Here is a 57,671-nt window from a genome sequence, read left to right on the forward strand (position 1 = left end):
TGTCTACCAGTTTCAACCAGGTTGGTGTAATTTCTTCCGCATCAATGTGTTTAATGGCATGGCTAAAAGGCGTAAACACGATCTCTCTGTTCACTTGTCCTGCCATTACCCGCGTACGACCGCCTATTAGACCTTCTACTGCGGCAACGCCAAGACGGCTGGCCAGTACACGATCCATACAGCTCGGCTTGCCACCACGCTGAATATGGCCCAGCACAGAAACCCGGATGTCGTAAGTCGGAAACTTTTCTTTTAGCTCCTCACCTACGTTAAAAGCACCACCTATCTCGTCGCCTTCGGCAACGATAATGATCTTGGAAGCTTTGTCTTTACGTCCGTTTTCAAGTCTGGAAACCAATCCTGCAACCCCTACCTTGGCTTCCGGAATCAGGATAGACTCTGCACCTACCCCAATACCGCTACGCAAAGCGATCAGTCCGGAGTCGCGGCCCATAACTTCAACAATAAAAAGGCGGTCGTGAGATTCTGCAGTATCTCTGATTTTATCTACTGCATCCACAACGGTATTAATAGCGGAATCATATCCGATGGTAAAGTCGGTACCGGCAAGGTCATTGTCGATGGTACCCGGTAAACCGATCACCGGAAAATCGAACTCCGAGGAGAACAAGTTTGCACCAGTAAAGGTACCGTCGCCACCAATTACCACTAAAGCATCAATACCATTCTTAATCAGGTTTTCATGTGCTTTCTTACGACCTTCAACGGTCCGGAATTCCTTGCTTCTTGCGGTTTTCAGAATTGTTCCACCGCGTTGAATGATGTTGCCGACCGATTTATAATTCATTGGAACAAAATCCCCATGAATTAAGCCTTCGTAACCTCTTAGAATACCCGTAACCTCTAAATCATAGTAGCTCCCGGCTCTAACAACCGCCCGGATGGCAGCGTTCATGCCCGGGGCATCGCCACCTGATGTTAATACACCTATTTTTTTAATCTTACTCATTTGTCTTTTTGCGTGCTTTATAGATATCAACCCCTTCTTGCAGGAATGCGGCGTACGCTTTTGCGTCATCAATAGCACCCTGAGGGGTTACCATTGGCTCCAGATCTTGTCCTGCAAGGACGTAGAATGGTTGTGAATTCGACCCGTATCTAGTGGCCTGGAAATCACCATTCCAGCTGCCGAGGTCTTTTGTATTTTTTCTCAATAACTTCGAATAATGTACTTTTTCCGGGGCCATTTTTACTGAGCGCTCATCTACATATAATTGTATGAGAACATATTCCTCCCGAATGATGCGACCCACTTCCGGATCTACCCATACCTTATCTTCCATCTTGCGGCAGTTTACGCAGGCATGGCCGGTAAAGTCGATCAGCACAGGCTTGTCTACGGATTTCGCGTAGGCCATACCTTCATCCAGATCGAAAAAGGCGTTAAATCCACGTGGCGGATGTAGTACGTCATCGTATTTTACAGTTGCGGGAAAACCATTATCTCCGGCCGGTGCCGAAGATGTTGTGCCACCCAGAATAAAGTCCTGCGTGTTCATTGGCGGTGCAATTCCGCTTAAGATATTGACTGGTGCACCCCATAAGCCAGGTACCAGGTACATGGCGAAGGATAGTGAGCCTATGGCAAAAAACAACCTCGGTACACTTACATAAGGAAGATCACTGTCGTGCGAGAACTTCAGCTTACCCAAAAGGTATATACCCATCAGCACGAAGATGACGATCCAGAGCGATAAGAAGATCTCTCTGTCGAACCATTCCCAGTGCCATACCAGATCGGCTGCAGATAAGAACTTTAAAGCAAGTGCCAGCTCCAGGAAGCCCAAACATACTTTTACCGAGTTTAACCAGCCACCGGATTTGGGCATGCTGTTTAAGAAGCCCGGGAATACTGCAGATAAGGTGAATGGTAAGGCCAGCGCAAGTGCAAAGCCGGACATGCCTACAGCAGGCGCCAGGATTTCGCCTTTGGCGCTTGCCTGAACGAGCAGTGTTCCAATGATTGGACCTGTACAGGAGAAGGAAACCAGCGCTAAAGAAGCCGCCATGAAGAAAATGCCGCCTAAACCTTTGCCAGAATCCGCTTTCGCGTCGATCTTATTGACAAAGGAACTTGGAAGGGTTATTTCGAAAGTACCAAAGAAGGAGATCGCGAAGACCACCAGCAAGGTGAAGAATGCAATATTGAACCAGCCGCTGCTGCTGAGCTCATTCAGTTTGGCAGAACCAAACAACAGGGTGATGAGCAGGCCGAAGGCGACGTAAATGACGATGATGGAGGCACCATAAATGAGGGCCTGGAAGATACCACGCTGGCGACTGCCTGCGCGTTTGGTGAAATAACTTACCGTTAGTGGCACCATAGGGAAGATACAAGGCATTAAGAATGCAATGAATCCACCAACAAGACCTTCGATGAAGGTTTGCCAAAGCGTTTTGCTGGAATCGCTGGTCGGCAGCTGATCAGCAGCATTACCTGTACCTGCCACTGCAGGTGCGGGTGTTTTAGAGCTAGAGTCTTTCAGGCTCGAGTCCTGAATGGCAGCATTTGCGATGCTGTCTTCGGCGGAGCCGATTTCCGTAAACTGAAGATCATCAATTAATTCCGTGGAATCTTGCAGCATGCTGCTTGCAAAGCTAGGTTGACCATGCAAGGCAAAAAAGGAGAGCATGATTCCAAGAATTATTACAAATTTTCTCATTTGCGCTGTTTAAGGGCGTGAAATTACTGATTATTTTTTATTCCGGCCCCGGCGCGAGCACCATGTAAGCGCTATGTCGGGGAACTTGTGACCTCATTGGCTATAAAAAAAGAGCGCTTCGAATCTCGTGCGCTCTTTTTTTATCTGTAAAGGCTTTTATTTTACCTGAACGCTAAAGCTGACTTCATTTGGCGGAAGACATTTCCGATCGTTACATACCATGAACTCCACGGTACCTTTCACAACTGCTGATCCTTTTGCAAGTTTCACGCGTTGCTGGAAGATGACATCGTTCTCAAAATAGCTTACATCCATGCCGAATACATCTTCGAATTTGGTGATTGGCTTTGGTTCGATGGTTTTGCCCACTTTGGTATAAGCGGCAGAAGGTTCAAATTTTACGCTGGTTTTAATTGGGCCACCAGGTTTAACATTCTGCGAATAGATGTGCCAGCCTTTTTCCATAGAGGCTTTAAGGTAAACAATTGCTTCTGTAGCGCTTACTTTTTTAGCGGCATAAGACCAGGTTACCGGATCTTCAATCTGAGCAAAGGCACCCATTGCGGTAAAGAACAACAGGCTTAGCATTAAGGTTAGTTTTTTCATTTTTCTTTAGTTAAAAATTCGATCTCTTTTAAGTTGAACTGTACGGTCTTACCAGCTTTCTCCATGACCAACAAGCCCTGGGCGGTAACCCCCGTTATGCGGGCTTCAAAAACGTCATCACCTTGTTTGTAAAAGGCAATTTCATCATAATTGTACAGCCCCTTCAAATACTGTTCCTCAAGATCAGTATAGGTGCCCGACTTCAGTCTGAGGTACCCACTTTCAATCTGACTGCAAATTTCGGCTAATAGCTGAATTAAATTAACATCTCGCTGTAAAATTTGGCCGAGTGAGGTTGCTTTGTGGGCTAACAGTCCGCTGAATTCCAGCTGGTTTACGTTAATACCAATGCCAATAATGGAAGCTTTGTAAGTATTTCCGGCGAGCATATTTTCAATGAGTATGCCACCAAGCTTTTTATGATCGTAGTAAAGGTCGTTGGGCCATTTGAAAGCAATATTTCGCTGGCTGAAGTTGGATATGGCATTGCGTAAGGCATTACAGACCACCATATTGAGTTTAAACTGCTGGGTGATCGGTAGGAAGCTTGGCTTAAGTAGGAGGCTAAAGGTTAAATTCTTGCCTGGCGCTGAAATCCAGGTGGATTCCTGTTGACCGCGACCGGCAAATTGGTCATCTGCCATAATTACAGTCCCTTCGGCTAATGGCTCGGATTTTGACATTAGAGACTTAAAGTAATTATTGGTCGAGTCGACCGTTGTTAATTTGATAAGATTTTGACCAACAAATAATGTCGAAAAAGTGTTATTTTGCAATGGTTGATTCTATATTGTTGTTTATCAAACATAAAACATTTAATGATTAAAAAGAAAATCGTAAATCTCTCTACATATCTCTCTGAAATCGCCGTGCATGGCATCCAGGAAAAAAAAGGAAATGATATTGTTCGTTTAGACTTAAGAAACTTAAACAGCTCTGTTTCAGACTATTTTGTTGTGTGTAATGCAGATTCTGCAACGCAGGTTAAAGCCATTGCAGATAGCGTAGAGGAAGAAATCTATAAAAGTACCCAAACTCATCCCTGGCGTAAAGAAGGTCTGGAATCCGCAGAATGGATCATTCTGGACTACTTCGATATCGTGGTGCACATTTTTAAAACCGAAAAACGCAACTTCTACGGAATAGAGGACCTATGGGGTGATGCGCAGACCACATCGTATCAGAGCGCCTAATTTGTTAAAGCCAAAAGATTAAAATGAAAGAAAAAGATAGTAATAATAGCAAACCTAAGTTGATCAAGCGGATCCCGAATATACCCAAGAAGCCACAAAAGGGATCTAAATTTAATATCTTCTGGGTTTACGCGGCAATCATCATCGGACTGATCCTGGTTCAATTCCTGATCAGCACCGATTCCAGCAAACCCATAGCTTACCGTACTTTTGAGACCGAAATGCTACTTCCAGGCGACGTTGAAAAAATCGTTGCTTACAAGTATGAGGATCTCGTGCGTGCAGATGTATTTATTAAAAAAGACAGGCTAAAAGACCCAAAATACGCTCCATATAAGAATAAGAGCAACTTTGGTGCTGCTGACGGCCCAACGGTTTACTTCAATTCAGGCTCCATGGATGCCCTGGATACGCAGCTTAAAGAGTCGCAAAAAGACCTTCCTGAAGAGCAACGCGTAGCTGCAGTTAAAGAAACCAGACAAAGCACCTTGAACTCGTGGTTCTTTACCATCATCGTTCCGGTATTGCTTTTCATAGGCTTCTGGATCTTCATCATGCGTCGTATGGGCGGTGGTGCAGGCGGTGGCGGCGGTCAGATTTTCAATATCGGAAAGTCTAAAGCAACGCTGTTTGACAAAGAAAGCCAGGTTAACGTAACCTTTAATGATGTTGCCGGCCTTGAAGAGGCGAAGCAAGAGGTTATGGAGATTGTTGACTTCCTGAAAAACCCTAAGAAATACACCAATTTAGGTGGTAAAATCCCTAAAGGAGCACTTTTAGTAGGTTCTCCAGGTACTGGTAAAACCTTATTGGCCAAGGCTGTAGCTGGTGAAGCACAAGTACCTTTCTTCTCCTTATCAGGTTCTGATTTCGTGGAGATGTTTGTGGGTGTAGGTGCATCAAGGGTGCGTGATTTGTTTAAACAAGCGAAAGATAAAGCGCCATGTATCATCTTTATTGATGAGGTGGATGCGATTGGTCGTGCACGTGGTAAAAACAGCATGATGGGTGGTAATGACGAACGTGAAAACACCCTGAACCAACTACTGGTAGAGATGGATGGTTTCGGTACCGACAGCGGTATTATCATTCTTGCTGCAACGAACAGACCAGACGTTTTGGACTCTGCGCTATTGCGTCCCGGACGTTTTGACAGGCAGATCTCTATCGACAAGCCAGATTTGGTTGGCCGTGAACAAATCTTTAAAGTGCACTTGAAGCCAATTAAAACGGCTGAAGTGGTAGATGCTAAAAAGCTATCTGCACAAACGCCAGGTTTTGCTGGTGCTGAAATCGCGAACGTATGTAACGAGGCTGCACTTATCGCAGCAAGACGCAATAAAGAAAATGTTGACATGCAAGACTTCCAGGATGCGATTGACCGTGTGATTGGAGGTTTAGAAAAGAAAAATAAGATCATCTCTCCGGAAGAGAAGAGAATAGTTGCTTACCATGAGGCGGGGCACGCAATTGCGGGCTGGTTCCTGGAACATGCTGATCCATTGGTTAAGGTATCTATTGTACCGCGTGGTGTTGCTGCGCTTGGTTACGCACAGTACTTGCCTAAAGAGCAGTTCCTGTACACTACTGAGCAGCTTCTGGATGGTATGTGTATGACCCTAGGTGGTCGTGTTGCAGAGGATATCGTTTTCGGTAAGATCTCTACAGGTGCACAGAACGACTTAGAGCGTATCACAAAGTTGTCTTACGCAATGGTTACGATCTATGGTATGAACACCAATATTGGTAACGTTTCCTTCCATGATCCGCAGAATGAATATAACTTCAGTAAGCCATATTCGGATAAAACTGCCGAAATGATCGACAATGAAGTGCGTTCAATCATCGCTAATGCTTACGAAACAACAAAGAAACTGTTGACCGACAAGCGTGAAGGTTTAGAGAAACTGGCGCAGAAGCTACTTGAAAAGGAGATTTTGTTCCAGACTGACCTTGAAGAAATCCTGGGTAAACGTCCTTTCGAGAACCGTACGACTTACGATGAGTTCGTAAACGGTACAGGCGATCAGACACCGGCTGCTGAAGGCTTGATCCACGAAGGTGTTGGTGAAACAACTGACCCTACAGCTATTATTAACCCTGCAAAATCAGAGTCCTAAGGGTACGCTGATCGAATAACTATTCTGATATGCAGGAAAGCATCTCTTCAAAAGAGTTAATGTTAAAGAAGATAAGGAAAGCCCTCTTGGAAAAGAGGGACAATCCTTATCTTAATCTTGAGGATACCCCGCTTTACAAAAAAGCAGCGGAGATCCCCGAAATCTTATTTGCAGAAGAACTTACCGCTGTTGGCGGTAATTTCATTTTCTGCGAAAATGGAATCGATTTTATCGAGAACATGCTTGACCTTGCCGCCAGATTCAAATGGCGTAAGATTTACTGCTGGGAGCCTGAACTCCAGGAACTCCTTAAGCACTACGAATTTCCTTTCTACGAGACCGACAAAGACTTCGAAATGGCTGAGGTAGGCATCACGCTTTGTGAAGCCTTAATTGCCCGTAACGGTTCTGTATTGGTCTCCAATAAAGGTGCTGCCGGGCGCCGGTTGAGCATCTATCCAAATCATCACATTGTGATCGCCAGAACAGGCCAGCTGGTTATGGATCTGAAAGACGGTTTCCAGTTGCTGAAGTCCAAATATGGCCAGCAGATCCCGTCGCTGATCAGTACCATTACAGGTCCCAGCCGTACGGCAGACATTGAAAAGACCTTAGTTCTTGGTGCCCACGGGCCTAAAGAGCTGTTCGTTTTTCTTGTGGACGATTTTTCCTAGTATTTGTAACTTTGTATTTTTAACCTTAGATTTATACTTTATACCAAAATAGTATACGGTTCAAAATGGACAAAATTAGCCCTTTGTATTCAACAATAACAGGTACTGGAAGTTATATTCCGAACAACATTGTGCATGGAAACTCTTTCCTGGAATCGGCATTCTATGAAAATGGTTTAAAGCTCGATAAAGACATCAACGAAATCATCAGCAAGTTTTCTGAAATCACGGAGATCACCGAGCGTCGCTATGCGGATGCAGATCAGGTGAGCAGTGATATCGCGACAGTTGCCGCACAGAACGCCATCGCAGATAGCGGCATTGATCAGGAAACACTGGATTGCATTATTTTCTGCCATAACTTCGGCGATGTAAAGCTGGGCTCCAACCGCATGGATATGATTCCATCGTTGGCGGCTAAAGTAAAGCAGCGCCTGGAGATTGCAAATCCGGATTGCGTAGCTTACGATGTTATTTTTGGTTGTCCGGGCTGGGTGCAGGGATGTATTCAGGCAGACTACATGATCAAAAGCGGCGATGCTAAAAAGGTGCTTGTGATTGGCTCTGAGACTTTGTCGAGGGTTATCGATCCGCACGATCGTGACAGCATGATCTTTTCTGACGGTGCAGGTGCGGTGGTTATGGAAGCCATTGCTTCTGAAACACCAACAGGCATCATTGCACATAAAACGCAGTCCTACACGCTCCAACATGCTTCTTTGCTAACGATGGGGAAGAGCAACAATCCGGAGCATAATGCAGAGAATACCTACCTGAAAATGAACGGTAGAAAGCTGTATGAGTTCGCAGTGATTAACGTGCCGCAGGTAGTTAAAAAAGCAATTGATAAAGCTGGCTTAGACATTACGGACATAAAGACCGTGTTTATTCATCAAGCGAACGGCAAGATGGATCACGCGATTATGAAGCGCTTGTTTAAGCTGTATGACGTGGATTGCATTCCGGAGAAGCTGGTGCCGATGACCATTTCCTGGTTGGGCAACAGTTCTGTAGCGACGATACCGACGTTACTGGATCTGGTTAAGAAAGGAAAAGTGGAAGGTTATGCCGTGAAGAAGGGTGAATATGCGGTGTTTGCATCCGTTGGTGCAGGCATGCACATCAATGCCTTTGTCTATCAATTTTAAGGCTTATAAAGCAACATCTTGGTTTGAGTAGTGTACTTATACCATTAGACATAAAAAAAGCGATTAGAAGGTTCTAATCGCTTTTTCTGTATACTGGGTTTCTGAATTAAGAAACTTCTTGTTCTAAGGTTAAAGCCTCATCTACCAGGATTCTTCCACAGTGCTCGCAAACGATGATCTTTTTGCGTTGACGGATATCCAGTTGTCTTTGAGGAGGGATCTGGTTAAAACAGCCTGAGCATGAATCACGGTCGATGGTTACGACTGCAAGGCCATTGTTGGCATTGTTTCTAAGACGGTTGTAAGCGGTAAGCAAACGATCTTCAATAGACGTTTCAGCGGATTGTGCTCTTACGTTTAAAGTCTGCTCGTCTTTTTCGGTTTCTGCAGTAATGGTTTCCAACTCACCCTTTTTAATGTCTAAATCTTTCTTTCTGGTTTCCAGATCAGCTAGTGCTTTCTCATAGATCTCCGTTTTAGAATTGATGTCAAAACCAAACTCTCTGATTTTCTTCTCACAAACCTGGATTTCAAGGTTTTGGATCTCAACTTCTTTGGTTAAAGCATCATATTCACGATTATTTTTAACTTCTTTAAGTTGGGTCTCGTATTTCTTGATCAGGTTCTGAGCGTCTTTGATCATATTTTTACGGCTTACGATGGAATCTTCAGTATCATCCAGTTCACCTTTTAATTTTTGAATACGGGTTTCAAGACCAGCAACTTCATCTTCTAAATCAGCAACTTCCATTGGTAACTCACCACGGATTTGACGGATTTTATCGATTTTTGTATGAAGGGTTTGTAATTCGTATAAAGCTTTTAGCTTTTGCTCTACAGTTTGTTCCATTAAAAGAAGTAATTTATGGGGTTTGTATTTTGCGCCGTTAAACGGATCGCAAAGTTAGGAAATTTTTCCCGAATAATTTTCAACAACAAATTTGACGTAAACTGTTCACTTTCAAAGTGTCCAATATCCGCAATCACCAGTTTTTGCTCTGCGTCAAAAAACTCATGATATTTAAAATCAGCGGTTACAAAGGCGTCAGCGCCAGCGGCTAAAGCATCCTTCAGCAGGAAACTTCCGGAGCCGCCGCATACGGCAACTTTACGAATTGGCTTTGCGAGCAGATCGGTATGGCGGATTACGCTGGCCTTCATCTGGGTTTTTACATGCTGCAGAAAGGCTTCGCCTTCGAGCGGTTCTGCTAAAAAGCCGACCATACCCGCACCAACTTCCTGGTTCTGGTTATCGAGCGTGTACACATCGTACGCAACCTCTTCGTAAGGATGGCTTTCGAGTAAGGCTAATAGCACTTTACGTTCATCCTGCGCCCGGAAGATGGTTTCGATGCGCATCTCCTGTTCCTGGTGCCTGATTCCGGGTGTACCCACATAAGGGTCGGTGTCTTCATTGCCTTTGAAAGTGCCTGTACCACGCGCATTGAAGCTGCATTCGCTGTAATTGCCGATGTTTCCCGCGCCTGCGGCGAATAAAGCATCACGAAGGTTATCAGCGGCGTCAATCGGGCAGTAGGTCACCAGCTTCTTCAGCTGTGCTTTTTTCGGACTGAGAATAACCGGATTCTGGATGCCCAGCTTATCGCAGATGACTTTATTCACGCCCTGCTGTACACTGTCCAGATTGGTATGGATGGCATACAGTGCGATATCATGCTTGATCGCTTTTAGAATTACCCTTTCGATGTAATTCTTGCCGTTAAGCTTCTTCAGTCCCTTGAAAATGATGGGGTGGTGGGTGATGATGAGGTCGCAGTTGTGCAGAATTGCCTCATCCACAATGGCTTCAGTACAATCCAAGGCTACTAGTGCAGACGTAACTTCCTTTGATGCTGCGCCGACAAGCAGTCCTGAATTGTCGTAATCTTCCTGGTAGGCCAGTGGTGCTATGCTTTCCAGGTGTTGTATAATCTCTTTTAACTTCATTCTTAAAATGGGTTGCCCATGCGGACCATCTGGAGGCTCTCAAAAACCATGCGCTGATTGTATTCAAAGGCAAGACTTTTGTAATTGATGGCATCTATGATGGTTCCGATGAAACACAAACCAAAAGTAAAGAAATATAGTATGCCCATGCCAATCTGATTGGTGAGGAACCTGGACAATCCCGGCACAAAGAACCCCAAGAAGCAATACAGCAGCATGTCGTCCGGGTTCCGTCGTTTGCCGCCATAGATCATCAGGAAGCCGCGCAACTGATTTTGATCAAAGCCTGTGGTTGCGGTTTGCAGGTATGAAAACTCCTGCGGGGTAATGCCCGGCAGGGACATGAAAATTGAATTAAACATAATATTTCTCCCTTCCTATTAAACTTCTTTTGATGAACAGCTGTTTGAACAATATGAAAATGCGGTAGAGCAAGATTAACAATGCTGGTATGCCAAACCAGTGCATTCTTAAACTTTCGCGAACGTGCCCATGCAGCAGGTGGCTTAAAGAACGGCCTATTCCGCAGCCCGGGCACCAGGTAATGCCCATGTTTGCCAGTGGGCAGAAGCTGAATTCCTGATGCCCTGCCTCTTGCGGCTGACTGATCGTTGCCAGCAGGAGCAGGGCAGTTAACCAGAAAAGCAGTTCGAAGGACAGGTATGCCGGCGCTTTCATTTTCGTTTTATTTTTAGAGCCAGAAATGCCTCTTATGTTACATTTTACTTCATCTTAAATCTTACATTTGTCTGTGAACATTCGCGAAATTATCAATCAATATAAATCAGATGAGCGCATTGTAGCATTGGCAAAAGCCCTGAATATGGGTAAAGGCAGCAAGATCCAGCTCAAAGGACTGGTCGGTTCTGCAGATGCTATGGTCGCCGTTGCCACTTACTTTCTACTCCACAAACCTCAGCTTTTTATTCTGCCAGACCGGGAAGAAGCCGCCTATTTCCTGGGCGACCTGGAGAGCATTCTCGATAAAGCCGTGCTGCTTTTTCCGTCTTCTTACCGCAAAGGTTTTGATTTCACGCAGATCGATACGGCCAATGTGCTGGGCAGGGCAGAGGTACTGAACGAGCTGAACCATGATTCTGAATTTGGAAAGATCGTGGTTACCTACCCGGAAGCGCTTTCCGAGAAGGTTATAGACCGTTCCGTACTGGAGAAAAACACACTTGAAATTACCGTAAATACGAAGCTCAGTCTCGATTTCATCAACGAGTTTCTGTTTGAATATGAATTCGACAGGACTGATTTCGTGTATGAACCCGGCCAGTTTTCCATCCGTGGGGGTATCGTAGATATCTTTTCTTTCTCCCATGACTTACCGTACCGCATTGAGTTTTTTGGTGATGTGGTGGAAAGCATAAGGACTTTTGAGATTGAAAGTCAGCTTTCCGTTGATTCGGTCAAAACACTGACCATCATCCCCAACGTACAGTCTAAATACCTCACGGAGAGCAACATCAACCTGCTGGATTATATTGATAAAGATACGCAGGTCTGGATTAAAGACGTTGAATTTACGCTGGACATCATCAAGGGCGGCCACAAAAAAGCGGTGGAGCTTTGGAAAGCCTTGCCGGCGCAAGAGAAACAGGAGAATCAGAACTGGATAGACCCTAAATACAGCTTCTCTGATGAGAAAATGATTGCAGATATCCTCCAGGAATTCCCTTTGGTGGAGTTCGGAAAGCAGTTCTTTTACAAGACGGAGCACGTGCTGCAGTTTGAAACCAAGCCGCAGCCTTCCTTCAATAAAGATTTCAACCTGCTGATCCATAACATCAAAGAGAACGAGAAAGCAGGCATCTTTAACTTCATATTTTCATCCTCCGCAAAACAAACAGAAAGGCTGTATGCCATTCTCGACGACATTGATAAGACCGCCAAGTTCACCCCGGTAAACATCTCCCTGCGGGAGGGTTTTATCGATCCGGCACGCAAATTCGCCTGTTACACCGATCATCAGATCTTCGACAGGTTCTACAAATACAAGCTTAAAAGAGGCTACCAGCGCAGTCAGGCCATTACGTTAAAGGAACTGCGCGACCTTAAACCAGGAGATTACGTGACGCATATTGACCATGGTATCGGCAAATACGCCGGACTGGAGAAAGTAGAAGTCAACGGGAAAACGCAGGAGATGATCCGGCTGGTTTATGCCGACAACGACCTGCTGTATGTAAACATCAACTCGCTGAACCGCATCGCGAAATACAGCGGCAAGGATGGTACGCCACCAAAAATGAATAAGCTGGGTACCGAGGCATGGGACAAGCTTAAGAAAACAACAAAAAAAAAAGTTAAAGACATTGCCCGCGACCTGATTAAACTTTACGCCATGCGGAAGTCGCAGGTGGGTACGGCAATGGCGCCTGATGGCTACATGGAGACCGAGTTGGAGGCTTCTTTCATCTACGAGGATACCCCGGATCAGGAGAAAGCGACCAACGACGTGAAAAAGGATATGGAGGCACCATACCCTATGGATCGTCTGGTTTGCGGCGATGTTGGCTTCGGAAAAACGGAGATTGCCGTACGTGCTGCATTTAAAGCAGTGGCCAATGGTAAACAGGCAGCGATACTCGTACCGACAACCATCCTCGCATTGCAGCATTTTAAGACATTTGCAGGCCGTTTAAAGGAGTTTCCCTGTACGATAGACTATATCAATCGTTTCAAGACAAATAAGCAAATTAAAGACACCCTGGCGCGTTTGGCCGATGGGAAAGTAGATATCGTGATCGGTACGCACCGCCTCTTGAGCAAGGATGTGAAGTTTAAAGATCTTGGCATCATGATCATTGATGAGGAGCAGAAATTCGGGGTAAGTTCAAAAGAAAAGCTGCGTGCACTGCGTGTAAACGTGGATACGCTGACTTTAACCGCGACACCAATCCCAAGAACGCTGCACTTCTCGCTGATGGGCGCGAGGGATTTGTCGATTATGAATACGCCACCGCCAAACCGGCAGGCGGTAAACACGGAGCTTCATGTTTTCAATGATAAACTGATCCAGGAAGCCGTGCAATTTGAGCTGGACCGTGGTGGACAGGTGTTTTTCATCCATAACCGCGTGAACGACCTGACCCAGCTGGGTGGATTGATCCAAACCCTGGTACCTAAAGCACGCATCGGCATTGCCCACGGACAGCTGGATGGTGACGCACTGGAGGACGTAATGCTCGATTTCATCAATGGTGAGAAGGACGTGCTCGTGGCCACGACCATCATTGAGGCCGGACTTGACATTCCAAATGCCAATACGATCATCATCAACCACGCCCACATGTTCGGGTTAAGCGATTTGCACCAGATGCGGGGCAGGGTAGGGCGCTCCAACAAAAAGGCCTTCTGCTACCTGCTGAGCCCGCCACTATCGACGCTGACGAATGAAGCCCGCAAGCGCCTCAGCGCAATTGAAGAGTTCTCGGACCTGGGCAGTGGTTTTAACATCGCCATGCGCGATTTAGATATCCGTGGCTCGGGTAACCTGCTCGGTGCAGAACAAAGTGGTTTCATCGCTGAAATCGGCTTTGATATGTACCATAAAATCTTGGATGAAGCGATTCAGGAGTTAAAAGGTGATGAGTTCAAGGAGCTGTTCAAGGACGAGCCGAGTCGCCCCTTTGTGACCTTTACACAGGTAGATACTGATGTGGAGCTGTACATCCCGGATGACTACGTGACCAACATTACCGAGCGCTACAACCTCTACACAGAGTTGTCCAAGATAGAGAATGAAGCACAGCTGAAAGCTTTTGAAACTTCCCTGCGTGACCGCTTTGGGCCTATTCCAAGGCCTGTAACCACCATGATGAAGGTGCTACGACTGCAATGGGTGGGTAAAAGGCTTGGTTTTGAGAAGTTGAGTTTCAAGAAGGGGATCCTGAGGGGTTATTTCATCGCGGATAAACAATCTGCTTACTTTGATTCCAGCGTATTTGAACGCATTATCGGCTTTGCACAGCAACATCCGCGGTTATGCAATCTTAAAGAGGTGAAAAACAGCTTGCGGATTGCCTTTGAGAACCTGAATACGATAGATGAAGCGGTAGAAATGCTGGAACTTGTGGCGCATTAATAAAGGGGTGATGAATCAAACAGTTATCAGTCTATAACTTATCAATCAAAGGATCATTGATCTTACGATTATAATCATCGGTATTGATCATGCCCAACCATAAACAACATACAGCATAGCTGCTGCGACAACATCACATAAACCTATGAACCCTGAATTATTAAAAGATCTGGTTACAATGAAAATGCCTTTCGGCAAGTATAAAGGTCGCGTCCTGTGCGATTTGCCAGAATCTTACCTGGTTTGGTTCCACAGCGAAGGTTTCCCGCCAGGAAAACTCGGTGAAATGATCGCAACCTTGTACGAAATCAAACTGAACGGCCTGGAATATCTGCTCCAGCCAATCAAAGCACAATATGGGAATCGCTCTTAATGAAAGATCAAATACAAGTACACGTAAACGATCGGCGCAGCAACCAAAAGCCCGTCAAAGCGGTCTAACAAGCCCCCATGACCAGGCAGTAAGTTACCAGAGTCCTTAACGTCCAGACTGCGTTTCAGCATGGATTCAACCAGATCACCCAGCGTTCCAAAGCTGACGATCAGCACAGCCATCCCTGCCCAGATTAGGATGGATATTTCCGTAAAGAACAGCGAGACAATCCCCGCAACCACTAAACTCATCAGAATACCCCCTGCAAAACCCTCCCAGGTCTTTTTAGGGGAATGGCGCTCAAATAACTTGGTCTTACCCAGCTTACGCCCAAAAAGATAAGCACCGGTATCACTGGCCCAAAGCATGAGCATAAAAGCCAGTGGCAGATGGAAGTTAAAGGCTTCATCCCGAACATAGCCAAGTGCGTAAAAGAAGCAGAATGGCGCCACAACGAAGAGTAATCCAAGGAAAGTATAGGCGATGTTGCTGAAAGGGTTCTTAGCGGTCCTGTAAAGCTCAAAAAGGAACACAGAGACAGCAATTGGAATACCCAGTAACAGGTATTTGGTGTCAAAAGGGAAAAATGGAAAGGCAGCAACGGCACCAAACATCAGAAATCCCGTTAAAATGCCCAGGATTTTATGCGGCAGTATGCCTGCGGTATTCACCAGCGTATAGAATTCATATAAGCCTGCAAGGCTCAGTGATAGGTAAAATATGGTAAACACTTCAGCACCCAGAAAGAAGGAGCCAAGCATTACAATAGCAAAGAAAAATGCGGTTATGGCTCTAGTCTTCATTCAAATTGTTCTCTATGATGTAAGCCAGTGCCTGATCGAAGTTTTCTGGCTGCACCAGGATATTGATGACCCCAAAAGCCTTGTATGATGAGTCCTGCTTGTTCATGACTACTGCAGGAATGTCGTTCTCAACGAGCGCCTGCTTAATGATTTCCGCTGTAATCGGATTGCTCGTGGTGTACACTTTGGTCCAGTTGTTTTCCATTTTCGGTGTATTGTTTTCTTAGGTAAAGGAGTAAAAACGCCGTCAAACCAAGGCCTAAAACATAGCCCATCCAGTTAAATGCTGGCGTTTCCTCAATTTTGTCCAAAGGTAGGTTATGCTTTTGATAGTACAAGGCCATACATACCGCATAACCGTTGTTTAGAAAATGCGCAAACATGGGGTACCACAAGCTTTTGGTCCACAGGTAAATGTAACCGAACAAAGCACCCAGAAAAAGTCGCGGTAAAAATCCGAAGAACTGCACGTGGATGGCACTGAAGATGATTGCAGTAATCCAGATGGCCACATGCGGATTGCCAAACATCTTCAAAAACGAGCGTTGTACCCCGCCTCGGAACATCAGTTCTTCCGCAATGCCGGGTAGTACGGCAATCATGAACAGGTTCACCAGTAAATCCGTGGTGGTGTTCATCGTCAAAAGCTTCAATGTCATCTGTTCAGCTTCCGTTTCTTTGGCGCGCATCCAAGCTTCCAGGGGCTTTAAAGCGTCCGGAAGTGTCATTTTCTGGTTAATAAATCCTGACAGTTCCGTAATAGGCAAAGAGACCAGCATGAGCAGGAATATGATACCAAGCATGGGCAGCACTGGCTTCTTCCAGTTGTAAAACTGGCTGATTTTCTGGCGCTCTGTAAGTGCAAGAAAGATCGGCGGCAGCATGAAAAGCCCAATAGAAGTAATAATCTGCAGGGTTTTAAGCGCATTCAGCGCATTTGGATCATCAAAGGAAAGATTCGTCAGGTCCATCATGCTTTGATGATCAGACGTTGCCAGAATAACAATCAGACTTAAAATGGAGCCTACAATGAGACCCGCCAAAGCATATCCCGTGAGGATAAGTAACTGAATATAAGCACTACTTTCTGATCTGTGTCTCTCCAGGAAATCCATTGTGTATATGATTTTGTACCTTTGTGCTTATAATTTGCGTTGAAGATAGAAAAATGTCCGTAAAAATAGGAAATATTGATCTGGGAGAATTCCCACTGTTACTTGCTCCAATGGAAGATGTGAGCGATCCACCATTCCGTTACGTGTGTAAACAAAGTGGGGTAGATATGATGTACACCGAGTTTATCTCTTCGGAAGGCCTGATCCGCGATGCGGCTAAGAGTCGCCAGAAGCTGGATATTTTCGAGTACGAACGGCCTATTGGCATCCAGATCTTCGGTAGTGAAATCGACCACATGCGTGAAGCAACGGAAATCGCCACCCTGGCCAACCCGGATTTGATGGACATCAACTATGGCTGCCCCGTGAAAAACGTGGCCTGCAGAGGTGCCGGTGCCAGCCTGCTACAGGACATCGACAAGATGGTGAAAATGACAGAGGCCGTGGTTAAAGCCACACACCTACCCGTAACCGTTAAAACCAGATTGGGCTGGGATGACAACACCAAAAACGTGGAAGAGGTGGCAGAACGGCTGCAGGATATCGGTATTCAGGCACTGACCATTCATGGCCGCACACGTGCACAGCTGTACAAAGGGCAGGCCGACTGGTCCCTGATCCGTGAAATCAAGCGCAATCCAAGAATTAAGATCCCTATTTTCGGCAACGGTGACGTGGATAGTCCGAGAAAAGCGGCAGACTGGCGTTTAGAATACGAAGTTGACGGCATCATGATTGGCCGTGCAGCAATCGGCTACCCATGGATCTTCCGTGAAATCAGGCACTTCTTCAATACCGGTGAATACCTTGCCGGTCCGACCGTAGAAGAGCGTGTAAACGTCTGCAGAACCCATTTTGAGAAATCTATCGAGTGGAAAGGCGACCGTGTTGGTATCTTTGAAATGCGCCGCCACTATGCAAACTATTTCAAAGGTTTACCAGACTTTAAACCTTACAGAATGCTACTGGTAAAAGAAGAAAACATCCAGACCATTCACGGCATTTTAGACGAAGTGGCAGACAAATTCAGGCACATTGAGCCAATTGTAGAAATGGCTTAATTTTTGAAAATAACACGGTTCACACACACAATATGGTAACAGCAATAACTCAGGGGATCAAAATTTCAGTTGAAACCATGTATCAGGACGAATACTCCAATCCTGCAAATGAACAATTCATGTTTGCTTACCGTATTGAGATCGAAAATCTTTCTGATTTTACCATCCAGCTGCTGCGCAGACAATGGTTCATCTTTGACTCTTGCGGTACCATCAAGGAAGTTGAAGGCGACGGCGTAGTGGGTGTGCAGCCAGTTCTGGAACCCGGCCAGGTACATGCTTACGTATCCGGATGCCAGATCACCACAGATGTAGGCAGCATGAAAGGTAATTACGCCATGATCCGAGTGGCTACAGGTAGCCCCTTCACTGTAGATATCCCAGAATTTGCGCTTATTGCACCTTTCCGTTTAAACTAAGCGATTACCTGCCACCTCTCCCGAAGAGCATGCCCAGGTAATAGAACAAGCTGCCCAATGCACCAATCGCGGCTATGATATAGGTCATTGCTGCCCACCATAGCGCATCCTTGGCCTGTTGACTCTCTGATGCAGAGAATTTCACCGAATGATTGTTGTTAATCCATAACAGGGCCCTTCTGCTCGCGTCAAACTCTACCGGTAAGGTAATTAAGCTGAACAACGTGACCACTGCCAATCCAAACACACCCAGGCTTAAAACAACCGGGTTGCCCGTAAAGCCAATCAGCATGATGCCGAGGATAAGTATCCATTGTAGAAGATTGCTGGTTAAAGATACCACAGGTACCATTTCAGACCGTAAATACAGCCATTTATAGCGTTTACTGTCCTGTATGGCGTGCCCGCACTCATGGGCGGCAACCGCTGCGGCTGCAACACTACGGCCGTGATACACGTCTGTGCTCAGGTTTACCGTGCGGTTCTGGGGATTGTAATAGTCTGATAACTGTCCGTCAGTACTCATCACCTGTACATCGAAGATCCCATTATCTAAAAGCATTTTCTGCGCAACTTCCTTCCCCGATAAACCGGAACTCAGCTGCATTTCCGAATACCTGGAGAATTTAGTTCTAAATCTCCATTGCACAATCATGCTTGTAATAAGTACAGGTATTATGAATATGATGTAGGTAATCATGCCTATTGTAATCAGTCATGGCCCGTAACTCAAAAAGCGTTCCTCAATTTATAATTATCAAAAAATAAGCACTTTATGAATTGAAGCTATAAGTTTTTGCGACAAAGCGCCCATCCTTTAACCCAGCTATAAGCACCTTGTAACAACATTATCTTAAATAAGCTGCAGAAGATCATACCCGCAACCTGCCTATAGGAATACTTAATTTTACTAATATCTTTGTTATTTAAAATGAAATATAGTAACAAATCATAAAAATATTAGCAATGGAATACCTGATTGTAGCACTGCTCCTCCTCCTCTGCGTGTTGATGTTCATCTTCTTCAAAAGACCGGCAACCGACCAACACAACGCACTCCTGGAAATTAAAGAACTTGAACATCAGAAAGCGCTGGAACGGCATAATGCCGATAAGCTGCGGATCGAAGATGAACTGCGCGATTTACGTGAAAGTTTCATGATGGAGCGTTCCCGAGCCATAAAGGCGGAAGAAGCGCTCAAATCACAGCTCAGCCGCCAACTGGAACAGGAGCAATACATCCAGAACCTCCAGCAGAAGTTTAAACTTGAGTTTGAAAACCTGGCAAACAAGATCCTCGAAGAGAAAACCACCAAATTCACGGAAAGCAACCGGATCAACCTGGATCTGATCCTGAACCCGTTAAAGGAGAACATCAAAGCCTTTGAACAGCAGGTGGAAAAGGTCTATAAAGACGAATCTGATGAGCGCAACATGCTCAAAGGGGTCATTTCCCAGCTGATGCTGCAAAGCAAGCAAATCCAGGAAGACGCAAACAACCTGACCAAAGCGCTGAAAGGTGATAACAAAAAGCAGGGCAACTGGGGAGAGATCATCCTGGAGAAAGTACTGGAACGCTCGGGATTGGTAAAAGACCGGGAGTACAGGGTACAGGCTTCATTAAACCACGCTGAAGGCAATAGACTGCAACCAGATGTCCTTATCGACCTCCCGGATGAAAAACACGTTGTAATCGACTCTAAAGTGTCTCTTATCGCTTATGAGCGCTTGCTCTCTGCCGAGACGGAAGAGGAAAGAGCAATGTTTGTCAAACAGCACGTCGCTTCCATCAAAGGGCATATACAGAATCTCTCCGGCAAGAACTACCAGAACTTGTACCAGATCAACTCGCCAGACTTCGTACTGCTGTTTATCCCCATAGAATCCTCTTTCGGCATTGCCGTGCAGGAAGACGCGGAATTATTCAACTTTGCCTGGGACCGGAAAGTGGTCATCGTAAGCCCATCTACGCTGCTGGCCACGCTGCGCACCATCGCCAGCATCTGGAAACAGGAACGGCAGAATCGCAACGTACTAGAGATTGCCAGACTCAGCGGCAGTATGTACGAGAAGTACATTGGATTTTTAAACGATATGGAAGGTTTAGGTAAAAATCTGAAGAACAGCCAGGACTGCTACGATAAAGCATTAAACAAACTCAGCCATGGCGCCGGAAACCTCACCACCACCGCAGAAAAGATCAAGCGTCTTGGTGCTAAAACCAATAAACAGATTGACGTTAAGTTCCTCGATCAGAGCCTGATCAACGAATAAAGCCGTGCTCCAATAAAGCAAACTATAATACACGAAAAAGCGCCTTGTTTAAAGCCCATAACGGCAGCAAACAAGGCGCTTTTTTTATGCAAATACCTGTAAATTACAGCTTGAAAGCGTTCCAGCCCTGGGCCTTCAGCTCATGTACATTATCAGATTTTGAAATCATCTTACAACCCGAGTTTTTGTCGGTAATGTGACCAATCACGCTGATGTCTACATCATGTTTTAGCTTTGCGTAATCCGACTGCTTAATCGTGAAAAGCAGTTCATAATCTTCCCCGCCGTTCAGCGCACACACCGTTGGATCGAGTCCAAGTTCACGCGCCGTTTCGTAGGTCAATGGGTCAATCGGGAACTTCTCTTCGTAAAGCGTCACACCTTTTTCCGATTGCTGACAGATGTGCAGGATCTCTGAAGCCAGACCATCAGAAACATCAATCATCGCCGTCGGAACAATCTCCATTTGCGCTAATAAATCGACGATATCTCTTCTGCCTTCCGGTTTAAGCTGACGCTCAATGATGTAATCTTTACCTTCCAGATCCGGCTGAATGTTCGGGTTCTCCAGGAAAATCAGTTTTTCTCTTTCCAGGATCTGCAGGCCCACATAAGCACCGCCTAAATCACCGGAAACACAAACTAAATCGCCTTCACCAGCACCATTACGGTAGCAAATGTCCTTTTTATCGGCATAGCCGATGCTCGTTACACTGATCACCAGCCCCTGTTTACTCGTCGATGTATCCCCACCAACCAGGTCAATATTGAATTTATTGCAGGCAAGTTCAATACCCTTGTAAATTTCTTCCACAGCTTCCAGCGGAAACTTGCTCGACAAGCCAATGGAAACCGTAATCTGCGTCGCAATACCATTCATGGCGTAAATGTCGCTCAGATTCACCTGAACAGCTTTATAGCCTAAATGCATCAGGGGTACATAAGCCAGATCAAAGTGTATGCCTTCCAGCAACAGATCTGTCGAAATTAAAACCTCTTTACCATCAAAATTCAGCACCGCTGCATCGTCACCAATCCCTTTCGTACTGCTTTCATGACGGATTTTAAAATTATCAGTCAGGTGTTTGATCAAGCCAAACTCTCCTAAAAGCGCAATATCTGTACGTTCCTTATTTTCAAACATAATTTTCTTCTTTTATCAGGCCAGCCTATTGCTGGCCACAAATGCGGGTACACCGCTTAAATCAATTTCTTCTGCCTACAAACCCAGGCTTGCAGAAATCTCCAGCATTCTTTCTATCGGTTTGCGGGCCTCCACAATTATTTCCATTGGTACGGTTACTTCCGGTGTTTCATTCTTCAAACACAGGTACAATTTCTCCAGGGTATTGCGCTTCATATACGGGCAATCATTGCACGCACAATTGTTATTCGGCGGCGCGGGAATAAACGTCTTATCCGGACAAGCTTTTTCCATCTGGTGGATGATTCCGCTTTCCGTTGCAACGATAAATTCTTTCGCATCACTGTTGATTGCGTACTTCAATAAACCGGTGGTCGATCCGATATAATCTGCCATCTGCAGCACCGCTTCTTCGCACTCCGGATGCGCAATAAATTTCGCTTCAGGATGACGTTCTTTAAGCTTGGTAATTTTCTCTCTCGAAAAAATTTCATGCACCATACAGGCACCATTCCAAAGCACCAGATCACGTCCGGTTTTCTTCGCCACCCAGGCACCAAGATTCTTATCCGGACCGAAGATAATCTTCGTATCTTTCGGTAAACTTTCTACAATCTGAACCGCGTTGGTAGAGGTGCAAACAATGTCGCTCAAAGCCTTCAATTCAGCCGTACAATTCACGTAGGTAATCACCACATGATCCGGATACTTTTCCTTGAACTTTTTAAACAAATGCGGGGGACAGCTGTCGGCCAGTGAACAGCCTGCTTTCACATCCGGCAACAAAACCTTCTTTCCTGGTGACAGGATTTTGGCAGTCTCTGCCATGAAATGTACCCCTGCAAAAACGATGATGTCAGCTTCTGTTTTGGCAGCCTCCTGAGACAAACCTAAACTGTCTCCAATGTAATCCGCGATGTCCTGGATATCCGGCTCCTGATAGTAGTGCGCCAGAATAATTGCATTCTTCGCCTTCTTCAGTTTTTCTATTTCATCAAACAAGTCAAGCGTCGGATCAATTTTTTCGTCGGCAAAACCTTTAATATTTATTTCCTCTAAGGTATCCATTTTCAACAGTTCAATAAATTATAATTATTTAATATAAATAGGTTTCTATTGTTTATTAGTGTGTTAGTAATGTTTATAAGCTTGGTAAAATTCTTTCGATTATTTGAGTTATTACAAAGTTATTAACAATTTAAACGTGTTTTTACTAAATCTTCCGGCTGATTCATAGTGTTATACAAAACACCTGCTAAACTTATCAATACTCGAATGTGTATTATTTCTACGTTAAAAAAACGTTAATAACCTTGGCAAAGTTGCGCATAAATACTTTATAAAATTGTGTCAAATTGCCATTTTACCTTAGCTTTAAACAATCAAGAATAGTTGTTCTTTTTATATATACAAATAACTAACAATGTTATCAACGTTGTTAACATATGCCCGAATTGCCATAAAGAATGAGAAAAGTAGATTTTTTAGTCATCGGATCAGGTATCGCGGGTTTAAGCTTCGCTTTGAAAGCTGCCCAACATGGAAAAGTGCTGATCATTACCAAATCAAATGAAGATGAATCCAACACCAAATACGCCCAGGGAGGCGTGGCAGTGGTTGTAAATGAGGACGATTCGTTTGAAAAACACATTACAGATACACTTTTAGCGGGCGATGGCCTGTGTGATCGGGAAATAGTGGAAATCGTTGTGTCTGAAGGCCCTCAGCGCATTCAGGAGATTATAGACTATGGCACCGAATTCGACCGTGATCATGATGGTTTATATGATTTAGCGAAGGAGGGCGGCCATTCCGAACACCGTGTACTACATTATAAGGATGTAACCGGCTACGAAATTGAACGTGTCCTCTTAAAACAAATTCATGAGAATAACAACATCGAAATATTAACACATTACTTCTGTTTAGAGTTAATAACCCAACATCACCTCGGTGAATTTGTGGACAAGAGCACAAAAGTTATTAACTGTTTTGGTGTATATGCCTTTAACACAGAGCGTAACGATGTGGAAAAGATCTTGGCAAGTGTTACGGTCATGGCGTCCGGTGGTGCCGGCCATATTTATTCAAGTACAACAAATCCGGTCATTGCCACAGGCGATGGCATGGCCATGGTGTACCGCGCAAAAGGGAAAATGCGCAATATGGAGTTCATCCAGTTCCATCCAACCGCCCTTTACCATCCCGGAGAGTACCCTTCTTTTTTGATTTCGGAAGCCGTTCGAGGCTTCGGTGGCGTGCTCCGCAGGAAGAATGGCGTCGCCTTTATGCACGAATATGACCCCCGTGGATCCCTCGCTTCCCGCGATATTGTGGCTCGTGCAATCGACGCAGAGATGAAAAAATCAGGTGAGGAGTTCGTCTACCTGGACATTACACACCGGAGCAAAGAAGACATTTTGGCACACTTCCCAAACATCTACGCGAAGTGTTTGTCGATCGGAATTGACATGACGCGCGACTATATCCCGGTTACACCGGCTGCACATTATATGTGTGGGGGCATCCAGGTTGATGCTTACGGACGCTCGTCGATCAATAATTTATACGCCTGCGGAGAGACCTCTTCAACGGGTCTGCACGGCGCAAATCGCCTTGCTTCAAACAGCCTTTTGGAGGCGCCGGTTTTTGCCCATCGCATCTATCTCGACGCCATTCAGAAGTTCCAGAATATCGTCATTCCGGACAATATTCCGGAGTGGAATGATGAAGGTGTTACGCAGTCAAACGAAGATATTCTGGTTACCCACAACCTCCGCGAAACGCAAAAACTGATGAGTGATTATGTCGGAATTGTACGTTCAGATTTCCGTTTAGACCGCGCCATGCGACGGCTGTTTTTGCTGTATGAAGAGACCGAAGAATTTTATAAAGCGAACAAAGTTTCCGTTAAACTTTGCGAATTACGCAACGTTATTCAGGTTGCATTCATGGTTATAAAATCCGCAAAAGCGAGAAAAGAAAGTCGCGGTTTACATTATACGACCGACTATCCCGAGCATGCAGATACCATTCAGGATACCATATTTTAGAAGAGATTTATGCCAGTAATATTAAGTGTAGAAGATAAAAATCCCCTGTGGGGAAGCAACTGTTTCATCGCCCAGAATGCCACCATTGTCGGTGATGTAACCATGGGTGATAACTGTTCCGTATGGTTCAACGCGGTGATCCGTGGAGATGTAAATACCATTACCATCGGCAGCGATACGAACATTCAGGATGGCGCCGTGATCCATGCCACCTATCAAAAGGCGGCAACCACCATCGGCAATCGCGTATCCATTGGGCACAATGCCATTGTACACGGCTGTATGCTCCAGGATCACATTCTGGTGGGTATGGGCGCAATTGTGATGGATAATGCCGTTGTAGAGCCTTATTGCATCATTGCTGCGGGTGCTGTTGTATTGGAGAATACCGTATGCGAAAGTGGCTTCCTGTATGCCGGAATGCCCGCTAAAAAGATAAAGCCCATTACAGAAATGCAACGGGCTTTATTGGATAAGTTACCTGATAACTATATTATGTACGCAGACTGGTTTAAATAGAAGGGGGTTTAGGGATCTGAATGGTTGCCTTTCTGTCCCATCCCGCGCGTATAGAAAGCTCCTGCGGCTCATTGTAAATCTGCTCTGGCAGCAGCTGCAGACTTACCCTTCCGGTATCCCAGAGGCCATTGTTATTCGTATCGTACACCACGCGAACAAAGTACTTACCCGCACGGTAATTATTGAAGTTTAGCGTGGTGTCCCTTTTTATAACGTGTTCTGAAATGGTCTCCTTCCGCTCGTTCGTCACCTGCAGAATATAGCTTTTTTGCTGTTCCGGTAACTTCACGGTAACGCTTAAACTACCATAATCATCTGCACTGGCCAATGTAAATACCTTCGTGAATTCCTTGTTTTTGGCGTTGAACATGCCCGTTACAGCACCTGGACTAAACTTCATCTGATAGTCTGTTCCACGGTCCCAATCGAAGTCCACAAAGTAACTCAGAAAGTCCGCCGAGTCCTTCTGCAGCTGAAATCCGCGCACTGCTACGGAATCTTCCAGCAGCTCTATTTTGCTCGGATCGATACCAGTCACCGGGCTGGGGAAGGTGAGGCGCATACGATTATTTGGATTCAACTGACCGCCTTCCAGGTTGTCCGCCGGCATCAGATTCCGGGTGTAGGTATCCTTTTTACCGCGTGTAAGTTTTACGGTTTGCAGTAATTTACCCGCTTCCATAATGGATACTTTGGTCGAGTCAAAGCTCAGATCATTTAACCAGACACGTACACTGTCGTTCGTTTTACTGAACTGAAATAACTTTGCAGCATCCAGATTGGAGGGTTCCGTAACGACCACACTTGGCTGTCGCAACTTCTGATTCCAGGTTAGCAGGATCGTTCCATCCGCCGCAATCCGCCGGTCATTCATCCGGAATTCCTGTGGCTCTTCCTTAAAAACTTTGATCTTAAGGTCCGATACATTCTCGGTTAAAACCACAGAATCTGGCAAGAAACCAATCTCATCAGAAACCTGCTGATAAACTTTATCGCTGGTTTTTTCCTTTAATGCATATACTTTATAAGTGTTCTCCCGAAGATTGTTCAACTGAAAACGGCCGGAACTATCCGTAGTGGTATAGATCGATGGCTTTGTTTTTCCAATGATCGTATCTCGATCTATCGGTACGATGAAAGCCAAAGCATCGAGTAGGGGCTCGCCGGTTAGTGCGTCGATCACCTGACCACTCATCGTTAAAGAATCCAGTTTTGGACCCGTCGCAAAGACGTAAGTGAAATTTTTCAGCACGTTGCTTTCGTTGATGTCTGCAATAGACTTCCCGAAGTTCAGCGTATAGGTGGTATTTTTTTCCAGAGTATCCTGGAAGCTGATCTCCAATGCACGCTTTTTAATTTTCAATTGCGGCAAGCGTTCCATATCGGGGGAGACGCTAAACTCCCGAAACTGGTCGTTCAGTTTGAAGTACTCGTCAAACTGAATCACGATCGTCTTCGCATTAAAGTTTGTCGTCAGATTCTCCGGCACCATTTTCAAAATCTTAGGTGCTATGCTGTCGCGAGGTCCGCCTTGTATGGTTTTCTGGCTCGCACAGCCGCCAACCAGGAAAATTTGGTAAAAACCATAGGTGAAAATCAAGAGGAACTGCCAGGTTTTAAATTTCATTGTTTTTAGCGTTTTTAAGACGTTATTACTTGCTGGAATGTAATCTGTTTAAAAATTTATAAAAATGCTTTAGATCGCATCTAAATAGGTTGATTTTTAAACACTATATTTTTAGATATAAGCCACTGAAAATCAACCTATTGTATTTTATCTGCTGATATGAACCATCAAAACAGAGATATCTGAAGGCGAAACGCCCGAAATTCTGGATGCCTGACCCAATGTTCTTGGTTTAATCTTCAATAATTTCTCTCTGGCCTCTTTAGATAAGGAATTCAGCTGCGCATAATCAAAGTCTGGATTGATGTCCTTGTCTTCCATCTTCTGCATTTTGGCTACAATCTCCTGTTCCTTTTCAAAGTAGCTGTCGTATTTAATCTTGATCTCCGCTTGCTCAACCGTCTCCTGATCGAACTTGCTCAACAGCTCGTTCAATGCCGGACTCACCTTACGTACGTCTTCAATCGATACTTGAGGACGGCTCAGCAAGCTGAACAATTTCACATTCTGACTGATCGGGCTGGTGCCTAATTCCTGCAACATATCATTGGCTTGCGACATCTCAATGCCTTGCTTGCGACTGAACGCCACAATCTCATCCGAGTTCGCAACTTTCTGCTTCACGATTTCCAGACGCTCATCACTGATCAATCCAAGTTCATGACCAATAGGGGAGAGACGGATGTCCGCATTATCTTGTCTTAATAACAATCGGTGTTCTGCTCTCGAGGTAAACATACGATACGGTTCTTCGGTACCTTTTGTTACCAGATCGTCGATCAATACCCCAATATAAGACTCAGATCGCTTCATAATCAACTCATGTTGATCATTTACCTTCTGATGCGCGTTGATTCCAGCGATAAAGCCTTGACTTGCAGCCTCTTCATAGCCTGTTGTTCCATTAATCTGTCCTGCAAAGAACAAATTCTTGATTTTCTTGGTCTCTAAGGTTAAATCCAGTTGGGTAGGTGGGAAATAATCGTACTCAATGGCGTAACCCGGACGGAACATTTTGGCATTCTCGAATCCTGGGATTTGCGTAAGCGCTCGGTATTGTACGTCTTCCGGTAAAGAAGTAGAGAATCCATTTACGTAGATCTCTACGGTATTCCAGCCTTCCGGTTCTACGAAAATCTGGTGACGGTCACGTTCTGCGAAGCGATTGATCTTATCTTCAATAGAAGGGCAGTAGCGTGGCCCAAGTCCTTTAATACGGCCGGTAAACATCGGCGATTTCTCAAAACCTTCCTTCAGGGTTTCGTGTACTTTCGAATTGGTGTAGGTGATCCAGCAGCAGCGTTGTTCTTTCGAACGCTCCACTTTTGTGTAAGAGAAACGGCCTGGATTTTCATCACCCCATTGCTCTTCCATTAAGGAATAATTCAATGACCGACCATCCACACGTGGCGGGGTACCGGTCTTCATACGGCCTGCTTCGAAACCGATTGAAGTAAGTTGTTCGGTTAAGCCTGTAGCAGATTTTTCCCCGGTACGGCCACCACCAAATTTCTTCTCGCCAATGTGGATCAATCCATTCAGGAAGGTACCATTTGTAAGTACGACAGACTTGCCATGTATCTCTACACCGATGGAAGTTTTAACACCACAAACAACATTGTCTTTGATGATTAAACTGCTCACCATATCCTGCCAGAAATCTACATTTGGGGTACGCTCCAGTGCTAGTCGCCATTCTTCTGCGAAACGCTTCCTGTCGTTCTGCGCACGTGGGCTCCACATGGCAGGACCTTTAGAAAGGTTCAGCATTCTGAATTGCAAAGTTGTTTTATCGGCAATGATTCCAGAGTATCCACCCATGGCATCAATCTCCCGCACAATCTGTCCTTTTGCTACGCCACCCATCGCCGGATTACAACTCATCTGGGCAATGGTCTCCATATTCATCGTTATTAAGAGCACTGAAGAACCTAAATTTGCTGCGGCGGCCGCGGCCTCACAGCCCGCGTGTCCAGCGCCTACAACGATGACATCATACGTTTTAAACATGGTTTTTTGGGTTATGTTTCACGTGGAACTTAGGTGAAAGTACATGCCTTTTCGACCCTTGTTCCACGTGGATTATTTTGATTTTATATTCTTTAAGAGGTTAAACAGGGACACCAGTACCCACACACTTTCCAGCACCACGAATGGCATAAAGTTGATCATCCAGGCAGAAACGCCGGCTAACGCGGCACCCACCAGATTCATCAAGCTATAGCTATTGCTCTCTACGCGGATCACTTTCAGGATCTGCAGCAGGAAGGCAATCAATAAGATTGATACACCTGCTGTGGCTAAAAAGTCTGAAGTACTCATGATTCCTTAGTTGTTTTTTTCTGATAGTTCTAACCAGCGTTCCATCACCTGATCCAGCTGTCTATTCAGCTTCTGGATTTCGCCGGAGACACGCTCGATTTCTTTATAGTCGCCACTATAGATGTTGGATAGGGAGCTTGTCAGACTTACAATTTTATCTTCCAGCGTTGCTATGTTCGCTTCAGATTCTTCAAGTTCTTTCTGCTCTTTATAGCTAAGCTTTTTCGTTGAATCTTTCGCTGTCGTTGTTTCCGTAGCAGCAGCAGCCGTTACCGCTTTCTTCTGTGCGTTTTCTTTCAGCTGCTCCAGGCTTAAACGATATTCTGAGTAGTTACCATTGTAAATATTCACCTCGCCATTGCCTTCCATGATGAACAATTGCTCACTCATTTTATCAAGCAAATACCTATCGTGGGATACCAGGATCAATACGCCGGGGAAGTTCTCCAGGAATTCCTCCAGTACGTTCAGCGTACCAATATCAAGATCGTTCGTAGGCTCATCCAGGATTAAGAAGTTCGGATTTTGCATCAATACTTTCATCAGGTGCAAACGCTTCTTCTCACCACCGCTAAGCTTCTCCACCATGCCGTGTTGCTTTTTAGGCGGGAATAAAAATAGGGTAAGCAGGGCAGAAGCAGAGATCGTCTGGCCGTCGGCCATCTTGATGTATTCTGCGTCAGATTTTACGATATCGATTACGCGTTCCTTTTCATTGAAAGCTAAACCACCTTGTTTGTAGTAGCCATATACCGTCGTTTCACCAACGCTCACATTACCTTTTTCTGGTTGCAGATATCCGGTGATGATGTTTAGCAAAGTGGATTTACCAGTTCCGTTTTTACCGGCCAGACCGATACGATCTGCACGCTTAAACGTATAAGAGAAATCATTGATGATTTTCTTCTCATCGAAACTCTGACCGATATGGTCCAGCTCCAGAATCTTATTACCCTGACGGGCCATTTTCACATTTAAGGTTATGCTGCCGTTTTCAGCGTTCTGTTTGGTTCTGCTATCTAAATCATAAAATGCATCAATACGGGCCTGCGATTTGGTACCACGTGCCTGCGGCATTCTACGCATCCATTCCAGCTCCTTTTTCAGTAGATTTTTGTTCTTTTGGAAGGTCGCCTCATCAGAAGCTTCACGTTCAGATTTCTTCTCTAAGAAATAAGCATAGTTCCCGTTATAGGTAAATGTTTTTCCTTTATCCAGCTCTACGATGGTATTACAAACGTTATCCAGGAAATACCTGTCATGTGTAACCAGCAGTAAAGTCTTATTGCCTGATGTCAGCAGTTTCTCCAGCCACTCAATGGTATCAATATCCAGGTGGTTGGTTGGCTCATCCAGGATATAGAAATCCGGATCTTCAATCAACAGCTTGGCTAGTGCCAAACGTTTTTTCTGACCACCAGATAGGGTAGAGATCTGTTGCTGTAAATGGGTGATGCCCATTCTGCTCAAAATCGTTTTAATCTCGTGCTCATATTCCCAGGCATTGTGTTCGCTCAGCTCACCATACAAACGGTTCAGGTGATCTTCATCTGGATTTTCCTGTTCGATGAGTTCTTCGTATTCTTTGATCAGCTGCTGCTGTTTGTTCTCCAGTGAAAAGATAAAATCACTGATCGAATAGCCGTCCGGGAAAGTAGGTTCCTGATCCAGAAATCCGATCCGGACAGATTTATTCTTGACGATCTTGCCTTCCAGAGGAAGGAAGCGTTCAGCAAGCAATTTAAGCAAAGTGCTTTTGCCTGCGCCGTTTATTCCAACCAGCGCAACACGTTGCCCGGTTTGAATTCCTAAAGTTAGTTTTTTAAATAGCCATTCATCATGGTAAGCATGACCAAGGCCTTCAGCTGCAATTAATGTACTCAATGTGTGTTCTTAACGAAGTTTATATGCGAAATTACTACAAAAGTACGCAATAAATTTTTGCATTCAGTTTCAGGCATTTAACCCTATTGTAATTTTATGAGCGGCCCTTTGACGGCATGTCTTACCAGGCTGCCGATGTGATCAGTTCTCGAGAAAGTCAAAACTCATAAATTTAATTGTAAGAGGTTGTTATACAATATATTACAAATAATAAATGATGATTTTTGATCCTATAACCGCTTAAATTAACCGTTGTTATTGGCCGATGATAAAGAGAAAAACAACCTTACAATGGCGCAGCAGTTAGGTACCAGCTTCGCCATCAACCCGGGGTCTATAGGGCCTATATACGGTGTCTATACGGGGTCCACCCGGCATATGGCCGCTTCAACCCCGGTTCAACCCTGTTTATACCCTGTTATAAGCACCAATCTTTCCCCTAAGTTTAAGGTGAATAGCGACCTGCAGGTGCTTACAAGCGCATAGAAGAATATTCCTATATTTACCTTTAACACGTTTAAATAAATCACCTTGAGAATTGACGCCCTCCACACCGAAAACATCCTTGTAAACAGAAAATCAGCAGCTGTAAAAAGCGAAATACCGGATGCCTTGCCGTTGTGTAAATCATTAAGCTTTGCTCAGGTTTTTAGTGTTCTGCTGTTCTTCCTGTTCTTACCGCTGTTGTCCGTTGCCCAAACCGATAGAACGCGGCAGACCGGGGGAAAAGCGGTAGGACTTAGCAATCCAATGCAGACGGAAAAGCAAAATAAAGGCAAAAAATCCGGCCGAAAGGAAGCACAAAGCAAGTTGTTTGTGCCTAGAAATTACTTTTATTTCTCTTTGAAATTGCCCGTTGAGGAACTTGCAACCTACCTGCTTACGGAAGAATCGGAGCTGCTGGATTATGAGAATCAGAATGGTTTAATGCTCGACTTCGGCTATGGCAAACAGGTCAATAAGTACTTTACCGTAGAAGGGGGACTGGAGGCCTACCTGGGCAATTCATTAAACCTGCTGTACGAGCATGAGCAGGATGAAGGCCTGGACGAACTGCGCATCACCAACAGCGCATATGCCTTCCAGCTGAAGCCGATTTTTACCGTGCCATTAGATGAAGAAGTTACTTTAAGAATTGGTGCAGCCCTGAATTATCAATTCTTGCGTAGTGCCGGCAAGTACTACAGCTACGCATACCGGGATGGGGAAGAAGTACTGGCCAGCGTTATTAAAAATACACACCGCTCCAGGTTTCTATTGAATGTTAATCCATTTGTAGGCGCTGATTTTAAGGTAAGCGAACGCTGGGGATTAGGGGTGGACCTGAGTTATGTCCGGTATAACTGGGATAAGTCCATCAGCGGCCTGCGTTTCAGCAACCAGACGGACCTGCAATTACCCCTGCACAAGACTTCTGATGTGTTCGTGGCCATTAAGGTCACTTTCCGCTAGTTTAAAGCTTTGCGGTCGCCGCAGTGCTGGACGTCGCGGGTTTGAGCACCCTTTTCGCCAGGTAAAAATCTTCCTTTTCAGTCATGATCTTTTTTGCAACCTTACCCTTATCCGGGTAGCCCAGCAAATGCAGCGTGCCGTGCACCATAACCCTGCACAGTTCATCCATAAAATCATGCTTGTATGCTGCCGCATTTTCCCGGATCCTGTCTATGCTGATAAAAATATCGCTCACAATCGTTTTCGGCACCTCTGCGTTATCGAAAGTGATCACGTCAGTATAAGTGTCATGATTCAGGTACTGTTGGTTTATACCGAGTAAATATTCGTCAGAACAAAAGATGAAGTTAAGTTCTTCCAGCTTGTAGCCTTCAGCCTCGATGGTATCCCGCAACCAGTTACGGATGATGGTCTTCTGTTTCAGTGTGAAGGAGATCTCCTCGGTAAAGAAGTGTATTGCAGCTTTGCTCATGTTGTATTGAAAATGCAAAGGTAAAAAAAAAGCTCCCCGGAAGTTCCGGGAAGCTCGTACGAATATGGTTAATGAAATCTAGATTACTTTAACATTGATCGCGTTCAAACCTTTTTTGCCGCTTTCTACATCGTATTCTACTTTGTCGTTTTCACGGATTTCATCGATAAGGCCTGTTGAGTGTACAAAGATTTCGCTATCGCCGTTTGTAGGAATGATAAATCCGAATCCTTTTGTAACATTAAAAAATTTTACTGTTCCTTCTTGCATTGTATTATGTATTAAAAAATTAAGTGTGCAATGTAGTCATTATTTATTATAAACAAGTAAATGCTTGTTTTTTTGGGGAATATAGAAATTACTTGACTTTGAAACTACTTTTTCCCACTCACATTCAGCGTGATTTCCGACGCATGCGGGATGCCTAGGGTTGTGCCTGGTTTTACGAGCAGCAGGTTCTGCAGGTAAACATCAATGATCCCTTCGAGCACCTTTTTCCGCTGTTCATAGTACTCCGGCATGTCGTTGCGGAACTTGTTCAGGTGGATTTTACCATGCTGGTCGACCACTGCAGAAAAGGAGTAGCCGAAATCCTGGTAAGCGTTCTGGATCTTGATGCGATATTCCGGGAAAAGGTAGTCGTAAGCCTCTGTTCTACCCAGCAAGCGGTCTACCGTACTCAGTTTTTCTACGCTGATGATCTTGCTTTTCGGCGTAAACTGTACCGGAATACGGCCTGCAAAAGCACTGTCGGCATTTGTAGGATTGCGGTCAGCACGGGCAACAAGCTTTTTGATAAACGCGGTATCTGCAGCGGTGGGCTTACGAAGCTCCTCGGGTTTTTTCTTGATCACGTTGTTCAGGTAATCTTCCGAATAGTAGGTCATGAACACATCCGACCGGATGTCTTTCGCGATCACCTGCTTGGTGAGGTGTAAGCGCTGCATGCGTATGCTGTCTTTGCTGAAACCCTTGATGCGGAACCATTCGCCGGCGAAGTTGTACACGTCGCCATGATCGTACATGAAGTAAAAGGATTGCATGATCTGCTTCTGCGGGCTCCAGGCTTTTACGGTATCATTGGAGGCGAACTGTATGATCCAGCTGGGTTCCTGCTGAAAGCCGATGTCGGAGAACGACAGTCCATTGCTGAAGCGGCGGGTGACTTCGTGGTACTTGATGCCGACAATTGGCGTAAAATCCAGTCTTTTCAGCTCTTCTTTTTTCTTCTTATTTTTCTTTGTGGTTTTTTCCGGTCCGGCATTACAGCCAGCCATTACCAGTGCAACAGCTAAAAAATAAATCAGCCTCTTAAAATTCAACATCCTCTATAAACGAATTACACGAACAATTAATGCCTGCCGGAAGCCAGACCTCAGATTCTTTTTTTTAAAGTTAGGACTTTATAGATTATTTCTTCCTCCTGTGCGATTTTAAGGAGGACATTTTTGCCGTTTCCGGCTTTCAGCAGCTGCACCATGCTTTGCAGATCCAGGCTGTGTGCAGCTTTGAAATTGAGCTCCAGCAGTTCGGCCCCGGGCAAGATGCCGATTTTCTCGGCAGGGGAGCCCGGTTCAATGCGCTCGATGAAAAAGCGGTTCGGTTGGCCTTCAATCATGTAGATTTCCATGCCCGACATGTCGTGGTCGAATGGCGCGCGTAATGAACCATTGGGTTTAAGGAAAACGACGCTGTTTCGATAGTCGAATGTCAGGTGAAAGCGGCGCATCAGCTCTGCGCCAATACTACCATTGCGACCTGTAATGGCCACCCGTGCTGCACCATGCGCATAGTCGGGAAAGTTGGTCAGCACGTCATTGAGTGTGATTTTACCAATGCTGAGGGAATGGATGCGCCCGATGTGGCCGCTGATTAAACCACTAATGCCCATACCTAAATTCGCCGTGATGTTGCTGTCGGGTAGGGGGAACTTCAATCGCTCAATAGCTTCCAGTGAAAGTGCAAAACTTGCCCCGCTGTCCATCAGGAGTCTGGCATTAAACAGCCCCAGGTTGGGCGACATGACCGGGAGCTGCAGGTAAGGTTTGTTCAGGATCAGTTCCATGGGTACAGGAAAGCCCTTGATCTTTTTCTTCACCTCATGCTGGTAGAACGTCATCTTGTGCGCTGGATAATTCAGGGAAACCTTGAAGCTATTTATAAAGTAATAGCCGATCAGGCCATGGACATGGATGCCCAGAAAATTGGATAGGTTGAAGATGTCTGATTTCAGGATGGCGGCCGGCACATTATCCATTCTGGAGGCGCCAACATCCACGTCTATGGTGTTGGAGGAGAAAGCTTCAATCTCTTCACCTTTACCCAGGCCAGAGATCTTTATCGGGCGCCAGAGACTTCTGTCCACCGTATCCAGAATGCTTGGATCCGTAATGAGTAGTGGCGATACCCCGGTATCCAGAATGAAGTTGTACGGGCCCTTGTCGTTGATGTAAACCGGGATTACAATCAGGTTTTTGATCAGCTGAAAGTTCATCGTTTGCTGCTTTCTCTTCCCTTTAAAGGCGAATTGCTGCGCTTGTGCAATCGCTGGCGGCAATATGAACAGCAGCCATATGACAAGTAGCCGATGGCTGGTTCGAATTATGGCAAACACCCCTAAGATCATTAAGTAATTTAACAAATTCAGTTGGTGTCCCTCGAATTCTTTTTCGATTTCTTATCTGCTGGACCTTCTGTGAAGCTGCCTTAACTGCCTGAAGGTATGGACAAAAACCTTTCTTAAAAGTTTTTTTGTTTCCGCTTGGAATTATTTATTGTTTCATTACATTTGTTTTAACACTAAAAACGAAAGTGAATGAAGCTTCGTTTAAAGCAATCGAAATGAAACTAGATCGGAATTCGGCAATAAACAAACTGGAAGAACAGCAGACTTGGGACATCATTATCATCGGTGGTGGTGCAACAGGGCTGGGCACGGCGGTAGATGCTGCCAGTCGTGGTTACAAGACCTTGCTGCTGGAGCAGGATGACTTTGCGAAAGGCACTTCCAGCCGCAGCACCAAGTTGGTTCATGGTGGGGTTCGGTACCTCGCACAGGGGGACATTGCCCTGGTGTATGAGGCGCTGCATGAGCGTAGTTTATTGTTGAAGAATGCGCCGCATCTGGTGCATGATCAGGAGTTCATCATTCCATGTTATGCATGGAATACCAAATACATGTATTTGCTTGGGCTGACGTTTTATGATCTGCTGGCCGGAAAGAATGATTTCAGAAAATCGACTTTCCTGAAAAAAGATGCTGTGATCAAAGCCATTCCTGGACTGAATCCGAAGGGCCTTATTGGCGGTGTAAGTTATAGTGACGGGCAGTTTGATGATGCCCGTCTGGCGATAAACCTGGCCCAGACCGCTGCCGAGCATGGTGGCGTCCTGCTGAACTATGCTCAGGTTACGGGTTTAACAAAGCAGGGTGATAAGATCAGTGGCTTGCGTTTCAAGGATCGCGAAAGCGGTAAAGTTTATGACTTGCAGGCATCCGTTGTGATCAATGCCACAGGTGTTTTTGTAGATGAGATCTTGAAGATGGATGTACCCAAAGGGGATCCGCTGGTAAGACCAAGCCAGGGTGCACACGTGGTCCTTGATCAGTCTTTCTTACAAGGAAATAGTGCCCTGATGATCCCTAAAACCTCTGACGGACGTGTCCTGTTCGCCGTGCCATGGCATGGGAAAGTACTTGTTGGTACCACAGACACACCATTGAATGAGCACAGTTCAGAACCCCGTCCTCTGGAAGAAGAAATAGAATTTATTCTAAGTACTGCCGGAAAGTATTTGTCGAAAGCGCCAACGCGGGCGGACGTGCTTTCTGCTTTTGCGGGCTTACGCCCATTGGCTGCGCCAGGTAAGGACACCAACAAAACGAAAGAAATTTCCAGAAGTCATAAACTAATTGTCAGCAAGTCGGAGTTGATCACCATCACGGGTGGTAAATGGACAACCTACCGCAAGATGGCGATGGATGTGGTTGACAAAGCGATTGCCATGGGTAAGCTGAAGCAAGCAGCATGTGTAACGCGGACCACCAAAATCCATGGTTATCATAACGGTCCGGTAGGTGCGCCACTAGCGGTTTATGGTTCTGATGCAGCAGGCATTGAAGCGCTGATTGCGCAAAATCCAGACCTGGGTAAAAGGATTCATCCGGCACACCCTTATACAAAAGCAGAAGTTTTATGGGTTATCCGCAATGAAATGGCCCGTACGGTAGAGGATGTGCTGGCGAGAAGAATACGCATTCTTTTTCTGGATGCAGCCGCTGCTGCTGCACTTGCGCCGATGGTTGCCGCAATCCTCGCCGAAGAATTGAATAAGGATGCCGCATGGATTAAACAGCAGACAGAAAGCTTCCTGGCCATGACCAGAGACTACCTGCTGCAGTCTTGGCCAGCAAAGGAAGCAGGTAAATCTTATGTTACGGAAGCTTAATTAATGATTCCTTAACATACGGCATTGCCGGAAACATGAACTTCGTGGCCTTAAAACGAAATGAGTTGAAATGGCACGACAAAAAACGAAACCAAGTATAATACCGATAGTATGAAGAAAAGATTTACGCAACGATACAACGCGGGGCGGTATATGGCAGGCATTGCTTTGTTTATGTATGCTGCGCATGTACCACAAGGGGCCTTTGCTGCCCCGCTTGCTGCAGTGGAATACCGTCAGCAAACCCAGGACATCATTACCCTGAGCGGTACCATAGTTGACGACGCAACTGGGCAGCCACTGCCCGGCGTGACCATCATGGACGCACAGCGCAAGGTTTATGGTACCAGCAATGGCGACGGTGCCTTTAACATTAAGGTGCCTAAAGGTGCTGTACTCAGCTTCAGCATGATCGGCTACACCGCATCGACATTAACGCTGAATGCCAGTCAGGCGAAATTAAGCGTAAGCCTAAAGGAATCGTCCAGCCAGCTGAACGAGGTGGTGGTAACCGCCTTAGGTATCAAACGCGAGGAAAAGGCTTTGGGTTATTCTGTATCCACCCTCGACAATAAGGATGTGACCAATGCCATATCAAACAACTGGACCAACGCCCTTTCGGGTAAAGTGGCTGGTTTGAATATGGTGAAATCAGGTGGCGGTCCGGCAGGATCCAACAAGATCATCCTGCGTGGTGAAAACTCCCTTTCCGGAGAAAGTGAAGCCCTGATCGTTATTGATGGGGTAATCACCAGCGGAAGTAGCGGAAGGTCTACCGGTACCGGTTCTGGCGCCTACTTATCTTCAGAATCGCCTGCAGATTTCGGTAACAGCCTTGCCGACATCAACCCGGATGACATCGAGAGTGTTTCCGTGTTAAAGGGCCCGGCTGCAACTGCGCTATATGGTTCACGTGGTGGAAATGGTGCGGTGATCATCACCACCAAATCCGGACGCCAGAATCAGAAAGGAATCGGCGTAAGCTTCAACTCCAATACTTCTATTGAAACGATTTCACGCTGGCCGGATTACCAGACCGAGTACGGTCAGGGTGACGTAGGTCAGGATCTATATTATTCTTACCTGGCAACAGCAGATGGTGCCAGTACAAGGAGCACCAGTTCTGCATGGGGACCGAAGTTCGACGGACAGAAGTTCTTCCAGTATGATCCGGTGACCAGAACCACCAGCGCCGAGCGTTTGCCTTGGGTAGGTTATGAGAACAACCACAAAGATTTCTTCCAGGTTGGAACTAACTTCATCAACAGTGTCGCTTTAGAAGGTGCAAATGAAAAATCCAGCGCGCGTTTGTCCATCACCAATCTTAAAAATAAGTGGATCATCCCGAATACAGGATATACAAGGAACACAGTCGCCTTGTCGATCAGTCACAAGATTACCGACAAGCTACAGATCACCAGTAAGGTGAATTATACCAACAAGTATTCCGATAACCTGCCATCTACAGGTTATAACAACCAGACCATCATGTATTTCATCCGCGGTTTAGCGCCGAACATGAATATGGACTGGTTCAAAGATTACTGGACGCCAGGACAGGAGGGCATCCTGCAAAACCGTCCGTTCAGTAGCTTGCTGGATAACCCATACCTGATTGCAAATGAAATGCTGAACAAGTCCAACCGCCACAACGTGGTAGGTAATGTTACGGCAACCTATAACTTCCTGCCGAACCTGAGTTTAATGGTTCGGACCTCTATGGATATGTCGTACGATGCGCGTTCGCAACAGCGTCCGTTCAGTACAAACAAGTATGCAACCGGTATGTACCGTACGCAGAACGTGTACAACCAGGAGGTGAACAGCGACTTCTTACTTCGTTACAACAGTAAGATCGGATCGAAGTTCGAGTACTCCCTTACCGCTGGAGGAAGCCAGATGAACAACAAGTATACGCTGGATGAGATCCGTGCAGAGCAGTTGTTGTATCCAGGTATCTACAACTTCTCCAACAGCAAAAACATGCTGGTTACCTTACCAAACAGAAGTCAGTATGCCGTAAACAGTTTCTATGCGCTGGGATCTTTCAGCTACGACAATTTCCTATTTATGGATTTAACTGCGCGTAATGACTGGGCCAGTACGCTTGCAACACCAACATCAACAGACAACGTTTCTTTCTTTTACCCTTCGGTAAGTTTAAGTGCGGTATTGTCTGAGAAGATCAAAATGCCGGAGGCGATTTCATTTATGAAGATCCGTGCTTCCCTGGCAGGTGCAGGTAGTGGTTCGACCAAAGCTTACCAGACCGCGTATGCATACGGTTCAACGCAGTTCCCTGGAAGTTTAGTGAATCCAACGGTGATTGCCAATCCTGAACTTCGCCCACTTGCAACAACGAGTTACGAACTTGGTTTGGATACCCGTTTCTTTAAAAACCGTTTGGAGATCGACTTTACCGCCTATAAAAACAACACCAGAGATCAGATCATCTCTTCTCCGATAGACCGTGCTTCCGGCTACAATGCCGTAATCCTGAATGTTGGAGAGGTGCAAAACCAAGGTCTCGAGCTTCAGCTAAATGGTTCGCCATTGAAGTCGAAGAATGGTTTAAACATGAACCTATACGGTACCTTCTCTTATAACGAGAACAAGGTGGTGGCACTTGCCGACAGCGTGGGTACGATCGTGATGTCTACCGGTCCGAGGGGTTCGATTGAGGCTCGTGTTGGAGGCTCTATGGGCGATATCTATGGCTTAGGCTACCTGAGATCACCTGACGGGCAGATCGTTTACCGTGATGGTTATCCGGTGCTGGATCAGAACAGCAAGTACCTGGGTAATTCTACGGCAAGATATAAAGGCAGCTTTGGTACAGGTTTCACGTACAGAGGTTTCAGTCTGAACCTGCTTTTTGATGCGCAGTTTGGCGGAAGGGCATATTCCTTAACGCACTCGGTATTGGCGGATGAAGGTAAACTTCAGAAAACCGTTCCGGGTAGATATAACGGCATCATCGGAAATGGTGTGGTGCAGAATGCAGACGGCTCATTTAGCCCGAACACGGTTGTTGCAGCAAGCACGGCCACGTTCTACAAAACACACTTCCAGCGTGATAACGTGGAAGCAAATACTTTCAGTACGGATTTCATCAAGTTCAGAGAGGCCAGATTTGATTACAGCCTCCGACCAAAACTGGTAGAGAAGTTAGGCCTGCAACGTGCTACCATCGGCGTTTATGGACGTGACCTGTTCATGTTTACCGACTGGCCAGTATTTGATCCGGAATTTGGTACCATCGGTGGCTCAGGTGAGATTACCGCAGGTTTTGAGACCGGACAATTCCCGTCTACACGCACCTTCGGACTGAACATCAGCATTGGTATTTAACATTTAGCCTTTCAGATCATGAAAAAAACATATAAAACATTCTGCCTGATCATGCTTTCAGGTATGCTTATAAATACTTCCTGTAAAAAGGACTTTAAAGAGATTAATACCGATCCAAACAGAAGCGCGGCAGCATTGCCAGAGGCGCTCTTAACCCCTTCGTTGTGGGACGTGGTGACCCGGAATAACAACCGTGCACTACGACTTACACATGAATTGATGCAGGACCATGTGGCGGTGTCTGATGGTGATGAAGTACACCGCTACGTGATCCGTGCTGGGGAGTCGGACTACATGTGGAACAACTGGTACCTGCAGCTGACGAACTTCAAGGATATGTACAACCGTGCAAATGAATTGAACAACACAACCTTCATGGGTATTGCCCTGATCTGTGACGTTTATGTATCCTCACTGATTACCGATACCTATGGCGATGTACCTTACACCGATGCGAGCAAAGGTCGCGAAGGTGTGTACCAGCCTAGATTCGATCGTCAGGAAGAGATCTATAAAGACCTGTTCCGCAAACTGGAGGAAGCAAATACATTGCTGGCAACCGGCAATGTGATGACCACAGAACAGTTGGCCTATGATCCATTGTATGGCCGTACAACCGGCGCAACATCGGCGACCACCATTACGAACTGGCGCAAGTTCGGTAACTCCATGTACCTGCGTTTGCTGATGCGCGCATCCGGTCGCCCGGAGGCAAATGCTGTTGCAAAGATTAAGGAAATCGTGGACACCAATCCTGCAAACTACCCGATCTTCAGCAACAATGCCGAATCTGCGGTGGTACGGTATACGATGACACCGCCTTACACTTCCTCTTTTTATGGCGGAAGACCTTTTGATTTCAGCGGAAGCAACGGTTTGACCGAGTTTTTCGTGAACAACCTGAACCAGTGGAATGATCCGCGCAGAACGCGTTGGGCAACCATTGACGGTGGTACGTACATTGGCATTCCGAGTGGATTTCAGCGCGGACAAGTGCCGGAAAGAAGATCCACTTACCTGGATGCATTGATGAATGAGCCGCTATTGGGCAACATCATGAACTATCCGGAGCTGCAGTTCCTGCTTGCAGAGGCAGCTGTAAAAGGCTATATCGCCGGCAGTGCGCAGACGTATTATGAAACTGGTGTGGTCAATGCAATTACCTTCTGGGGTGTAACGCCACCTGAGGATCAGCTACAGAATGAATTCATCAAATGGAACCCGGAAGAGAGTGATGATCTGAAGATGGAGAAGATCCACCTCCAGAAGTATTATACTTTATTCTTTACGGATTTTCAGCAATGGTTTGAATACAGAAGAACAGGGCACCCGAACTTGCCTAAAGGGGCAGGTCTGGAGAACGGCGGACAGATGCCTTCGCGTTTAAGGTACCCGGTAAACGTACAGTCGCTGAATTCTGCGAATTACTCGGCTGCGGTTGCTGCTTTCGGAACCGATGATCTGAATACAAAAGTTTGGTGGAATAAGTAATCCTTAAAAGATAGAACATGAAAAAAATATATTCACTTCTGGCAGCGCTGCTTTTGTGTACGCTGCTGTTCAACGCCTGTAAGAAGGACGAGAAACCTGCAGAAGGCAAGTTGAATTCCTTTGCCGCATTGTTTGTGGTTAAAAATGCCTACAAAGGCAGTGATGTACAGTTGAACGCGGAGAAACTTGGCGGCGCCACACAAACCGGTGGAATTGTCATCTCCAATTTAAGCGGGAACAACTTCCCTAAAGGCGGACTGATCATTCAGAATGCGAGCAGGGGACAGGTTAGAGGCTTGCTGATCGAGCTTCCGGATGCTGCGGGTAATTATGCGCCCGGCGATTCTTTGGTGATCAACATCGATGGCAGTACGCTGGCGAAGGTTGGCAGTTCTTTACAGCTGAAAGGCATTACCACGGCTGACATTACCAAGGTGAGTTCAGATAATGCTTTAAAGCCAAGAACAGTGGCATTGGGCGCATTGCTGGGCAACTTTGAACTGTATGAGAATACTTTGCTTAAAGTTACCGCAGATGCCAAGCCAGTTCCGCAGCCAGGGGAGACCTATGCTGGAAATAAGATGCTTGATGATGGTTCCGGTAGTGCCGTAGCCCTGCATACTGCAGCTACCGCAACTTTCGCTGGGAATAGCCTGCCTGCGAGTGCAACCTATACCGTAATTCCGATGTATGGCGATGAAGCGGGTAACTATGGAACGATTCCACAAGTGCGTTTGCGTACAGAGGCAGACGTGGAGAATGCCAGCGGTCCGATTTATGCAAACTGGCCGGAAAGCTTTGAAACACCAGATGCAACGGTAAAAGGTTCTTACAACATGAATACCCCTGCAGTACCTGACAACAGCATCATGCTGAAAACCGGCAGCTGGAAATTATATCAATCCATCATTGGTAATACTGCGGCGCGTGACCGCTTCAATGAGCCAGGATTACAGAGCATCCGTATGCAGCAGAATCTTACAGAATCGGCTTACTTACAGATGAACTTTGACCTGCCGAATGGTGCATCCAAGGTGACATTATGGGCAGGCGCTTATTACACTGACGCGGTGAGTACATTCCGATTGGAGTACTCTACAGATGGTGGTTTAACCTGGCTTCCTGCAGGTGCAGACATCCAATGTCAAAGCCGTGGTTCAAGACAGGAGACCTTCCTGCTGAACATCAAAGGTAATGTACGTTTCCGTATCAATAAACTAGGTTTAGGTACCACGAGTGTGCCGAACATCCTGAACGGCAGGTTGTCGATTGAAGACATCGCCATCTACTCAAATTAATCGTAAAATGAACAGAAGGTCATTTATACAAAGACTATCATTGATTGGCGGGGCACTGGTTTTCAGTTTGCCCGGCCAATCGTTTTCATTCTTTAGTGCTGCAAAAAAAGTAAAAGGCAGGATTACAGATGGCGCAAATGGCATTGCCGGGGTTCTGGTTTCAGACGGGTATTCGGTGGTGACCACCAACGGCCGCGGTTATTACAGCATTAAACCGCATGCAAATGCAAGTTCGGTGTGGGTGAGTACCCCTGCTGGTTATGCATTCCAGCATGAAGATGGGATAGCAAAGCATTACCAATTGTTGGGTACCGGCAAGAACTTTGATTTTGAGCTGAAACGGCTGTCACAGTCCGACGAGCAACACAAGTTTATCGTTTGGGCCGATCCGCAGGTGAAGAACAACAATGATGTAAAACAGATGATGGATACTTCCGTGCCAGACGTACAGCAGCTGGTGAAAACCATGGGCAGCGGTGCATTGGTACACGGGATCTGTGTTGGTGACATCGTTTGGGATAACCATAAGCTTTTCAAGGATTACAATAAGGCCGTCGCAAGAATGGGTATTCCATTTTTCCAGGCACTGGGGAACCACGATATGGACTACCGGATGGGTGGGGATGAGACTTCGGATGTGACCTTTAAAAAGACTTACGGACCAACCTATTACTCTTTCAATCGCGGCAAGGCACATTATGTGGTTTTAGAAAATGTACGCTACCTGGGTACGGATCGTGACTACGACGGCTATTTGGTGGAAGAGCAGTTGTCCTGGCTGGCAAAAGATCTGGAGCATGTTGCGAAAGATCAATTGCTGATCATCAACCTCCATATTCCGGTACATAGCGGCGTTAAAAATAAAGAAGACTTATACCGTTTGCTGGAAGGTTACAGCAACGTACACATCATGTCTGGCCATACCCATTACAACAAAAACGTGATCAGCAATGGCATCTATGAGCATAACCATGGTACCGTATGTGGTGCCTGGTGGACCGGTCCGGTATGTGAGGACGGTACGCCACGTGGCTACGGCGTGTATGATGTAGATGGGACGAATCTGAAGTGGTATTACAAATCTACCGGTGAGGATCGTACCAATCAGCTCAGCGCATTTATAGACAATATAGATGGTCAGAAAACATTAACTTGTAACGTTTACAACTGGGATCCGCAGTGGAAAGTGGAGTACTTCCTCGATGGCCGGAGTATGGGGGTAATGGAGAACCAGGTGGGTTTTGATCCGCTGGCGACAAGGCTGTATAAAGGGCCGGAACTTCCTGCGGGCAGGCATTTCCCGGAACCCCGTAAAACAGATCACCTGTTTGTGGCCAGTGTCCCTGCGAATGTAAAGCAAATTAAAGTGGTTGCGACCGACCGCTTTGGAGAACAATTCAGCAAAGAAATTGAAGCCTGATATGAAAAGCTTGAACTATATAATTGGCTTTGCGCTGCTTTTTGGAGGGGCCTGCAAAAGCATTAAGCCTAATGGCGCAGGTGGTGATGCTGCATTTCCAGCTTTCAGCACCGAAGCACACCGCGGTGGCCGCGGGTTAATGCCGGAAAACACGATCATGGCCATGAAAAAGGCCATGGATCTAGGCGTTACGACGTTGGAAATGGACACACACATTACCGGTGATAACCAGGTGGTGTTGTCTCACGACGAGTACCTGAATCCTTTATTTACCTTAACGCCGGAGGGCAAAGAAATCACCAAAGAAGCATCCAAACAGTTGATCCTTTATAAAATGCCATATGAGGAACTGCGCAAATACGATGTTGGTTCCAAATTTTACAGCAAATTCCCGGAGCAACTGAAGGTGAAAGCGCAAATACCATTGCTTTCCGCAGTGATCGACTCGGTACAGCAATACGCCAAAGAAAAAGGGATGAAGCAGCCCTTTTACAACATCGAAACAAAGATGGGAAAGGATGGCGACAACCTGCTGAACCCTGCACCTGAAGTCTTCGTGAAATTGCTGATGGATGTGATCCGCGCGAAGAAGATCAGTCCCAATGTGGTGATTCAATCCTTTGACGTGAGAACCATACAGTATCTCCACAAGCAGTACCCGGAAATCCGGACCTCCTACCTGGTGGACAAAGGGAACCTGGAGGATAACCTCAAAAAGTTGGGATATATCCCTTTCATTTACAGTCCTGCGTACAAACTCGTGGACGCTGAGCTGGTCAAACAATGCCATGAGCGGAACATGAAAGTTATTCCATGGACACCGAACACAAGAGAAGAAATTGCACAACTGAAAAGCCTGGGTGTAGATGGCATTATTTCCGACTACCCGAACATGCTTGTAGAAAAACCATAAACAAAATAGAATGCTCGATTTACTAAAGCCCGCTCCGCATAAACCACTATTACCAGACAACAAGATTGATTCGGAATACAAATCACAGCGATTAAAAGTATTTCTGGGTATTTTCCTGGGCTATGCGGGGTACTACCTGGTGCGCAAGAATTTTTCATTGGGCATGCCCGATTTGATTGCACAGGGTTATTCCAAAACAGAGCTTGGCTTTGCACTTTCGGGTGTTTCTATTGCTTATGGCTTGAGTAAATTTTTGATGGGTAACGTTTCCGACCGCAGTGATGCGCGTAAGTTCCTGACCGTCGGCCTGGTGCTGTCGGCCTTTACCATGATCTTCATGGGTGTATTTCCATTTGCGACCTCGTCCATCACCGTGATGTTTATCCTGCTGTTTTTGAATGGCTGGTTTCAGGGGATGGGCTGGCCACCCTGCGGAAGGGTTGTTGTGCATTGGTATTCGATACGGGAACGCGGAACAATGATGTCGATCTGGAACGTTGCGCATAATGTTGGCGGCGGACTGGTTGGACCGGTGACCATTCTGGCGATCGAAATTTTCGGAAACTGGCAGAGTAAGTTTTACTTTCCGGGCATGATTGCGTTGGTATTTGCGTTGATCGCTTATATCCTTGTGCGTGATACGCCACAATCCTGTGGACTTCCGCCGATTGAGGCTTATAAAAATGATTATCCAAAGAACTATTCTCAAGAACAGGAAAAGGAGCTTAGCGCAAAGGAAATCTTCTATACCTACGTGCTGAACAACAGGATGTTGTGGTATATCGCCTTTGCAAACGCCTTTGTTTATCTGGTGCGATACGGGATTCTGGATTGGTCGCCGACCTTCCTGAAGGAAGCGAAAGGCTTTAGCATCAATGAATCTGGCTGGTCGTATTTCCTATATGAGTACGCCGGGATTCCGGGAACGCTATTGTGCGGTTGGATCAGTGATAAGGTCTTTAAAGGCCGGAGAGCACCGGCTACGGTAATTTACATGGCGCTGGTAACGGTCGCCGTGTTCGTGTACTGGAAGAACCCTCCAGGCAACATCTGGGTGGACAATGTGGCCTTAATTTCAATTGGATTTTTAATCTACGGTCCGGTAATGCTCATCGGTGTGCAGGCGCTCGATTTGGTGCCGAAGAAAGCTGCAGGAACTGCTGCGGGTTTAACCGGCTTGTTCGGCTACCTGGGTGGTGCATTGTTCGCAAACATCGCTATTGGTATTGTTGTCGACAGATGGGGCTGGGATGGCGCATTTGAGATGATCATTGCCGCATGCCTGCTTTCTATTTTCTTTACGGCATTATCCTGGAACCGCGAAAAACAGAACTTAGCTGACCTCAAATAACCCTAAATATGAAGAAGTACACCTGGATCTTACTTTTTACCGTGCTGTTTTGCAGCAGTGCGATTGCACAGGAAGTTAAATGGGACAGTACCTATCGTCCGAAGACCTACAAGGCGCAGGTGGAAGCATTCAAAGCTGCGCCGCATACTAAAAAAGACGTTGTATTTCTAGGCAACAGCATTACAGCGGGCACCGATTGGAGCAAGCTGCTTGATCTGCCGCAGGCCAGGAACAGAGGGATTTCAGGGGATATCAGCTTTGGTGTGCTGGAGCGGTTGGAAGAAGTGATTGCTGGTAAACCGGCCAAGGTTTTTTTGCTTATTGGGATCAACGATATCTCCAGGAACATTCCCGACAGCCTGGTTATTGGAAACATCAGGAAGATTGTAGATCGGATTCAGAAAGGCTCGAAACGCACCAAGATTTATGTCTACACTTTACTGCCGGTGAACAGCTCCTTTGGCAAGTTTAAGAACCATTACAACAAGGATGAGCATATCCTTTGGGTGAATGACCAAATCCGCAAACTTACTTCGAAGCAGGTGACGGTGATAGACATATACCCGGACTTCCTGGATGCGGAGCATCGCTTACGTGCGGAACTGACGAAAGATGGTTTGCATCCAAATGCAGCCGGATACGAAATCTTTAAGGCCAAGCTAAAAAGCGGACCATACCTGAAATAGGGCGCTGATTAAACGATGGTTACCTTGATGCTCATCGCTTCAAGTTGCTGTTTAACATGCGGAGAGATACCATTATCTGTAATGATTTCATCAATATCTTCAACGCCACAGATACGGCCAAAACCCCTTTTACCGAACTTGGTAGAATCGGCCAGCACAATGATTTTGTGCGATACGGCAATCATCTGGCGGTTCAGATGCGCTTCCATCACGTTGGTTGTTGTAATGCCGAAGTTCAGGTCGATGCCATCTACGCCCAGATAAAGTTTACTGCAGAAGAAGTCGGCCAGGATCTGCTCTGCATACGGCCCCATCACGGAAGAAGAGCTCTTACGTAGTAAGCCTCCCAACAGCAAAACTTCCACTTCAGGATGACGCAGGAGTTCCTGCGCAACATTGATGGCGGAAGTGATCACGGTGAGTGTTTCGACTGGTTGGATATGTTTTGAAAACGCAAGTACTGTGGTACCGGAAGCAATGATGATCGAATCATTCGGCTGGATCAGCTTCGCAGCCATGACTCCAATCCTTGACTTCTCTGCGGATTGTAGTTTTTCTTTTTCGTTTACGTTCCGATCAACGGTGTAGGTGTCTGTTAAGGTAGCACCGCCATGGGTACGGAAAAGCAGGTTTTTCTCTTCCAGCAGTTTTAAATCCTTTCGAATGGTCACGGAAGAGACATCCAACTCCTTACATAGATCCAGCACGGTCAGGTGACCTTCTTTTTGGATCTTGCTTAAAATAAACTGATGTCTTTCTGCGATATTGATCATATGGAAACGATTTTTGGCCAATTTAAGATTGAAATTCTGATTTTAAAGTATTTTTATTTGTAGAAGGTTTTGCAGCCTTTCGATTCCAGCTGTAAAATCTTTAATACAGGGCGGGTCAGCGGCCATAGTTTATCCTTTTGTTTCTTTTCATATTTCATTTTATTTCATATACTTGAGTAAGCGATTTCATATTCAGGAGAATTGGATGCTGCTAAACCAAATAAAGCTGTATGACGAAGTATATTTTAGCCTTTGACCAGGGCACCACGAGCTCAAGAGCGATTGTTTTTGATCGTACGGGCGCCATCATCTCCCTGGCACAACGAGAATTCAGACAGATCTATCCGCAATCCGGATGGGTGGAACATAATGCGAAAGAAATCTGGTCTTCACAAATCTCTGTTGCGACAGAGGCGGTGCTGAATGCAAACCTGCGCGCAGATCAAATTGCGGCAATTGGGATTACCAATCAACGGGAAACCACCGTGGTTTGGAATCGCGAAACCGGGGAGCCGGTGTACAACGCGATCGTATGGCAGGACAGGAGAACGGCTGATTACTGCGGTTCATTAAAGGCCCAGGGGCATGATACAATGATTCAGGAGAAGACGGGCTTGATCGTGGATGCCTATTTTTCAGCGACCAAAGTTAAGTGGATTCTGGATAACGTAGCGGGTGCAAGGGAATTGGCAAATGCCGGTAAACTGCTTTTCGGTACGGTAGACAGCTGGTTGATCTGGAACATGACGGACCGGAAAGTACATGTCACCGATGTAACGAATGCATCCAGAACGATGCTCTTTAACATACATACCTTAACCTGGGATCAGGAGTTGCTGGACTTATTTGACGTTCCCGCAGCGATGCTTCCGGAGGTGAAATCCTGCAGTGAAGTTTACGGGGAAACGTCAGGAACTGTACTTGCCGCACGTATCCCAATTGCGGGTATTGCAGGTGATCAGCAGGCTGCACTTTTTGGGCAGATGTGCACCCAACCCGGGATGGTTAAAAATACCTACGGTACGGGATGTTTCATGCTGATGAACATTGGGGAAACGCCGATACTATCCAAGAATAATTTAGTCACCACGGTGGCCTGGAAGATCAAAGACCAGGTGCATTATGCGCTGGAGGGCAGCATTTTCATCGCCGGTGCCGTGGTACAATGGCTGCGTGATGAGCTGAAGATTATCAATTCTGCAGCAGAAATTGAGGCCCTGGCACTGAAAGTACCGGATAACGGCGGTGTTTACCTCGTGCCAGCATTTGCCGGCCTTGGTGCACCACACTGGAACCAGTATGCAAGGGGTACCATTTTCGGCCTTTCCAGAGGGGCAAACAACGCCCATATTGCGCGTGCAGCACTGGAAAGCATCGCCTACCAAACCATGGAAGTGCTGAAGGCCATGGAAGCAGATGCAGGCAGAGAAATCCTGGAGCTTCGTGTAGATGGTGGGGCAACTGCCAACGATTTGCTGATGCAGTTCCAGGCCGATGTTTTGAATGCCAGAGTGGTTCGGCCACAGGTGACGGAAGTGACGGCAATTGGTGCGGCTTACCTGGCCGGACTAGCGATTGGTTATTGGGAGAATCTGGACGACATTCAGCAGCAGTGGAAGATGGATCGCAGCTTTGAGCCGCAGGAAACTGCAGCCATGCCCGACATGATCAGGAATTGGAACAAGGCCGTAAAAGCGGTAAAAATCTGGACAGAAATCGAATAATCCTCTTTATACATCAATTATGAATGAATTTACTGCTGAGCTGATTGGGACAATGTTCGTCATTCTTCTTGGAAATGGCGTTGTTGCCAATGTGGTACTATCGGGTACTAAAGGTGCGAATGGGGGCTGGATCGTGATCACCACGGGCTGGGCGCTGGGCGTATTTGCAGGGGTTGTGATTGCGGGACCGTATAGCGGGGCACATCTGAATCCTGCGGTGACCATCGGCCTTGCCATTGCCGGGAAATTTGACTGGGCAAGTGCGCCCATGTTCATCCTGGCCCAATTCATTGGGGCCATGCTGGGCGCTTTGCTGGTCTGGCTGATTTACAGGGACCACTTCAATGAAACGCCTGATCAGGGCTGTAAAGCGGCTGTATTTTGTACGGCACCGGCGATCCGGAACACCACATCAAACCTGATCGGTGAGATCATAGGTACCTTCGTTTTAATTTTCGTGATCTTTTATTTCACCAATCCGGAGATGGGAGAGGATAAGACCCCGTTTGGGCTGGGCTCCTTAGGTGCACTGCCGGTCGCATTTCTGGTGTGGGGCATCGGGCTTTCACTGGGTGGGACCACAGGATATGCCATCAACCCGGCACGTGATCTTGGACCAAGGATCATGCATTGCCTGCTGCCCATTCCGAATAAAGGGGATGGCAACTGGAGCTACGCCTGGATTCCGGTGGTTGGACCCATTATCGGCGCGGCGATCGCAGCGGTGCTTTTCCTTGTGCTGAAAAATTAATTAACTTGTCCGGCATATCCCCCGGAAACCAACATGAGAAAAATCATCATCGGCCTGCTGGCCAGCATCGTGTGCAGTGCCTGCTCCATGAACCAGAAGATGGCCAGGCAGGTCGCCAGGCAATTTGACCAGCCGGCAATCACGAACCAGTACCATACAGGTTTTGCTTTGTACGACCTGGAGGCCAGGAAGATGATCTATGAAAAAGATGCCGATCGCTACTTTGTGCCGGCATCGAATACGAAACTGTTTACTTTTTATGCCGGCTTGAAGATGCTTGGCGACTCCATTCCCGCGCTGCGGTATGTGGAACGGGGAGATTCCCTGATCTTCTGGGGTACCGGTGATCCTTCTTTTCTGGAGAACGCGCTAAACAGCAACCGTGCCTTAGACTTTCTGAAAGCCAGCCGGAAGAAGTTGTTTTTCGCACCTGGCCGTTATACCGGTAATTTCTATGGGAATGGCTGGTCATGGGATGATTTCAACGACTACTACCAGCCGGAGATCAGTGAATTTCCGATCAAGGATAACATGCTGGCATTAAGCAGCCAAAATGGGAAACTGCAGGTCTTGCCAGCATCGATGAACAGTTGTCTGATCAAAGACGCCAGCGCAGCACAATCCAGCTTTCGTGTAGTTCGTGCGTTCGACCAGAATGTTTTTCGCTATCCGGATATGCCCGTTCCAGCGGACTATACGCAATATGTGCCGTACAAGACCAGTACGGTGTTGACCATTAATCTCCTTACAGATACCCTAAAGCGTCCGGTGGGCATCGTCAAGATGAAGATGCCGGTAGACGCAAAAACGCTGTTCAGTACGGAAAGAGATGCGGTGCTGAAAGCGATGATGCTGCCGAGTGATAACTTCATTGCGGAGCAGCTGTTGTTGGTTTATTCCAATGCCATTGGGCAGGACCTGAATGGCGGAGCCGCCATTTCGCATGTGCGCAAGAAATACCTGGCGAATTTGCCGGGCAATGCTTCCTGGGTAGATGGATCGGGGCTTTCCAGGGCAAACCTGTTTAGTCCGAGGGCCATGGTGGCTGTACTGGATTCTATTTATCGCACCGTGAATGACCAGAAGCGGCTCTTTGATATGCTGCCGGCAGGTGGAAAATCAGGTACTTTGAAAAACGCTTATCCGAAGACGGATAATCCTTTTGTGTATGGCAAGACCGGCACCCTGTCGGGCGTGCACAATCAAAGCGGTTACGTGCTGACGAAGAAAGGCAAGGTGCTGCTCTATTCCTTCATGAACAATAATTATGTGCTGCCAACGGCGGAGGTCCGCAAGGAAATGGCCCGTGTGGTCGGCTACATCCATGAGCATTTTTAAAGCGGCTTAACGGTTGTCTTTGATCGTCTGCAGCACGGTTTCTGTGTGCTGCTGCAATTCGGTATAGGCCTTCTCCTGAATGATCTTTTTGCTGATGAGCTTACTGCCCATGCCGACGGCACTGACGCCGGCCGCAAACCAGGCTCGGATGTTCGCTGCGCTCAGATCAACTCCTCCGGTAGGGATAAAATGCTGGCCGGGGAAAAGCTCACGAATGGAGGCAATGTACTCCGGCCCAAGGATATTTGCAGGGAAGATTTTGATCAGCAGGGCACCATGTTTTTGCGCCAGATCAATCTCGGTGGGTGTCATGCAGCCCGGAATCCATAACAAACCGGCTTCGTTTGCCAGCTGTCCGACTTCAGGATTGATGATCGGAGATACGAGAAAATCTGCACCGGCCTGGATGAAGTCTTTGGCTTCCTGCGGCGTTTTAATGGTGCCAATGCCGAGCTGCAGATCAGGCATGCTTTCGTTTTTTAGGGCAACCAGCTGTTTGAAGTTCTCCAATGCTGCGGAGCCGCGGTTTGTATATTCGAATACTTTTACACCTGCGCGGTACAATGCTTTTAAGATTTCAGCGCTTTCTGCGGCACTATCCAGGTAAAAGAGCGGTAAAAGCCCTTGATTCAGTAATGTTGCGAGTATTTCTTCCTTTGTCTTTTTCATTTTTTCATCGTAATAGCCTTTTGGCAGGATAACCTGCGCTTTGCGCTGATATCCCTTATAGGCGGTTATTTACTTAATGGCTCCATAGATTTCTGCTGCAGTGCTGCTGGTGGCATCGCTCGCAATAAAGAGTTTGTTAAATGCAGCGGCCGTGGCAAAGTCCAGTGTTTCCTGTGGCTCATGTCCCTGAAAATGCCCGTAGATCAATCCGGCCATAAAGCAGTCGCCACTGCCCACCTTATCTACATAGTTCGCAGTGGTGTACACGGCAGAATGGTGGAATGTGGATGCGGTATAGAGGGTGCTGTAGTATTTTATGCCGGTTTCCTGGAAATCAAAGCGGTAGGTGTTGGCAACCGATTTACACTTTGGAAACCTGGACAGGATTTCTTTTGAAGTGTCTTCTGCTTGTTTTAGGTAGGCTTGTTCCGTATCAAGGTCTTTCAAGTTTGCCGCCAGTGTAGTGCCAAGCATCAGTTCTGCTGCCCATACATTGCCCATGATCAGGTCGCAGTATTGCGCCAGTGCAGGCATCACCTCCAGGGGCTGTTTACCATATTGCCAAAGCTTCGCGCGGTAGTTTAAATCCAGGGAGATGAAAATACCCTTCGCAGCAGCGTATTTCAGGGCTGCTTCACAAACGGCCACGACGTTTTCGGACAGTGCCGGACAGATTGCGGTGAAGTGGAACCAGGAGATGCCTTCGAATACTGCTGCCCAGTCGATTTCAGCAGGTTGTAGTTCTGCAAAGGCTGAATTTGCGCGGTCGTAGATGACGCCGGCATGTTTTACATCTTCACCGCTATTGAGGTAATAGATGCCCATGCGTTTTCCCTGGAGTTTAATGGTAGACGTATTGATGCCTCTGGCTTCAATATAGCCCATCAGTTGTCTGGAAAGCATGTTGTCCGGGATAACGGTCATATAGCTTGTGGGAATGCCCCAGAGCGCAAGCGCAGTGGCCACATTCAATTCCGCACCACCCACAAAAACTGGCATCTGATTGCTGTTGAGCCAGTCGCCATTGACATCCGGGCAGAGCCGCAGCAGCAACTCCCCAAAGGTCAGTACGCCTTTACCCTGCGGCTGAAACTGGTTGTTATCTGTTGTACTCATCTTGCTTGCTGGTTTGCTTTAATGCGGCGAAGTCAAAGTAGTTTTTCGCATTGTAATAACAGATGTCCTGGATGATTTTGCCGATCCACTCGATGTCGTTTGGCAGCTCGCCTTTCTCTACATCTTCTGCGAAGAGGTTGCACAGAATTCGCCGGAAATATTCATGCCGCGGGAAAGAAAGGAAGCTGCGGGAGTCGGTGAGCATACCCACCATGCGGCTGATTAAGCCAATATTGGACAGCGTGTTTAGCTGCCTGGTCATGCCTTCCTTCTGGTCGTTAAACCACCAGGCGGAGCCAAACTGGATCTTTCCCGCTTGCGTGCCATCATTGAAATTGCCAATCATGGCAGCCATCATATCGTTGTCTGCGGGATTGAGGTTGTATAGGATGGTTTTGGTCAGGCGGTTATCCGCATCCAGTTTGTCGAGGAACCGTGATAGTGCTCTGGCCTGACTGAAGTCGCCAATCGAATCCCAGCCCGTATCTGGCCCCAGCGTACTTAATGCGCGTTTGTTGTTGTTCCGCAATGCCCCAAGGTGGTATTGCTGTACCCAGCTTTTTTCATGGTTCCACACGGCAAATTCATAAAGCATTGCGGACCTGAACTTCAAGGCTTCAAGCGGTTCTATGACTTGCTTCGCCCGGATCTTGTTGAAGATCTGTCTGATCTCTGCTTCTTCGTAGTCTTCCGCATAGATGTGCTCCAGGCCATGATCTGAAACCGTACAGCCTTTGCTTGCGAAATAGTCGTGGCGGCTCTTAAGTGCCTTAAGGTAGCCATCGTAGTCTCTTACTTCCATGTTGCAGACCGCTTCCAGCTTGTCGATATACTGGTTTAACACCTCCAGATCTTCCGGGTTCATGGCTTTGTCTGGTCTGAAAGCAGGTGCAACACCAACTTCGAAGTCATGAAGCAATTCCTGGTGGAAGTGCAGGTCATCCAGCGGATCGTCGGTTGTGCAGACCTGTTGCACTTTCATGCGGCGCAGGAGGTTACGGACACTATATTCCGGACTTTGTAATTTCGCGTTACATTCCTCGTAAATGTGGGTTGCGGTTTTAGCCGACAGCAGGTCTTTGATGCCGAAGTAGCGCTGCAGTTCCAGGTGCGTCCAATGGTAGAGTGGGTTGCGCATGGTATACGGAACGGTTTCCGCCCATTTCATGAACTTCTCTGCATCGGGTTTATCACCGGTGATGTAAGCTTCATTGACGCCATTTGCACGCATGGCCCGCCATTTATAATGATCACCGGCAAGCCAGATTTGCGACATGTTCTCGAACTGCAGATCTGCTGCAATCTGATCAGGCGGCAGGTGGTTGTGGTAGTCGATGATGGGCATGTCTTTCGCATAGCCGTGGTATAAGCGTTCTGCGGTTTTGCTTTCCAGGAGGAAGTTATCATCGAGAAATTCTTTCATATGACCAGTATTAGCTTGGTTTATTGTTCAGGTTTGTTTTCCATACTTCTGCGGATGCCCAGTTCCAGGCCACGCAGTTCTGCAAGTCCGCGCAAGCGGCCGATAGCCGAATAGCCGGGGTTTGTTTTTTTATGCAGATCGTCCAGCATCTTATGTCCATGATCAGGCCTGAAGGGCATGCGAAGGTCTTTCCTTCCGGCAGCTGAACGTCTTTGTTGCTCCCGGATCAGCGCTTGCATCACGGCATACATGTCTACATCGCCATCCAGATGATCTGCTTCATGGAAGTTGCCATCTGCATCACGTTTGGTGCTCCTTAGGTGAATGAAATGGATGCGGTTGCCAAGGCGGTCGACCATACCGGCCAGGTCATTATCAGCGCGGACGCCAAAGGACCCGGTGCAGTAGGTGAGCCCATTATGCATGGAAGGTACGGCGGCATACATAGCCTGGATATCCGCTTCGGTGCTAACCACCCGTGGTAGTCCGAGTATTGGATAGGGTGGGTCATCAGGATGGATACACATCAGCACATTGGCCTGCTCTGCGGCAGGAATCACCTGTTCAAGAAAATGGAACAGGTTGGCTTGAAGGACTTCCGGGGTGATGTTTTCGTAGCTTTTCAGGACTTCAAGGAATTGCTCGAGGGAATACCCTTCTTCGGAGCCGGGTAAACCGGCGATGATGTTTTTTACCAGCTGCGACTTATCTGCTTCGCTTTGCTGTTCCAGCCATGTCTGTGCCTTTTGTTGTATTTCCGAGGGGTATGCCGCTTCGGCGCCTGGTCTTTTCAGGATGTACAGTTCAAAAGCGGCGAAAGCAAAAGCTTCAAAGCGTAAGGCGGTGGAGCCATCTGGCATCTGATAATCCAGATTGGTGCGGGTCCAGTCGAGCACTGGCATAAAGTTGTAGCAGACGATGTCTATGCCGCAGGCACCCAGGTTGAGCAGGGTGGTTTTATAGTGCTCGATGTACTGTTGGTAATTGCCAGAGCGTTTTTTGATGTCTTCATGAACGGGTACGCTTTCCACGACAGACCAGGTCAGTCCGGCTTGTTCAACTTCAGCCTTTCGTTTCAGGATCTCTTCTTTGGGCCATACGGCGCCATTTGGGATGTGGTGCAAGGCCGTAACCACGCCAGTGGCACCAGCCTGGCGGATGGTTGAAAGTGGTACAGGATCATTTGGGCCGTACCAACGCCATGTTTGTTCTAAGTTCATATGTTCAATTATACGCCGCCAAAAACGGCAAATCCACCATCAACATTCAGGATGGCACCGGTAACGAATCTGGATTCATCACTCAGCAACCAGATTAGTGCCCCTTCAAGTTCTTCAGGAGCGCCGAAGCGCTTGAATGGGGTTTGTTTGATGACCAGGTTCCCCCGTTCCGTTAAGGAGTCATCTTCATTGGTCAGCAATCTACGGTTCTGTTCGGTAATGAAAAAGCCCGGGGCGATGGCATTCATGCGGATTTTATCGCCATAACGGTTGGCCAGCTCCACGGCGAACCAGCGGGTGTAAGCATCAACTGCAGCTTTGGCAATGCTGTAGCCCATTACTTTGGTAATGGCACGCTGTGCGGTCATGGAGGAAATGTTGACAATGCTGCCCTGCCCAGCTTTTGCGATCTCGGGGCCGAAGACCTGTGTGGCGTGAATGGTGCCCTGAAGGTTAAGGCTGAGCACCTGGTTAAAGGCAGGCATGTCCAGGCTGAAGATGTCCTGCTCTGGCGCGATTACCGCACCCTGCAGATTACCCCCTGCGGCATTTACCAGTCCGTCGATGCGGCCGTAATGCTTTATGATCTCCGCTTTAGCGGCTTCAAGACTGCTGAGGTCCATCACATCGGCCATTACGGCCAGTGCGGTACCACCCGCAGCTGTTATCGCTGCTGCACGTTCCAGAGCCACTTCTATTTTGCGACCAAGGATAA

The 57,671-nt window shown here is 46.6% G+C and carries 51 protein-coding genes (2 of these 51 cut by a window edge); 23 read left to right on the plus strand and 28 right to left on the minus strand.

The features are described from left to right. The 4 genes from pfkA to IEW69_RS03435 form a co-directional block, all read right to left on the minus strand. A protein-coding gene (gene pfkA / locus IEW69_RS03420; protein WP_188625425.1) for a 6-phosphofructokinase crosses the window boundary here: on the minus strand, nucleotides 1-970 show its 5' portion. Its footprint begins 14 nt before the window's first position; only the first 970 of its 984 coding nucleotides appear in the window; it begins with the start codon at nucleotides 968-970; its stop codon lies beyond the left edge, outside the window. After that, nucleotides 963-2,684 (minus strand): protein-disulfide reductase DsbD family protein, encoded by a 1,722-nt coding sequence (locus IEW69_RS03425; RefSeq protein WP_188625426.1) that lies wholly within the window; start codon nucleotides 2,682-2,684, stop codon nucleotides 963-965. The genes pfkA and IEW69_RS03425 overlap by 8 nt, the downstream gene beginning before the upstream one ends. 156 nt (nucleotides 2,685-2,840) lie before the next feature. Then, complete coding sequence (locus tag IEW69_RS03430; RefSeq protein ID WP_188625427.1) at nucleotides 2,841-3,290, minus strand: protein-disulfide reductase DsbD N-terminal domain-containing protein; 450 nt, start codon at nucleotides 3,288-3,290, stop codon at nucleotides 2,841-2,843. Next, on the minus strand, nucleotides 3,287-4,066 hold the full coding sequence (locus IEW69_RS03435; protein WP_188625428.1) for a biotin--[acetyl-CoA-carboxylase] ligase: 780 nt from the start codon (nucleotides 4,064-4,066) through the stop codon (nucleotides 3,287-3,289). The genes IEW69_RS03430 and IEW69_RS03435 overlap by 4 nt, the downstream gene beginning before the upstream one ends. A gap of 42 nt (nucleotides 4,067-4,108) precedes the next feature. On the opposite strand from IEW69_RS03435, the gene rsfS reads away from it, so the two are divergent. From rsfS to IEW69_RS03455, 4 genes are all read left to right on the plus strand, one after another. Next, entirely contained in the window at nucleotides 4,109-4,483 is a 375-nt protein-coding gene (gene rsfS / locus IEW69_RS03440; RefSeq protein WP_188625429.1) for a ribosome silencing factor, read from the plus strand. Between the two features lie 23 nt (nucleotides 4,484-4,506). Further along, entirely contained in the window at nucleotides 4,507-6,603 is a 2,097-nt protein-coding gene (ftsH, locus tag IEW69_RS03445) for an ATP-dependent zinc metalloprotease FtsH (protein WP_188625430.1), read from the plus strand. Nucleotides 6,604-6,632: 29 nt separating this feature from the next. Beyond that, entirely contained in the window at nucleotides 6,633-7,277 is a 645-nt protein-coding gene (locus tag IEW69_RS03450; RefSeq protein ID WP_188625431.1) for a LutC/YkgG family protein, read from the plus strand. 65 nt (nucleotides 7,278-7,342) lie between these two features. Beyond that, nucleotides 7,343-8,425, plus strand: a complete 1,083-nt coding sequence (locus tag IEW69_RS03455) for a 3-oxoacyl-ACP synthase III family protein (protein WP_188625432.1) — start codon at nucleotides 7,343-7,345, stop codon at nucleotides 8,423-8,425. A 106-nt stretch (nucleotides 8,426-8,531) separates the two neighbouring features. Here the strand turns inward: IEW69_RS03455 and IEW69_RS03460 are convergent, their stop codons facing one another. From IEW69_RS03460 to IEW69_RS03475, 4 genes are read right to left on the minus strand one after another with little or no spacing between them, the layout of a single operon-like run. Beyond that, nucleotides 8,532-9,275: a zinc ribbon domain-containing protein gene (locus tag IEW69_RS03460; RefSeq protein ID WP_188625433.1), complete on the minus strand. Its 744-nt coding sequence runs from the start codon at nucleotides 9,273-9,275 to the stop codon at nucleotides 8,532-8,534. Next, complete coding sequence (locus IEW69_RS03465; protein WP_188625434.1) at nucleotides 9,275-10,372, minus strand: Nif3-like dinuclear metal center hexameric protein; 1,098 nt, start codon at nucleotides 10,370-10,372, stop codon at nucleotides 9,275-9,277. Before IEW69_RS03465 ends, IEW69_RS03460 begins: the two co-directional genes overlap by 1 nt. Nucleotides 10,373-10,374: 2 nt before the next feature. Further along, on the minus strand, nucleotides 10,375-10,734 hold the full coding sequence (locus tag IEW69_RS03470) for a TM2 domain-containing protein (protein ID WP_188625435.1): 360 nt from the start codon (nucleotides 10,732-10,734) through the stop codon (nucleotides 10,375-10,377). Then, a complete protein-coding gene (locus tag IEW69_RS03475) occupies nucleotides 10,727-11,050 on the minus strand; it encodes a DUF2752 domain-containing protein (RefSeq protein ID WP_188625436.1) in 324 nt (107 codons plus the stop codon). The genes IEW69_RS03470 and IEW69_RS03475 overlap by 8 nt, the downstream gene beginning before the upstream one ends. A gap of 73 nt (nucleotides 11,051-11,123) precedes the next feature. On the opposite strand from IEW69_RS03475, the gene mfd reads away from it, so the two are divergent. Continuing rightward, entirely contained in the window at nucleotides 11,124-14,465 is a 3,342-nt protein-coding gene (mfd, locus tag IEW69_RS03480; protein WP_188625680.1) for a transcription-repair coupling factor, read from the plus strand. Nucleotides 14,466-14,610: 145 nt separating this feature from the next. Beyond that, complete coding sequence (locus IEW69_RS03485; RefSeq protein ID WP_188625437.1) at nucleotides 14,611-14,838, plus strand: DUF3820 family protein; 228 nt, start codon at nucleotides 14,611-14,613, stop codon at nucleotides 14,836-14,838. Here the strand turns inward: IEW69_RS03485 and IEW69_RS03490 are convergent. From IEW69_RS03490 to IEW69_RS03500, 3 genes are read right to left on the minus strand one after another with little or no spacing between them, the layout of a single operon-like run. Beyond that, nucleotides 14,835-15,641, minus strand: a complete 807-nt coding sequence (locus IEW69_RS03490; protein WP_188625438.1) for a phosphatidate cytidylyltransferase — start codon at nucleotides 15,639-15,641, stop codon at nucleotides 14,835-14,837. The genes IEW69_RS03485 and IEW69_RS03490 overlap by 4 nt on opposite strands. Continuing rightward, nucleotides 15,631-15,846 carry a putative signal transducing protein gene (locus tag IEW69_RS03495; RefSeq protein ID WP_188625439.1) on the minus strand — a complete coding sequence of 72 codons (216 nt, stop codon included), beginning with the start codon at nucleotides 15,844-15,846 and terminating at the stop codon, nucleotides 15,631-15,633. The genes IEW69_RS03490 and IEW69_RS03495 overlap by 11 nt, the downstream gene beginning before the upstream one ends. Then, on the minus strand, nucleotides 15,785-16,756 hold the full coding sequence (locus IEW69_RS03500; protein WP_188625440.1) for a CPBP family intramembrane glutamic endopeptidase: 972 nt from the start codon (nucleotides 16,754-16,756) through the stop codon (nucleotides 15,785-15,787). The genes IEW69_RS03495 and IEW69_RS03500 overlap by 62 nt, the downstream gene beginning before the upstream one ends. 53 nt (nucleotides 16,757-16,809) lie before the next feature. On the opposite strand from IEW69_RS03500, the gene dusB reads away from it, so the two are divergent. Together dusB and apaG are read left to right on the plus strand one after the other, a co-directional pair. Then, nucleotides 16,810-17,817, plus strand: a complete 1,008-nt coding sequence (gene dusB, locus IEW69_RS03505; RefSeq protein ID WP_188625441.1) for a tRNA dihydrouridine synthase DusB — start codon at nucleotides 16,810-16,812, stop codon at nucleotides 17,815-17,817. A 32-nt stretch (nucleotides 17,818-17,849) separates the two neighbouring features. Then, nucleotides 17,850-18,236: a Co2+/Mg2+ efflux facilitator ApaG/CorD gene (gene apaG, locus IEW69_RS03510; RefSeq protein ID WP_188625442.1), complete on the plus strand. Its 387-nt coding sequence runs from the start codon at nucleotides 17,850-17,852 to the stop codon at nucleotides 18,234-18,236. Between the two features lie 4 nt (nucleotides 18,237-18,240). Here the strand turns inward: apaG and IEW69_RS03515 are convergent, their stop codons facing one another. Next, nucleotides 18,241-18,936, minus strand: coding sequence for a zinc metallopeptidase (locus tag IEW69_RS03515; protein ID WP_188625443.1), 696 nt, complete (start codon nucleotides 18,934-18,936; stop codon nucleotides 18,241-18,243). A 266-nt stretch (nucleotides 18,937-19,202) separates the two neighbouring features. Between IEW69_RS03515 and IEW69_RS03520 the strand changes: the two genes are divergently transcribed. Next, nucleotides 19,203-20,510 carry a DNA recombination protein RmuC gene (locus IEW69_RS03520; RefSeq protein WP_188625444.1) on the plus strand — a complete coding sequence of 436 codons (1,308 nt, stop codon included), beginning with the start codon at nucleotides 19,203-19,205 and terminating at the stop codon, nucleotides 20,508-20,510. A 103-nt stretch (nucleotides 20,511-20,613) separates the two neighbouring features. Here the strand turns inward: IEW69_RS03520 and thiL are convergent, their stop codons facing one another. Together thiL and nadA are read right to left on the minus strand one after the other, a co-directional pair. Continuing rightward, nucleotides 20,614-21,654, minus strand: coding sequence for a thiamine-phosphate kinase (gene thiL / locus IEW69_RS03525; RefSeq protein ID WP_188625445.1), 1,041 nt, complete (start codon nucleotides 21,652-21,654; stop codon nucleotides 20,614-20,616). Between the two features lie 75 nt (nucleotides 21,655-21,729). Further along, a complete protein-coding gene (gene nadA, locus IEW69_RS03530) occupies nucleotides 21,730-22,722 on the minus strand; it encodes a quinolinate synthase NadA (protein ID WP_188625446.1) in 993 nt (330 codons plus the stop codon). Between the two features lie 398 nt (nucleotides 22,723-23,120). On the opposite strand from nadA, the gene nadB reads away from it, so the two are divergent. Together nadB and IEW69_RS03540 are read left to right on the plus strand one after the other, a co-directional pair. Continuing rightward, entirely contained in the window at nucleotides 23,121-24,707 is a 1,587-nt protein-coding gene (nadB, locus tag IEW69_RS03535) for an L-aspartate oxidase (RefSeq protein WP_188625447.1), read from the plus strand. Nucleotides 24,708-24,716: 9 nt separating this feature from the next. After that, the gene (locus IEW69_RS03540) at nucleotides 24,717-25,226 is read left to right on the plus strand and encodes a gamma carbonic anhydrase family protein (RefSeq protein WP_188625448.1); all 510 of its coding nucleotides are present in this window, start codon (nucleotides 24,717-24,719) and stop codon (nucleotides 25,224-25,226) included. Here the strand turns inward: IEW69_RS03540 and IEW69_RS03545 are convergent. The 4 genes from IEW69_RS03545 to IEW69_RS03560 form a co-directional block, all read right to left on the minus strand. Further along, nucleotides 25,219-26,853, minus strand: coding sequence for an Ig-like domain-containing domain (locus IEW69_RS03545; RefSeq protein ID WP_188625449.1), 1,635 nt, complete (start codon nucleotides 26,851-26,853; stop codon nucleotides 25,219-25,221). The two genes, IEW69_RS03540 and IEW69_RS03545, sit on opposite strands and share 8 nt — an antisense overlap. A 147-nt stretch (nucleotides 26,854-27,000) precedes the next feature. Continuing rightward, entirely contained in the window at nucleotides 27,001-28,863 is a 1,863-nt protein-coding gene (gene mnmG, locus IEW69_RS03550) for a tRNA uridine-5-carboxymethylaminomethyl(34) synthesis enzyme MnmG (RefSeq protein ID WP_188625450.1), read from the minus strand. 72 nt (nucleotides 28,864-28,935) lie between these two features. Continuing rightward, nucleotides 28,936-29,175, minus strand: a complete 240-nt coding sequence (locus tag IEW69_RS03555; RefSeq protein WP_188625451.1) for a CBU_0592 family membrane protein — start codon at nucleotides 29,173-29,175, stop codon at nucleotides 28,936-28,938. Nucleotides 29,176-29,181: 6 nt separating this feature from the next. Continuing rightward, complete coding sequence (locus IEW69_RS03560) at nucleotides 29,182-31,059, minus strand: ABC-F family ATP-binding cassette domain-containing protein (protein WP_188625452.1); 1,878 nt, start codon at nucleotides 31,057-31,059, stop codon at nucleotides 29,182-29,184. A gap of 531 nt (nucleotides 31,060-31,590) precedes the next feature. Between IEW69_RS03560 and IEW69_RS03565 the strand changes: the two genes are divergently transcribed. After that, nucleotides 31,591-32,511 carry a hypothetical protein gene (locus tag IEW69_RS03565; protein ID WP_188625453.1) on the plus strand — a complete coding sequence of 307 codons (921 nt, stop codon included), beginning with the start codon at nucleotides 31,591-31,593 and terminating at the stop codon, nucleotides 32,509-32,511. Between the two features lies 1 nt (nucleotide 32,512). On the opposite strand, the gene ybeY is transcribed toward IEW69_RS03565, so the two are convergent. The 4 genes from ybeY to IEW69_RS03585 form a co-directional block, all read right to left on the minus strand. Continuing rightward, nucleotides 32,513-32,983 carry an rRNA maturation RNase YbeY gene (gene ybeY / locus IEW69_RS03570; protein WP_188625454.1) on the minus strand — a complete coding sequence of 157 codons (471 nt, stop codon included), beginning with the start codon at nucleotides 32,981-32,983 and terminating at the stop codon, nucleotides 32,513-32,515. A gap of 78 nt (nucleotides 32,984-33,061) precedes the next feature. Then, nucleotides 33,062-33,253, minus strand: coding sequence for a cold-shock protein (locus IEW69_RS03575; protein ID WP_188625455.1), 192 nt, complete (start codon nucleotides 33,251-33,253; stop codon nucleotides 33,062-33,064). A 104-nt stretch (nucleotides 33,254-33,357) separates the two neighbouring features. Beyond that, entirely contained in the window at nucleotides 33,358-34,308 is a 951-nt protein-coding gene (locus IEW69_RS03580; RefSeq protein ID WP_188625456.1) for a hypothetical protein, read from the minus strand. A 50-nt stretch (nucleotides 34,309-34,358) separates the two neighbouring features. Then, nucleotides 34,359-35,624, minus strand: coding sequence for an aspartyl protease family protein (locus IEW69_RS03585; RefSeq protein WP_188625457.1), 1,266 nt, complete (start codon nucleotides 35,622-35,624; stop codon nucleotides 34,359-34,361). Between the two features lie 200 nt (nucleotides 35,625-35,824). Here IEW69_RS03585 and IEW69_RS03590 point away from each other — a divergent pair, with 200 nt between their 5' ends. The 8 genes from IEW69_RS03590 to IEW69_RS03625 all read left to right on the plus strand — a co-directional run bounded on the left by IEW69_RS03590 (nucleotide 35,825) and on the right by IEW69_RS03625 (nucleotide 47,942). Further along, a complete protein-coding gene (locus tag IEW69_RS03590; protein ID WP_188625458.1) occupies nucleotides 35,825-37,432 on the plus strand; it encodes a glycerol-3-phosphate dehydrogenase/oxidase in 1,608 nt (535 codons plus the stop codon). A gap of 111 nt (nucleotides 37,433-37,543) precedes the next feature. Further along, on the plus strand, nucleotides 37,544-40,783 hold the full coding sequence (locus tag IEW69_RS03595; RefSeq protein WP_188625459.1) for a SusC/RagA family TonB-linked outer membrane protein: 3,240 nt from the start codon (nucleotides 37,544-37,546) through the stop codon (nucleotides 40,781-40,783). An 18-nt stretch (nucleotides 40,784-40,801) separates the two neighbouring features. Then, nucleotides 40,802-42,274 (plus strand): SusD/RagB family nutrient-binding outer membrane lipoprotein, encoded by a 1,473-nt coding sequence (locus tag IEW69_RS03600; RefSeq protein WP_188625460.1) that lies wholly within the window; start codon nucleotides 40,802-40,804, stop codon nucleotides 42,272-42,274. A 17-nt stretch (nucleotides 42,275-42,291) separates the two neighbouring features. Beyond that, nucleotides 42,292-43,572 carry a DUF5689 domain-containing protein gene (locus IEW69_RS03605; protein ID WP_188625461.1) on the plus strand — a complete coding sequence of 427 codons (1,281 nt, stop codon included), beginning with the start codon at nucleotides 42,292-42,294 and terminating at the stop codon, nucleotides 43,570-43,572. 7 nt (nucleotides 43,573-43,579) lie between these two features. Then, complete coding sequence (locus IEW69_RS03610) at nucleotides 43,580-44,992, plus strand: calcineurin-like phosphoesterase C-terminal domain-containing protein (protein ID WP_188625462.1); 1,413 nt, start codon at nucleotides 43,580-43,582, stop codon at nucleotides 44,990-44,992. Nucleotide 44,993: 1 nt separating this feature from the next. Further along, nucleotides 44,994-45,905 carry a glycerophosphodiester phosphodiesterase family protein gene (locus tag IEW69_RS03615; RefSeq protein ID WP_188625463.1) on the plus strand — a complete coding sequence of 304 codons (912 nt, stop codon included), beginning with the start codon at nucleotides 44,994-44,996 and terminating at the stop codon, nucleotides 45,903-45,905. Between the two features lie 10 nt (nucleotides 45,906-45,915). Continuing rightward, nucleotides 45,916-47,256: a glycerol-3-phosphate transporter gene (glpT, locus tag IEW69_RS03620; RefSeq protein WP_188625464.1), complete on the plus strand. Its 1,341-nt coding sequence runs from the start codon at nucleotides 45,916-45,918 to the stop codon at nucleotides 47,254-47,256. A gap of 8 nt (nucleotides 47,257-47,264) precedes the next feature. Beyond that, entirely contained in the window at nucleotides 47,265-47,942 is a 678-nt protein-coding gene (locus tag IEW69_RS03625) for a GDSL-type esterase/lipase family protein (protein ID WP_188625465.1), read from the plus strand. 8 nt (nucleotides 47,943-47,950) lie between these two features. Here the strand turns inward: IEW69_RS03625 and IEW69_RS03630 are convergent, their stop codons facing one another. Further along, nucleotides 47,951-48,715: a DeoR/GlpR family DNA-binding transcription regulator gene (locus IEW69_RS03630; RefSeq protein WP_188625466.1), complete on the minus strand. Its 765-nt coding sequence runs from the start codon at nucleotides 48,713-48,715 to the stop codon at nucleotides 47,951-47,953. A gap of 230 nt (nucleotides 48,716-48,945) precedes the next feature. Between IEW69_RS03630 and glpK the strand changes: the two genes are divergently transcribed. The 3 genes from glpK to IEW69_RS03645 are packed head-to-tail and all read left to right on the plus strand — an operon-like array spanning nucleotide 48,946 to nucleotide 52,528. Then, a complete protein-coding gene (gene glpK, locus IEW69_RS03635) occupies nucleotides 48,946-50,439 on the plus strand; it encodes a glycerol kinase GlpK (protein ID WP_188625467.1) in 1,494 nt (497 codons plus the stop codon). 19 nt (nucleotides 50,440-50,458) lie between these two features. Continuing rightward, the gene (locus tag IEW69_RS03640) at nucleotides 50,459-51,190 is read left to right on the plus strand and encodes an MIP/aquaporin family protein (RefSeq protein WP_188625468.1); all 732 of its coding nucleotides are present in this window, start codon (nucleotides 50,459-50,461) and stop codon (nucleotides 51,188-51,190) included. A gap of 33 nt (nucleotides 51,191-51,223) precedes the next feature. Continuing rightward, nucleotides 51,224-52,528 carry a D-alanyl-D-alanine carboxypeptidase/D-alanyl-D-alanine-endopeptidase gene (locus tag IEW69_RS03645; protein ID WP_188625469.1) on the plus strand — a complete coding sequence of 435 codons (1,305 nt, stop codon included), beginning with the start codon at nucleotides 51,224-51,226 and terminating at the stop codon, nucleotides 52,526-52,528. 6 nt (nucleotides 52,529-52,534) lie between these two features. Here IEW69_RS03645 and IEW69_RS03650 read toward each other — a convergent pair whose 3' ends face one another. The 5 genes from IEW69_RS03650 to IEW69_RS03670 form a co-directional block, all read right to left on the minus strand. Continuing rightward, the gene (locus IEW69_RS03650; protein WP_188625470.1) at nucleotides 52,535-53,197 is read right to left on the minus strand and encodes a bifunctional 4-hydroxy-2-oxoglutarate aldolase/2-dehydro-3-deoxy-phosphogluconate aldolase; all 663 of its coding nucleotides are present in this window, start codon (nucleotides 53,195-53,197) and stop codon (nucleotides 52,535-52,537) included. A gap of 69 nt (nucleotides 53,198-53,266) precedes the next feature. Next, nucleotides 53,267-54,313: a sugar kinase gene (locus IEW69_RS03655; protein WP_188625471.1), complete on the minus strand. Its 1,047-nt coding sequence runs from the start codon at nucleotides 54,311-54,313 to the stop codon at nucleotides 53,267-53,269. After that, nucleotides 54,297-55,736, minus strand: coding sequence for a glucuronate isomerase (gene uxaC, locus IEW69_RS03660; protein ID WP_188625472.1), 1,440 nt, complete (start codon nucleotides 55,734-55,736; stop codon nucleotides 54,297-54,299). The genes IEW69_RS03655 and uxaC overlap by 17 nt, the downstream gene beginning before the upstream one ends. A gap of 20 nt (nucleotides 55,737-55,756) precedes the next feature. Beyond that, complete coding sequence (gene uxuA, locus IEW69_RS03665; protein ID WP_188625473.1) at nucleotides 55,757-56,956, minus strand: mannonate dehydratase; 1,200 nt, start codon at nucleotides 56,954-56,956, stop codon at nucleotides 55,757-55,759. A gap of 8 nt (nucleotides 56,957-56,964) precedes the next feature. Continuing rightward, nucleotides 56,965-57,671, minus strand: the 3' portion of a protein-coding gene (locus IEW69_RS03670; protein WP_188625474.1) for an SDR family oxidoreductase. Its footprint extends 106 nt past the window's final position; 707 of the gene's 813 nt are visible here — the last part of the coding sequence; its start codon lies off the right edge, out of view — the gene reads right to left on this strand; its stop codon occupies nucleotides 56,965-56,967.

The organism is Pedobacter quisquiliarum, assembly GCF_014642175.1.
GTDB classification, from domain to species: Bacteria; Bacteroidota; Bacteroidia; order Sphingobacteriales; family Sphingobacteriaceae; genus Pedobacter; species Pedobacter quisquiliarum.

Coding starts and splice junctions, on each gene's coding strand:
- IEW69_RS03425 (WP_188625426.1), bottom strand. CDS start 2,684: ATGAGAAAATTTGTAATAATTCTTGGAATCATGCTCTCCTTTTTTGCC.
- IEW69_RS03430 (WP_188625427.1), bottom strand. CDS start 3,290: ATGAAAAAACTAACCTTAATGCTAAGCCTGTTGTTCTTTACCGCAATG.
- rsfS (WP_188625429.1), top strand. CDS start 4,109: ATGATTAAAAAGAAAATCGTAAATCTCTCTACATATCTCTCTGAAATC.
- ftsH (WP_188625430.1), top strand. CDS start 4,507: ATGAAAGAAAAAGATAGTAATAATAGCAAACCTAAGTTGATCAAGCGG.
- IEW69_RS03450 (WP_188625431.1), top strand. CDS start 6,633: ATGCAGGAAAGCATCTCTTCAAAAGAGTTAATGTTAAAGAAGATAAGG.
- IEW69_RS03455 (WP_188625432.1), top strand. CDS start 7,343: ATGGACAAAATTAGCCCTTTGTATTCAACAATAACAGGTACTGGAAGT.
- IEW69_RS03460 (WP_188625433.1), bottom strand. CDS start 9,275: ATGGAACAAACTGTAGAGCAAAAGCTAAAAGCTTTATACGAATTACAA.
- IEW69_RS03465 (WP_188625434.1), bottom strand. CDS start 10,372: ATGAAGTTAAAAGAGATTATACAACACCTGGAAAGCATAGCACCACTG.
- IEW69_RS03470 (WP_188625435.1), bottom strand. CDS start 10,734: ATGTTTAATTCAATTTTCATGTCCCTGCCGGGCATTACCCCGCAGGAG.
- IEW69_RS03475 (WP_188625436.1), bottom strand. CDS start 11,050: ATGAAAGCGCCGGCATACCTGTCCTTCGAACTGCTTTTCTGGTTAACT.
- IEW69_RS03485 (WP_188625437.1), top strand. CDS start 14,611: ATGAACCCTGAATTATTAAAAGATCTGGTTACAATGAAAATGCCTTTC.
- IEW69_RS03490 (WP_188625438.1), bottom strand. CDS start 15,641: ATGAAGACTAGAGCCATAACCGCATTTTTCTTTGCTATTGTAATGCTT.
- IEW69_RS03495 (WP_188625439.1), bottom strand. CDS start 15,846: ATGGAAAACAACTGGACCAAAGTGTACACCACGAGCAATCCGATTACA.
- IEW69_RS03500 (WP_188625440.1), bottom strand. CDS start 16,756: ATGGATTTCCTGGAGAGACACAGATCAGAAAGTAGTGCTTATATTCAG.
- dusB (WP_188625441.1), top strand. CDS start 16,810: ATGTCCGTAAAAATAGGAAATATTGATCTGGGAGAATTCCCACTGTTA.
- apaG (WP_188625442.1), top strand. CDS start 17,850: ATGGTAACAGCAATAACTCAGGGGATCAAAATTTCAGTTGAAACCATG.
- IEW69_RS03515 (WP_188625443.1), bottom strand. CDS start 18,936: ATGATTACCTACATCATATTCATAATACCTGTACTTATTACAAGCATG.
- IEW69_RS03520 (WP_188625444.1), top strand. CDS start 19,203: ATGGAATACCTGATTGTAGCACTGCTCCTCCTCCTCTGCGTGTTGATG.
- thiL (WP_188625445.1), bottom strand. CDS start 21,654: ATGTTTGAAAATAAGGAACGTACAGATATTGCGCTTTTAGGAGAGTTT.
- nadA (WP_188625446.1), bottom strand. CDS start 22,722: ATGGATACCTTAGAGGAAATAAATATTAAAGGTTTTGCCGACGAAAAA.
- nadB (WP_188625447.1), top strand. CDS start 23,121: ATGAGAAAAGTAGATTTTTTAGTCATCGGATCAGGTATCGCGGGTTTA.
- IEW69_RS03540 (WP_188625448.1), top strand. CDS start 24,717: ATGCCAGTAATATTAAGTGTAGAAGATAAAAATCCCCTGTGGGGAAGC.
- IEW69_RS03545 (WP_188625449.1), bottom strand. CDS start 26,853: ATGAAATTTAAAACCTGGCAGTTCCTCTTGATTTTCACCTATGGTTTT.
- mnmG (WP_188625450.1), bottom strand. CDS start 28,863: ATGTTTAAAACGTATGATGTCATCGTTGTAGGCGCTGGACACGCGGGC.
- IEW69_RS03555 (WP_188625451.1), bottom strand. CDS start 29,175: ATGAGTACTTCAGACTTTTTAGCCACAGCAGGTGTATCAATCTTATTG.
- ybeY (WP_188625454.1), bottom strand. CDS start 32,983: ATGAGCAAAGCTGCAATACACTTCTTTACCGAGGAGATCTCCTTCACA.
- IEW69_RS03575 (WP_188625455.1), bottom strand. CDS start 33,253: ATGCAAGAAGGAACAGTAAAATTTTTTAATGTTACAAAAGGATTCGGA.
- IEW69_RS03580 (WP_188625456.1), bottom strand. CDS start 34,308: ATGTTGAATTTTAAGAGGCTGATTTATTTTTTAGCTGTTGCACTGGTA.
- IEW69_RS03590 (WP_188625458.1), top strand. CDS start 35,825: ATGAAACTAGATCGGAATTCGGCAATAAACAAACTGGAAGAACAGCAG.
- IEW69_RS03595 (WP_188625459.1), top strand. CDS start 37,544: ATGAAGAAAAGATTTACGCAACGATACAACGCGGGGCGGTATATGGCA.
- IEW69_RS03600 (WP_188625460.1), top strand. CDS start 40,802: ATGAAAAAAACATATAAAACATTCTGCCTGATCATGCTTTCAGGTATG.
- IEW69_RS03605 (WP_188625461.1), top strand. CDS start 42,292: ATGAAAAAAATATATTCACTTCTGGCAGCGCTGCTTTTGTGTACGCTG.
- IEW69_RS03610 (WP_188625462.1), top strand. CDS start 43,580: ATGAACAGAAGGTCATTTATACAAAGACTATCATTGATTGGCGGGGCA.
- IEW69_RS03615 (WP_188625463.1), top strand. CDS start 44,994: ATGAAAAGCTTGAACTATATAATTGGCTTTGCGCTGCTTTTTGGAGGG.
- glpT (WP_188625464.1), top strand. CDS start 45,916: ATGCTCGATTTACTAAAGCCCGCTCCGCATAAACCACTATTACCAGAC.
- IEW69_RS03625 (WP_188625465.1), top strand. CDS start 47,265: ATGAAGAAGTACACCTGGATCTTACTTTTTACCGTGCTGTTTTGCAGC.
- IEW69_RS03630 (WP_188625466.1), bottom strand. CDS start 48,715: ATGATCAATATCGCAGAAAGACATCAGTTTATTTTAAGCAAGATCCAA.
- glpK (WP_188625467.1), top strand. CDS start 48,946: ATGACGAAGTATATTTTAGCCTTTGACCAGGGCACCACGAGCTCAAGA.
- IEW69_RS03640 (WP_188625468.1), top strand. CDS start 50,459: ATGAATGAATTTACTGCTGAGCTGATTGGGACAATGTTCGTCATTCTT.
- IEW69_RS03645 (WP_188625469.1), top strand. CDS start 51,224: ATGAGAAAAATCATCATCGGCCTGCTGGCCAGCATCGTGTGCAGTGCC.
- IEW69_RS03650 (WP_188625470.1), bottom strand. CDS start 53,197: ATGAAAAAGACAAAGGAAGAAATACTCGCAACATTACTGAATCAAGGG.
- IEW69_RS03655 (WP_188625471.1), bottom strand. CDS start 54,313: ATGAGTACAACAGATAACAACCAGTTTCAGCCGCAGGGTAAAGGCGTA.
- uxaC (WP_188625472.1), bottom strand. CDS start 55,736: ATGAAAGAATTTCTCGATGATAACTTCCTCCTGGAAAGCAAAACCGCA.
- uxuA (WP_188625473.1), bottom strand. CDS start 56,956: ATGAACTTAGAACAAACATGGCGTTGGTACGGCCCAAATGATCCTGTA.